Annotated in this window: 59 protein-coding genes and 1 pseudogene (2 of these 60 cut by a window edge); 29 read left to right on the top strand and 31 right to left on the bottom strand. The window is 32.8% G+C overall.

What is annotated here, in order from left to right:
- Together RM519_RS03040 and clpB are read right to left on the bottom strand one after the other, a co-directional pair.
- A protein-coding gene (locus RM519_RS03040) for a nuclear transport factor 2 family protein (protein WP_311592055.1) crosses the window boundary here: on the bottom strand, window positions 1-285 show its 5' portion. The gene continues 177 nt to the left of window position 1, outside the view; 285 of the gene's 462 nt are visible here — the first part of the coding sequence; the start codon lies at window positions 283-285; the stop codon falls past the left edge of the window.
- Between the two features lie 49 nt (window positions 286-334).
- Window positions 335-2923 (bottom strand): ATP-dependent chaperone ClpB, encoded by a 2589-nt coding sequence (gene clpB, locus RM519_RS03035; protein ID WP_311592054.1) that lies wholly within the window; start codon window positions 2921-2923, stop codon window positions 335-337.
- Window positions 2924-3080: 157 nt separating this feature from the next.
- Between clpB and ytxJ the strand changes: the two genes are divergently transcribed.
- Window positions 3081-3458 (top strand): bacillithiol system redox-active protein YtxJ, encoded by a 378-nt coding sequence (gene ytxJ / locus RM519_RS03030; protein WP_311592053.1) that lies wholly within the window; start codon window positions 3081-3083, stop codon window positions 3456-3458.
- Here the strand turns inward: ytxJ and fahA are convergent.
- On the bottom strand, window positions 3455-4726 hold the full coding sequence (gene fahA / locus RM519_RS03025) for a fumarylacetoacetase (RefSeq protein ID WP_311592051.1): 1272 nt from the start codon (window positions 4724-4726) through the stop codon (window positions 3455-3457). The genes ytxJ and fahA overlap by 4 nt on opposite strands.
- Before the next feature lie 178 nt (window positions 4727-4904).
- Between fahA and glyA the strand changes: the two genes are divergently transcribed.
- Entirely contained in the window at window positions 4905-6179 is a 1275-nt protein-coding gene (glyA, locus tag RM519_RS03020; protein WP_311592049.1) for a serine hydroxymethyltransferase, read from the top strand.
- A 21-nt stretch (window positions 6180-6200) separates the two neighbouring features.
- Window positions 6201-6605, top strand: a complete 405-nt coding sequence (locus tag RM519_RS03015; RefSeq protein ID WP_311592048.1) for a DUF2059 domain-containing protein — start codon at window positions 6201-6203, stop codon at window positions 6603-6605.
- A 47-nt stretch (window positions 6606-6652) separates the two neighbouring features.
- Here the strand turns inward: RM519_RS03015 and RM519_RS03010 are convergent, their stop codons facing one another.
- The 4 genes from RM519_RS03010 to RM519_RS02995 all read right to left on the bottom strand — a co-directional run bounded on the left by RM519_RS03010 (window position 6653) and on the right by RM519_RS02995 (window position 11935).
- The gene (locus RM519_RS03010) at window positions 6653-8446 is read right to left on the bottom strand and encodes an adenylate/guanylate cyclase domain-containing protein (RefSeq protein WP_311592047.1); all 1794 of its coding nucleotides are present in this window, start codon (window positions 8444-8446) and stop codon (window positions 6653-6655) included.
- A gap of 59 nt (window positions 8447-8505) precedes the next feature.
- Entirely contained in the window at window positions 8506-8955 is a 450-nt protein-coding gene (locus tag RM519_RS03005; RefSeq protein ID WP_311592046.1) for a hypothetical protein, read from the bottom strand.
- Window positions 8956-9199: 244 nt separating this feature from the next.
- Entirely contained in the window at window positions 9200-10498 is a 1299-nt protein-coding gene (locus tag RM519_RS03000) for a carboxypeptidase-like regulatory domain-containing protein (protein ID WP_311592044.1), read from the bottom strand.
- 114 nt (window positions 10499-10612) lie between these two features.
- Window positions 10613-11935: a DNA recombination protein RmuC gene (locus RM519_RS02995; RefSeq protein WP_311592043.1), complete on the bottom strand. Its 1323-nt coding sequence runs from the start codon at window positions 11933-11935 to the stop codon at window positions 10613-10615.
- Window positions 11936-12000: 65 nt separating this feature from the next.
- Between RM519_RS02995 and RM519_RS02990 the strand changes: the two genes are divergently transcribed.
- A complete protein-coding gene (locus tag RM519_RS02990; protein ID WP_311592042.1) occupies window positions 12001-12540 on the top strand; it encodes a 1-acyl-sn-glycerol-3-phosphate acyltransferase in 540 nt (179 codons plus the stop codon).
- Here RM519_RS02990 and RM519_RS02985 read toward each other — a convergent pair.
- On the bottom strand, window positions 12537-13049 hold the full coding sequence (locus RM519_RS02985) for a GNAT family N-acetyltransferase (RefSeq protein ID WP_311592040.1): 513 nt from the start codon (window positions 13047-13049) through the stop codon (window positions 12537-12539). The two genes, RM519_RS02990 and RM519_RS02985, sit on opposite strands and share 4 nt — an antisense overlap.
- Before the next feature lie 98 nt (window positions 13050-13147).
- Between RM519_RS02985 and RM519_RS02980 the strand changes: the two genes are divergently transcribed.
- From RM519_RS02980 to guaB, 12 genes and pseudogenes are all read left to right on the top strand, one after another.
- On the top strand, window positions 13148-14335 hold the full coding sequence (locus RM519_RS02980; RefSeq protein WP_311592039.1) for a hypothetical protein: 1188 nt from the start codon (window positions 13148-13150) through the stop codon (window positions 14333-14335).
- A 302-nt stretch (window positions 14336-14637) separates the two neighbouring features.
- Window positions 14638-15084, top strand: a complete 447-nt coding sequence (locus RM519_RS02975) for a DUF2141 domain-containing protein (RefSeq protein ID WP_311592038.1) — start codon at window positions 14638-14640, stop codon at window positions 15082-15084.
- Between the two features lie 2 nt (window positions 15085-15086).
- A complete protein-coding gene (locus RM519_RS02970) occupies window positions 15087-16403 on the top strand; it encodes a histidine kinase (protein WP_311592037.1) in 1317 nt (438 codons plus the stop codon).
- Window positions 16404-16413: 10 nt separating this feature from the next.
- Window positions 16414-16686, top strand: coding sequence for a 2TM domain-containing protein (locus RM519_RS02965; protein WP_311592036.1), 273 nt, complete (start codon window positions 16414-16416; stop codon window positions 16684-16686).
- Window positions 16687-16696: 10 nt separating this feature from the next.
- Complete coding sequence (locus RM519_RS02960; protein ID WP_311592035.1) at window positions 16697-17014, top strand: 2TM domain-containing protein; 318 nt, start codon at window positions 16697-16699, stop codon at window positions 17012-17014.
- Window positions 17015-17044: 30 nt separating this feature from the next.
- Window positions 17045-17800: a LytR/AlgR family response regulator transcription factor gene (locus RM519_RS02955; RefSeq protein WP_311592033.1), complete on the top strand. Its 756-nt coding sequence runs from the start codon at window positions 17045-17047 to the stop codon at window positions 17798-17800.
- 229 nt (window positions 17801-18029) lie between these two features.
- Window positions 18030-18341 (top strand): annotated as a pseudogene (locus RM519_RS02950) (DUF2853 family protein); the annotation flags it as partial.
- 132 nt (window positions 18342-18473) lie between these two features.
- Entirely contained in the window at window positions 18474-20309 is a 1836-nt protein-coding gene (gene rpsA / locus RM519_RS02945) for a 30S ribosomal protein S1 (RefSeq protein ID WP_432280179.1), read from the top strand.
- A gap of 106 nt (window positions 20310-20415) precedes the next feature.
- Window positions 20416-21921, top strand: coding sequence for a bifunctional metallophosphatase/5'-nucleotidase (locus tag RM519_RS02940; protein ID WP_311592032.1), 1506 nt, complete (start codon window positions 20416-20418; stop codon window positions 21919-21921).
- Window positions 21922-22051: 130 nt separating this feature from the next.
- Window positions 22052-23215 carry a porin gene (locus RM519_RS02935; protein ID WP_311592031.1) on the top strand — a complete coding sequence of 388 codons (1164 nt, stop codon included), beginning with the start codon at window positions 22052-22054 and terminating at the stop codon, window positions 23213-23215.
- A gap of 123 nt (window positions 23216-23338) precedes the next feature.
- Window positions 23339-23842, top strand: a complete 504-nt coding sequence (locus tag RM519_RS02930) for an FMN-binding protein (protein ID WP_311592030.1) — start codon at window positions 23339-23341, stop codon at window positions 23840-23842.
- A gap of 198 nt (window positions 23843-24040) precedes the next feature.
- A complete protein-coding gene (guaB, locus tag RM519_RS02925; RefSeq protein ID WP_311592028.1) occupies window positions 24041-25513 on the top strand; it encodes an IMP dehydrogenase in 1473 nt (490 codons plus the stop codon).
- A gap of 70 nt (window positions 25514-25583) precedes the next feature.
- On the opposite strand, the gene RM519_RS02920 is transcribed toward guaB, so the two are convergent.
- From RM519_RS02920 to RM519_RS02870, 11 genes are all read right to left on the bottom strand, one after another.
- Window positions 25584-27377 carry a DEAD/DEAH box helicase gene (locus RM519_RS02920; RefSeq protein ID WP_311592027.1) on the bottom strand — a complete coding sequence of 598 codons (1794 nt, stop codon included), beginning with the start codon at window positions 27375-27377 and terminating at the stop codon, window positions 25584-25586.
- Window positions 27378-27530: 153 nt separating this feature from the next.
- Window positions 27531-29357: a cation:proton antiporter gene (locus RM519_RS02915; protein WP_311592026.1), complete on the bottom strand. Its 1827-nt coding sequence runs from the start codon at window positions 29355-29357 to the stop codon at window positions 27531-27533.
- Window positions 29358-29464: 107 nt separating this feature from the next.
- On the bottom strand, window positions 29465-31015 hold the full coding sequence (locus tag RM519_RS02910; RefSeq protein ID WP_311592025.1) for a M61 family metallopeptidase: 1551 nt from the start codon (window positions 31013-31015) through the stop codon (window positions 29465-29467).
- 65 nt (window positions 31016-31080) lie between these two features.
- Window positions 31081-31590, bottom strand: a complete 510-nt coding sequence (locus RM519_RS02905) for a SixA phosphatase family protein (RefSeq protein ID WP_311592024.1) — start codon at window positions 31588-31590, stop codon at window positions 31081-31083.
- A 78-nt stretch (window positions 31591-31668) separates the two neighbouring features.
- A complete protein-coding gene (locus RM519_RS02900) occupies window positions 31669-32697 on the bottom strand; it encodes an endonuclease/exonuclease/phosphatase family protein (protein WP_311592023.1) in 1029 nt (342 codons plus the stop codon).
- Window positions 32698-33522, bottom strand: coding sequence for a rhomboid family intramembrane serine protease (locus RM519_RS02895; protein WP_311592022.1), 825 nt, complete (start codon window positions 33520-33522; stop codon window positions 32698-32700).
- Window positions 33523-34254 carry a rhomboid family intramembrane serine protease gene (locus RM519_RS02890; RefSeq protein ID WP_311592554.1) on the bottom strand — a complete coding sequence of 244 codons (732 nt, stop codon included), beginning with the start codon at window positions 34252-34254 and terminating at the stop codon, window positions 33523-33525. It lies immediately after the preceding gene.
- Window positions 34254-36086: a DNA mismatch repair endonuclease MutL gene (gene mutL / locus RM519_RS02885; RefSeq protein WP_311592021.1), complete on the bottom strand. Its 1833-nt coding sequence runs from the start codon at window positions 36084-36086 to the stop codon at window positions 34254-34256. The genes RM519_RS02890 and mutL overlap by 1 nt, the downstream gene beginning before the upstream one ends.
- Window positions 36086-36364 (bottom strand): hypothetical protein, encoded by a 279-nt coding sequence (locus RM519_RS02880; protein ID WP_311592020.1) that lies wholly within the window; start codon window positions 36362-36364, stop codon window positions 36086-36088. Before RM519_RS02880 ends, mutL begins: the two co-directional genes overlap by 1 nt.
- A gap of 125 nt (window positions 36365-36489) precedes the next feature.
- A complete protein-coding gene (ribH, locus tag RM519_RS02875; protein WP_311592019.1) occupies window positions 36490-36960 on the bottom strand; it encodes a 6,7-dimethyl-8-ribityllumazine synthase in 471 nt (156 codons plus the stop codon).
- A 12-nt stretch (window positions 36961-36972) separates the two neighbouring features.
- A complete protein-coding gene (locus RM519_RS02870; RefSeq protein ID WP_311592018.1) occupies window positions 36973-37743 on the bottom strand; it encodes a tetratricopeptide repeat protein in 771 nt (256 codons plus the stop codon).
- 113 nt (window positions 37744-37856) lie between these two features.
- Here RM519_RS02870 and recF point away from each other — a divergent pair, with 113 nt between their 5' ends.
- Both recF and RM519_RS02860 read left to right on the top strand, forming a co-directional pair.
- Window positions 37857-38936 (top strand): DNA replication/repair protein RecF, encoded by a 1080-nt coding sequence (gene recF / locus RM519_RS02865; protein ID WP_311592017.1) that lies wholly within the window; start codon window positions 37857-37859, stop codon window positions 38934-38936.
- Complete coding sequence (locus RM519_RS02860) at window positions 38936-39232, top strand: DciA family protein (protein ID WP_311592016.1); 297 nt, start codon at window positions 38936-38938, stop codon at window positions 39230-39232. Before recF ends, RM519_RS02860 begins: the two co-directional genes overlap by 1 nt.
- 5 nt (window positions 39233-39237) lie before the next feature.
- Here the strand turns inward: RM519_RS02860 and RM519_RS02855 are convergent, their stop codons facing one another.
- The 3 genes from RM519_RS02855 to RM519_RS02845 all read right to left on the bottom strand — a co-directional run bounded on the left by RM519_RS02855 (window position 39238) and on the right by RM519_RS02845 (window position 41305).
- On the bottom strand, window positions 39238-39618 hold the full coding sequence (locus RM519_RS02855; RefSeq protein ID WP_311592015.1) for a hypothetical protein: 381 nt from the start codon (window positions 39616-39618) through the stop codon (window positions 39238-39240).
- Window positions 39619-39741: 123 nt separating this feature from the next.
- Window positions 39742-40161, bottom strand: coding sequence for a nucleoside-diphosphate kinase (locus RM519_RS02850; protein WP_311592014.1), 420 nt, complete (start codon window positions 40159-40161; stop codon window positions 39742-39744).
- 100 nt (window positions 40162-40261) lie between these two features.
- Window positions 40262-41305 (bottom strand): alkaline phosphatase D family protein, encoded by a 1044-nt coding sequence (locus tag RM519_RS02845; protein WP_311592012.1) that lies wholly within the window; start codon window positions 41303-41305, stop codon window positions 40262-40264.
- Window positions 41306-41410: 105 nt separating this feature from the next.
- On the opposite strand from RM519_RS02845, the gene RM519_RS02840 reads away from it, so the two are divergent.
- The 7 genes from RM519_RS02840 (at window position 41411) to RM519_RS02810 (ending at window position 47107) form a co-directional block, all read left to right on the top strand.
- The gene (locus RM519_RS02840) at window positions 41411-42631 is read left to right on the top strand and encodes a sulfite oxidase (RefSeq protein ID WP_311592011.1); all 1221 of its coding nucleotides are present in this window, start codon (window positions 41411-41413) and stop codon (window positions 42629-42631) included.
- A gap of 10 nt (window positions 42632-42641) precedes the next feature.
- The gene (locus tag RM519_RS02835) at window positions 42642-43058 is read left to right on the top strand and encodes a monoheme cytochrome C (RefSeq protein ID WP_311592010.1); all 417 of its coding nucleotides are present in this window, start codon (window positions 42642-42644) and stop codon (window positions 43056-43058) included.
- A 64-nt stretch (window positions 43059-43122) separates the two neighbouring features.
- Window positions 43123-44157 (top strand): DHH family phosphoesterase, encoded by a 1035-nt coding sequence (locus RM519_RS02830; RefSeq protein ID WP_311592009.1) that lies wholly within the window; start codon window positions 43123-43125, stop codon window positions 44155-44157.
- A complete protein-coding gene (gene gldI / locus RM519_RS02825; protein WP_311592007.1) occupies window positions 44147-44671 on the top strand; it encodes a gliding motility-associated peptidyl-prolyl isomerase GldI in 525 nt (174 codons plus the stop codon). Before RM519_RS02830 ends, gldI begins: the two co-directional genes overlap by 11 nt.
- 16 nt (window positions 44672-44687) lie before the next feature.
- Window positions 44688-45395, top strand: coding sequence for an FKBP-type peptidyl-prolyl cis-trans isomerase (locus RM519_RS02820; RefSeq protein ID WP_311592006.1), 708 nt, complete (start codon window positions 44688-44690; stop codon window positions 45393-45395).
- A 19-nt stretch (window positions 45396-45414) separates the two neighbouring features.
- On the top strand, window positions 45415-46527 hold the full coding sequence (locus tag RM519_RS02815; RefSeq protein WP_311592005.1) for a peptidylprolyl isomerase: 1113 nt from the start codon (window positions 45415-45417) through the stop codon (window positions 46525-46527).
- 7 nt (window positions 46528-46534) lie between these two features.
- The gene (locus RM519_RS02810; RefSeq protein ID WP_311592004.1) at window positions 46535-47107 is read left to right on the top strand and encodes a phosphatase PAP2 family protein; all 573 of its coding nucleotides are present in this window, start codon (window positions 46535-46537) and stop codon (window positions 47105-47107) included.
- Between the two features lie 2 nt (window positions 47108-47109).
- Here the strand turns inward: RM519_RS02810 and RM519_RS02805 are convergent, their stop codons facing one another.
- Genes RM519_RS02805 through meaB form a run of 4 tightly spaced genes read right to left on the bottom strand, consistent with a single transcriptional unit; the run spans window position 47110 to window position 50386 of the window.
- A complete protein-coding gene (locus RM519_RS02805) occupies window positions 47110-48129 on the bottom strand; it encodes a hypothetical protein (RefSeq protein WP_311592003.1) in 1020 nt (339 codons plus the stop codon).
- Window positions 48130-48148: 19 nt separating this feature from the next.
- Entirely contained in the window at window positions 48149-48721 is a 573-nt protein-coding gene (locus tag RM519_RS02800; RefSeq protein WP_311592002.1) for a pentapeptide repeat-containing protein, read from the bottom strand.
- The gene (locus RM519_RS02795; RefSeq protein WP_311592001.1) at window positions 48722-49393 is read right to left on the bottom strand and encodes a hypothetical protein; all 672 of its coding nucleotides are present in this window, start codon (window positions 49391-49393) and stop codon (window positions 48722-48724) included.
- A 9-nt stretch (window positions 49394-49402) separates the two neighbouring features.
- Window positions 49403-50386, bottom strand: a complete 984-nt coding sequence (meaB, locus tag RM519_RS02790; protein ID WP_311592000.1) for a methylmalonyl Co-A mutase-associated GTPase MeaB — start codon at window positions 50384-50386, stop codon at window positions 49403-49405.
- Window positions 50387-50549: 163 nt separating this feature from the next.
- On the opposite strand from meaB, the gene cysS reads away from it, so the two are divergent.
- Genes cysS through lgt form a run of 3 tightly spaced genes read left to right on the top strand, consistent with a single transcriptional unit; the run spans window position 50550 to window position 53251 of the window.
- Window positions 50550-52028, top strand: a complete 1479-nt coding sequence (gene cysS, locus RM519_RS02785; protein ID WP_311591999.1) for a cysteine--tRNA ligase — start codon at window positions 50550-50552, stop codon at window positions 52026-52028.
- Entirely contained in the window at window positions 52028-52261 is a 234-nt protein-coding gene (gene yidD / locus RM519_RS02780) for a membrane protein insertion efficiency factor YidD (RefSeq protein ID WP_311591998.1), read from the top strand. Before cysS ends, yidD begins: the two co-directional genes overlap by 1 nt.
- 45 nt (window positions 52262-52306) lie before the next feature.
- On the top strand, window positions 52307-53251 hold the full coding sequence (gene lgt, locus RM519_RS02775; protein WP_311591997.1) for a prolipoprotein diacylglyceryl transferase: 945 nt from the start codon (window positions 52307-52309) through the stop codon (window positions 53249-53251).
- 2 nt (window positions 53252-53253) lie between these two features.
- On the opposite strand, the gene RM519_RS02770 is transcribed toward lgt, so the two are convergent.
- Both RM519_RS02770 and RM519_RS02765 read right to left on the bottom strand, forming a co-directional pair.
- Window positions 53254-54030 carry a peptidase associated/transthyretin-like domain-containing protein gene (locus tag RM519_RS02770; RefSeq protein WP_311591996.1) on the bottom strand — a complete coding sequence of 259 codons (777 nt, stop codon included), beginning with the start codon at window positions 54028-54030 and terminating at the stop codon, window positions 53254-53256.
- A 76-nt stretch (window positions 54031-54106) separates the two neighbouring features.
- Window positions 54107-54892 (bottom strand): hypothetical protein, encoded by a 786-nt coding sequence (locus RM519_RS02765; RefSeq protein ID WP_311591995.1) that lies wholly within the window; start codon window positions 54890-54892, stop codon window positions 54107-54109.
- A gap of 99 nt (window positions 54893-54991) precedes the next feature.
- On the opposite strand from RM519_RS02765, the gene pepE reads away from it, so the two are divergent.
- Window positions 54992-55699 (top strand): dipeptidase PepE, encoded by a 708-nt coding sequence (gene pepE / locus RM519_RS02760; protein ID WP_311591994.1) that lies wholly within the window; start codon window positions 54992-54994, stop codon window positions 55697-55699.
- Here the strand turns inward: pepE and RM519_RS02755 are convergent.
- The 3 genes in view from RM519_RS02755 to RM519_RS02745 are tightly spaced (at most 9 nt apart) and all read right to left on the bottom strand, a layout consistent with a single transcriptional unit that may run on beyond the window.
- Window positions 55683-56387 carry a DUF4369 domain-containing protein gene (locus tag RM519_RS02755; RefSeq protein ID WP_311591993.1) on the bottom strand — a complete coding sequence of 235 codons (705 nt, stop codon included), beginning with the start codon at window positions 56385-56387 and terminating at the stop codon, window positions 55683-55685. The two genes, pepE and RM519_RS02755, sit on opposite strands and share 17 nt — an antisense overlap.
- 9 nt (window positions 56388-56396) lie before the next feature.
- On the bottom strand, window positions 56397-57524 hold the full coding sequence (ribB, locus tag RM519_RS02750; RefSeq protein WP_311591992.1) for a 3,4-dihydroxy-2-butanone-4-phosphate synthase: 1128 nt from the start codon (window positions 57522-57524) through the stop codon (window positions 56397-56399).
- 2 nt (window positions 57525-57526) lie between these two features.
- On the bottom strand, window positions 57527-57671 hold the 3' end of the coding sequence (locus tag RM519_RS02745) for an LptF/LptG family permease (protein ID WP_311591991.1). The gene runs 1295 nt beyond the window's last position; only the last 145 of its 1440 coding nucleotides appear in the window; its start codon lies off the right edge, out of view — the gene reads right to left on this strand; it ends in the stop codon at window positions 57527-57529.

Below are 57671 nucleotides of genomic sequence, written 5' to 3'. Positions count from 1 at the left end.
TGTTCTTCCATCTACAATAAAGTCATTCCAATCAGCACCTATGCGCTCCATAACTCCTTCTAAAACGGCATCTGCTCCAATATATGGGTTGCCATCATCGTATAAAAAGTTTTCTGCTTCATTCCATTCTACTTCTGGAACTAATTGTGCTTTGAAAGCATCAATATCTCCCGCATCTAGCGACTCATATATTCCGTTTACGACTTTAACATTATCGCTGTCTTCAGAATTGGAACAACTTAAAAATAAACATGCGCTTATTCCTAGTAAAAGTATTTTTTTCATAATATGTTTTGGTCAGAATTTTAAAGTTCTAATGTACAAATAATTATGATTATTTGTTTCTAAACACAAATTTACCATCGAAAGCATCTAATAAAATAGAGCTTTCAGCATTAATTTTTCCCGCCAAAATTTCTTTTGACAATTGATTTAATATCTCGCGCTGAATGACTCTTTTAACAGGCCTTGCTCCAAATTGAGGGTCGTACCCCTTTTCACTTAAAGCTTCTATTGCTTCGTCAGTTGCGTCAAAAGCGATTCCTTTTTCATCGAGCATCTTTTTTAAGTGGTTCAATTGTAATTTAACAATTTGACCAATTTCCTTTTTATTTAAAGGTGTAAACATGATTATTTCGTCTATTCTGTTTAAGAATTCCGGACGAACCGTTTGTTTTAATAACTCTACAACTTCATCCTTTGTTCTATTTGTGATGTCGTCGCGATTAGACATGTCTATATCTTCAAAGCGCTCTTGAATAATATGCGCACCCATATTAGAAGTCATAATTATTATGGCGTTTTTGAAATCCGCAACACGACCTTTATTATCTGTTAATCTTCCTTCATCTAACACTTGCAATAAGATATTAAATGTATCAGGATGCGCCTTTTCGATTTCATCTAATAAAACAATAGAATAGGGCTTTCTTCTAACGGCTTCTGTCAACTGCCCACCTTCGTCATAACCAACGTAGCCCGGAGGTGCTCCAACTAGTCTACTCACTGCATGCCTTTCCTGGTATTCACTCATGTCTATTCTAGTAAGTGCATTTTCGTCATCAAACAAGTAAGTAGCCAATGCTTTTGCTAACTCAGTTTTACCTACACCAGTTGTTCCTAAAAACAGAAATGTCCCAATTGGCTTTTTGTCATCTTGCAAACCTGCTCTAGATCTTCGTACGGCATCCGCAACAGCTTCAATCCCTTCTTCTTGACCGATTACCTTTTTATGCAATTCCTCCTCAAGTTTTAGTAGTTTTTCGCGCTCACCTCGCAGCATTTTTTGAACCGGAATACCTGTCCATTTTGCAATAACTTCCGCAATGTCTTCACTGGTCACTTCTTCTTTGATAAGCGCTGTATCTTGAATTTTAGCCATTTCTTGTTGGAATTTCACCAAGTTCTCTTCTTCAGATTTAATCTTACCATATCTTATTTCTGCAACCAAGCCATAGTTACCTTCTCTTTCTGCCTTATCTGCTTCAAGTTTAAATTGTTCTATCGCTTCCTTCGCAGATTGAATCTTATCAACTATTTCTTTTTCACTTACCCATTTTGCATTGATAGCATTTCGATCCTCTTTAAAGTTTGCTAAATTCTCTTTAAGAGATTTTAATTTAACAGCATCTTTTTCTCTTTTAATGGCTTCAATTTCAATTTCTAGTTGCATTATTTTTCGATCTAGCACATCTAGTTCCTCCGGTTTTGAATTGATTTCCATACGTAATTTTGAGGCAGCTTCATCCATCAAATCAATGGCTTTATCTGGTAAAAATCGATTCGTTATATAACGCTGTGATAATTCTACAGCGGCAATAATTGCATCATCTTTAATTCGAACCTTATGATGCGTTTCATATTTATCTTTAATACCTCTTAAAATTGAAATTGCACTTTCGGTATCTGGTTCATCAACCAAAACTTTTTGGAATCTTCTTTCGAGTGCTTTATCGTTTTCAAAGAATTTTTGATACTCATCTAACGTAGTAGCACCGATTGCTCTCAATTCTCCACGTGCCAATGCAGGTTTTAAAATATTGGCTGCATCCATGGCTCCTTGTCCACCTCCGGCACCAACAAGCGTATGGATTTCGTCAATAAACAATACGATATCTCCACCGGCAGAAATAACTTCTTTTACAACGGACTTTAAGCGTTCTTCAAATTCTCCTTTAAATTTAGCCCCTGCAATTAAGGCACCCATATCCAAAGAGTAAACAACTTTACTTTTTAAGTTTTCAGGTACATCACCTCTTATTATTCTATGTGCAAGACCTTCAGCAATGGCGGTTTTACCAGTACCTGGCTCCCCAACTAAAATAGGGTTGTTCTTAGTTCTTCGCGATAGTATTTGTAGAATGCGTCGAATTTCTTCATCACGACCAATTACCGGATCTAGTTTACCGTCTTTTGCTAGCTGATTTAAATTTTTAGCATACTTATTAAGACTATTATAAGTCTCTTCTGCACTTTGAGAAGTTACATTACTACCTTTCCTTAATTCAGTGATGGCTCTTTTTAAATCTTTCTCATTGATGCCGTTGTCTTTCATTAATTGAGAGACCACATCTTTAGATTTTAAGAGTGCTATTAAAATATGTTCAATGGATACAAATTCATCACCCATCCTTTTGGCAATATTCTCCGTGTCAATTAACATGGAGTTTGCCGTTCTAGAAAGCATGAGTTGAGCGTTGTTTACTTTTGAGAAACTACTTAAAATGCTATTAAGCGCTTTTTCAAAGGTATCTAAATTAACGCCGAATTTGTTTAAAATAAAAGGAACAACGTTTTCATCAACATCGAAAACACCTTTTAATATATGTGCATTTTCAATTTGAGGATGCTCGCTACCTTGAGCAATTTGTTGTGCCTTTTGAATGGCCTCCTGCGATTTTATTGTGAAATTATTAAAATTCATTTTATTTCTTTTTAAATGTTCGAATTCTTTATTTCAAATTGTATTCCAATTAAATTTCTGGCAGAACAGGTGTCAATTTGTCTATATTTTACGAGGGTTTCAAGCCATTTTGTCTGTTTTGAAAGATTCGCGTACTTTTGCCGACAGATTCTGAATTATGAGCATATTAAAAAAGATTTTTGGAGAACCAGAGCAGAAAAGTGAAAATAGGTTGAATTGGATTCCTTTAACTTCAATTGAACAACTAGATGAATTAACTTCTTCAAATAGTGCAATCGCCATTTTTAAACATTCTACACGTTGTATTGTAAGTAGTATGGCTAAAAAGCAACTTGAAAGTAGTTTCGATTTAGATGATACTATTGAAATGTATTATCTAGATTTAATTACATATAGAAATATCTCTAACGAGATAACCGATAGGTTTAACATAAGGCATGAATCTCCTCAATTAATTGTATTGAAAGCTAATAAGGTACAAACCTATGCGTCGCATAGTGCTATTTCAGAAATTGAATTAGAAAAATATATTTAAGCTGGAAGAATTTTCCCTTTACATTCGCCAAATCCGATTCTTACTGAACCGTTGTCGCAATGACCACGTAATATTACAGTATCATTGTCGTTGATAAATTTACGTTCAGAACCATCATTCATTTGAATTGGTTTGGTTCCTTTCCATGCCAATTCTAACATAGACCCGTATGAGTCAGAAGTTGGTCCAGAAATTGTTCCACTACCAAGCATATCACCAGCACGGACATTGCAACCGTTAACCGTATGATGTGTTAATTGTTGAATCATGGTCCAATACATATGCTTAAAATTACTATTTGTAACAACTGTTTCCTCAGTATTTTCAGGCTGAATCGCAACTTGTAATTTTATATCAAAATTATTGTTTTCTTCTTGTTGTAAATAGGGTAGAGGTTCAGGGCTTTGTTCTGTGTTTGTAGTTCTATAAGGCTCTAATGCATCCATAGTAACTATCCATGGTGATATTGTAGAAGCAAAGTTCTTAGCAAGGAAAGGTCCTAAAGGAACGTACTCCCATTTCTGAATATCACGTGCACTCCAGTCATTGAATAACACCATTCCAAAAATATGCTCTTCTGCATTTTCTATAGTTACTGGTTCTCCTAAATCATTGGCATCTGTAGTAATAAATGCCATTTCTAATTCAAAATCGACCAATCTTGATGGTCCAAAAACGGGACTTTTAGCGTCAGCTGGCAACGTTTGACCTTGAGGTCTTTTTATTTCTGTTCCAGAAACAATAATAGATGAAGAACGCCCATGATAGCCAACTGGTATGTGTAACCAATTTGGTAATAATGCGTTTTCAGGATCTCTAAACATGGTTCCAACATTAGTTGCATGTTCTTTACTAGAATAAAAATCGGTATAGTCTCCAATAGCAACAGGCAATTGCATTTCTACATCATCAATATTAAAAATAACAGTCTCTTTTTGCGAAACATTATTTTGCAAAGTAGTATTCTGAATATCAAAAATCTCTCCAATTCTGTTTCTTACCTGTCTTGTGACATTTCTTCCCAAAGAGATAAAGTCATTCAAAGTGTCTTGCATAAATAAATCCTCTGATAAATGCAAGTCATCGAAGTAACCTAACTGTTGCAAAGCACATAAATCTATTGCGTAATTTCCAATTCTTGTTCCAATTGTAATGATGTCATCTTTCGTAATGAAAACGCCAAAAGGAATATTTTGAATTGGAAAATCAGAATTTGAATCGACTTTCAGCCATGATTTCATTTGAGGATTATTAGCGGTAATTTCCATTTTGGGCAATATTTAAGATAATATAATTAGTGAGCAATTTTTGATGCTAAAATAGGAATTTAATCAATATTTACCTGTTTTTTTTTATTTATCATAAACGGGTTCGATTCTTGTTTTTTGATTAATGAATTGATTACTTTAGCTACGAATTTTTTAATCACTTTAATAGCAAAACAACATGGAAAGAGATCAATTGATTTTTGACTTGATTCAAGATGAAAAAAGCAGACAATTAAACGGAATAGAACTAATCGCTTCAGAAAACTTCGTGAGCGAACAAGTAATGGAGGCTATGGGCTCTGTTTTAACAAATAAATATGCAGAAGGATATCCGGGTAAAAGATATTATGGAGGATGTGAAGTAGTAGATGTTGTAGAGCAAATTGCTATTGACAGAGCAAAGGAATTGTTTGGAGCAGAATATGTTAATGTACAGCCACATTCTGGAAGTCAGGCGAATGCAGCGGTATATCATGCAATTTTAAAGCCAGGAGATAAAATTTTAGGATTTGATTTGTCTCATGGTGGTCATTTAACACATGGTTCTCCGGTAAATTTTTCTGGTAAGTTATACAAAACTTCTTTTTATGGAGTAGAGAAGGAAACAGGAGTTTTGAATTATGATAAAATTCAAGAAACTGCTTCTGCTGAGAAGCCTCAATTGATTATTGCTGGGGCCTCGTCATATTCTAGAGATATAGATTTCGCAAAGTTTAGAGAAATTGCAGATAGTGTAGGTGCACTTTTAATGGCAGATATTTCACATCCAGCAGGGTTAATTGCAAAAGGTATTTTAAATGACCCGATGCCGCATTGCCATATTGTTACGACAACTACTCATAAAACTTTAAGAGGACCAAGAGGAGGTATGATTATGCTAGGAAAAGATTTTCCAAATCCTTGGGGGCTGACCTTAAAGAGTGGAAAACCAAAAATGATGTCCACAATTATGAATTCTGCAGTATTCCCAGGAATGCAAGGAGGACCGCTAGAACACGTTATTGCTGCGAAAGCGATTGCTTTTGGAGAGGCTTTAACCGATGAGTTTCTACACTATCAAGTACAATTAAAGAAGAACGCAGCAGCACTAGCAAAAGCGTTGGTTGATAGAGGGTATCACTTAATTTCTGGTGGAACTGATAACCATATGATGTTGATCGATTTGCGCAATAAAGGTATTTCTGGAAAAGATGCAGAACAAGCATTGGTGAAAGCAGATATTACCGTAAATAAGAATATGGTTCCTTTTGATGATAAATCACCATTTGTAACAAGCGGAATTAGAATTGGATCTGCGGCGATTACTTCAAGAGGAATGGTAGAGGATGAAATGGAAGCAGTGGTTGCCTTGGTAGATGAAGTAATTATGAATCACGACAATGAAGAGGTTCTAGAACAAGTTGCTCAAAAAGTAGAAGAGTTAATGGGGCATAGACCATTATTTAAAATGTAATTAATTTAAAAATTGAATAAAATGAAAAAAGGAATCCTAACCGTATTTTTAAGTGTAAGTTTATTATATACTGGATTTGCACAAGATGATGCGTTTACTGCTGATACTAAGGAATTAATGAAGATTACAAGTGTGTCTGCATTTGCTGATGTAATCAATCAAATGGGTGCAATGGTAAGTTCGGATAAAAAAGAGGCATTTACCGAAGAAGCGAACTTAACTTTAGGCGGTGTGATTGACAAATTAGCCGTAGTTTATATGGAAGAGTTTACACATGAAGAAGTGAAAGATTTATTGGCTTTTTATGCGACTCCGACAGGAAAGAAAATGGCTAATAAAACAATGGTTTTATCTCAAAAAGGAATGTCTATTGGGCAGGCTTGGGGGATTGAACTACAAGGTGTTGCTAGCAAATATGTAGAGTAATTTTAGTAATCTATTATCATAAAAAAACCGCCAAATAGGCGGTTTTTTTATGAATCTATTAAAAAATACATCTGTAATATTCCTTTATTTTTTACACTCATTTCCCCTCTTCTTTCAAACTTAAAATGATCTTTCACAAGATTATATGTTGAGTTGCTAATGTTGATTCTACCTGGTTCAGAACTAGATTCCATTCGTGATGCGGTATTAACAGTATCTCCCCATATGTCGTATGCAAACTTTTTTGATCCAACAACTCCCGCTACAACAGGACCAGAATTTATGCCGACTCGAATCTCGTAATGTGTAAATATTTTTGAACGATTATTTTTCGAATCTTCAACAAATTCAATAATCTCTTTTGCGGCATTAATTACTTTAACAGCATGGTTTTCATCTGGAAACGGTAATCCTGCAGCGCACATATAGGAGTCTCCAATTGTTTTTATTTTCTCCACTCCGTGTCGTTCAATAATTTTATCAAAATTGGAAAAGTAATAATCCACACTCTCGACTAATTGTTCAGGAGAAAGTTCCTCAGAATGACTTGTAAAACCTTTAAAATCTGTAAACATAACAGTTGTAGATTCATAACGTTTTGCTCTAACTTTCCCGGTATTTTTTAATTCGTTTGCTGTCTCTCCGGGTAAGATATTGTTTAGAAGGTTGTCTGATTTCTTTTTTTCATCAGCAATAATTTGACTTGTTTTTTTGATATATTTATTTCTATTAAATAATCCAATGGCCAATAACAGAACAAGAAATAAAACGATTGAAACCGTAATTGCAATATTTTTTTGATTTCGTTTTTGCTCATTTAGTAAATCAACTTGAACCTGTTTTTTAGACACCTCGTAATCTGTAGTGATATTTGCTATTTCTTGAACTTTGGATATGTTATTTAAACTGTCTTTATAAACAATATGTTGTTTGTAGTATTTAATATACGATTCAGTATTACCCATTTTTTCATGGGTTTCTGAAAGTTGTAAATAAGCATCACTGATTTGTTGTTTTAAGCCATAGTTTTTCGCAATTTTGAGACTTATTTCTGCATATTTTGTGGCAGAATTATAATCTTCTTTGAGAGCATAGATTTCTGACATATAGGCCAGGTAAGCCGAAATGCCATAGAAGTCCTCTTGTTCTTCTAATATTTTTATAGAGTTTTTTATTGCTTTAAGAGCAAGTGTGTCTTTTTCCTGCCTTGCATAAACGAGTCCCATGTTTCCAAGATAGTAAGCATAGCCTAATGGTTCATTCAAAAGTTGAAAAATGATCCCTGCTTCTTTAAAATATTTGGAAGCAGAATTCAATTTATCCTGACTTAAAAGTTCATCACCTGCGTTTAACAAAGCGGAGGCAAAATTAAGTGAGTCCTTTTCTATTTTTAATATGGCAATTGCCTGGTTGTAATAAGACATTGAATTTTTATGGTTGCCCATAAGAGAATATACATCGGCAATTGTACTGTTTATAATTCCTAATCTATTTCCATTATCACTCTCTTTTATAATGCGGGCAGCAGTGAAATAGTTTTCCAAGGCATGTGTTAAATCCCCCTTAATTCTAAGGGCATTTCCTTTATTCAAAAACCCTTTAAATAAGTATTGAGTAGAATCAACAGCTTCCGCCATTAATATTAGTTCATCACTATACTTAATCGCCAAATCAAGATTTGGATGATTATGAGATAGTTTCTCTAAAAGAATTAACTGTGTTTTTTCATTGTATAAGTTAGACTCGTAAATCTGCGTCAAACTGTCTACTTCTTTCGAAATTTGGCTATAGGATTTAAAACAAAGACTGGAAAAAATGACAATTACTAAAAATAACCTCATTTCGGAATATCGATTTTAAAAATGAATATGTTTAGAATAAAGTTTTAATTCAATTAGAATTAGCGTTCACCAACTTTTAATTTTGGATCTATACTTTGTTGATTACCATTAATAGTGAAAACGATCTCATAGGTATAATCCACATTTTTTTTGTTTTTCTTTACCTTTGCTTTAACTTCTTTTTTATCTCCATTACCTCTTTGACCTCTTATTTTGTCATTTTGAAAAATTTTATTTCCTCTTACATAGTTAATTTCATCAATGTCAAATTCCTCATCATTCATAGTCAAACCTTCCCAAATAACCTCATCTTCTTCATAAACGAGAATGGTATATTCTTTAAGACTAGAAGAGTTTAAGACAGTCGCGTTATCACTTGATTCAAAATGAAAAGACCCATCATTGTTTTGAATTAGGGTAATAGTGTATGTTTCTTGGGCGTATCCAATAAAAGTTATTAGAAAAAGACCTAGAATGCTTAATACGGTTGTTTTTAAATTTGATTCCATTGTAATTAATTTAAGTTTGGTTAATATGTATAAAATTCCATACAACAAATTGTACAGTTATATGCAAAAAAATAAGGGGGGTTTTTGATTAAAACAATCAATTTTATTCAACCAATCTGTAGTTAATAGGTTGATAATTAAAACGTAATATATTCAAATATACGATTTTTATTTTAATGGTAATGGAGGTAGAAGAAGAGCTATTTATGCTTATTTTATGTAAGGATAAATTAATTTACACAAATTATTGTCCTCTTTTTAACTGCTTAGCAATTTTACTAATAGCAGATTCAATGGATTTTTCTGGTTCTATAATATTGTATTCTCCCCAAAACTCAGGGTCTGAAAATCCTGAAGCTTCATCAACTAATACTGTAGTAGGTCTTAACATTTTTCCTGATTCTAGTTTTCCAGAGTTATCAGTTTTCCAATCTGTAACTGCCATTTCAATTCCTAAGGTATAGTTACTGTTAAATATTTTATTCCTCCAGTTCACCTTAAAGCCCAATTGAATATTACTGTAGCCATAATACCATTTTCCATTTTTCGTTTTAAAATCTACTCGGTAATTAGCTTGTGTAGGAGTAACATCTACTTTTCTAGGTTTTTTATATACAAACATCTCACTCACCATTTTTTTGTTGGTCAAATTAAGACTAAAAACAGCACTAACAAATGTCGTGGTTTCCATATCTATATATAATTTCCCGTAATAATATGGATCCGTTAACCCTTTCTTTTGTTTAAATTTCACAACATACACATCTCTATTATTTATTTGAGTGGTCGATTCTATAGAAAAATCATAAAATTTATATGTGTCTTTATTGAATACATATTCAGGATATTTTACCATATCAGTATGTAAGGTGGTATAAGGTCCTCCACGTAATTTTAGTGCAATAGTATCAAGTTTTGCGTAATCAGTGTTTTTACGAGATTTTATTAATTGAATTCGATCATCTCTATTTGTTTCATACGGTATTTTATAAATATCTACTACCGCTTCAGATAGTGAAGCATTTTTTCTTCCCTTTTTAATGGTTTCTCTATAAAAGGCTGTCATCAATAGTTGATTAGAATCGTAGTTTTCATTTTTATTATTTAAAGCAGTTTTAATAAGTTCTAAGGCATCTTTTGGTTCAGACACATTTACTGCACTTAATTGATTTACAGACACTTCTAGAGATATAATGTTTTTCCCTTTGTTTAAACTTTCTATTGGCATTAGTAAATCTTTATAACCTAAAAAGGATACTGTAATTACGCCGCCAAGTAAATTATTTGGAACTTTCAATAAAAATGCTCCTTCTGTATTGGTTACGGTTCTAATATTTGACTCATTGATACTAATATCAGCAAAAACAAGTTTTTCTTTGGTGTTAATATCAATAACAGTTCCTTTAAATTCAGTGAATGACTGTTGACTTTTTTGAATATTAGTAAAATTGTTTGCAGCAAGTTTTGGAGAATTTACGAGCAATGAAAATAGAGCTATGGCTATTATTGTGGTCCAGCGATGAAATGAAGTAGGTTGTTTCATAAGTTCTAAATTTTAATAAAAAAGTTTATTCTATGTGTTTTCTTTTTAGTTATGAAAACTAACTAAAGAGTATCATACTTTCTAAATTGGACTTCTAAGTTAAGAAATACTTTTTTAAGATTCGCTTTCACTTGCCCTGTCTAATAAATTTTTATTTATATTCTTGTTGGCTTTCGCTCCCAATTCTTTAATACGCTCTACTTTTCTAATCAAGTTTCCTTTGCCCGTTAATTTTTTCATAGAACTGTCATAACTGCCCTGAACTGTTTTTAATTGGTTGCCAACTTTAATAAAATCGTCGGTTAAATTCACAAACTGATCGTATAATCTGCCAGCTTGTTCGGCAATTTCAAGAACGTTTTTCTTTTGGTTTTCCTGACGCCACATAGACGAAACGGTACTTAAAGTTGCCAATAAGGTAGACGTTGAAACCAATACTACATTTTTATCTAATGCCTCTAAATATAAATTTTTGCTTTCATGCAAAGCCAACATTAAGGCTGGCTCAATTGGAACAAACATCAGAACATAATCAGGAGAATTGATTTCATAAAGATCTGAGTATTTTTTTTCTCCTAAACCTTTAAAGTGTTTTCTTAAACTTTCTATATGCTTTTTTAAATGTTGTTGTTTTAAGGGATCGTCATCTTCGCTGAAATACCGTTCATAATCAACTAAAGAAACCTTCGCATCAACAATTAAATGCCTGTTGTCTGGAAGGTTGATGACAAAATCAGGTTTTTTTAATGTTCCTTCTTCATCTCTATATCCGCCTTGAGTTGTGTAATGAATTTCTTTCGAAAGGTTTGCTTTTTCAAGTAATACTTCAAGTTGTGTTTCCCCCCAATCTCCCTGTACTTTACTGTCTCCTTTTAGCGCTTTGGTAAGGTTTATGGCCTCTTTACTCATTTGTTCGTTTAACTCTTTAAGTCCAACTATTTGTTGTCTTAGGGCTGCATGACGATCTATAGAGTCTTTATGCGTATCTTCAACTTTCTTTTCGAATGTTTTTATTTTTTCCTGCAAAGGATTTAGAATCGTTTCTAAATTCTCTTTGTTTTGTTTCGTGATTTTTGAAGAATTAGATTCTAAAATTTCATTTGCCAAGACTTTAAACTCTTTAGTAAATTTTTCTTGTAATTTTTCTACCTCTTGTTTATTCTCAACTAATTTTTGATTCGTGTTTTTTAATTCTGAATCTTTACGTGTAAAATCGATAGTCAATTGCTCCTTTTCATTTCTAATCAATTCTAGATCCTCTTGCATGCGTTTTATTAAGCGTTCTTTTTCCTCCATTGCAATTTTTTGGGATTCTAACGAAGCATTAAGACCAGCACTTGTGTTTTTTAGTTTTAAAGTAGTTATAGTTTTGCCTACAACAAACCCAACAGCAAAAAAAACTAGCGCAATGAGAATTGAAAGTATATAGGGATTCATAGTTAGAATATTAGATTATAAAATTAAGATTTTTATATTTGTCTACATAAGAATCAAACGAATTTATGAAAGGAATTAGCCGATTTATTTTACACGCTTTAATGGGCTGGAAAATTGAAGGTGGTTTTCCTTCAGATATTAAAAAATATATAATTATTGTGGCGCCACATACACATTGGATTGATTTTATAATGGGTTTGTTGATTCGGAGTTCTACTGGTTTAAAAGCGAATTATATTGGAAAAGCATCTTTGTTTAAAGGGCCTTTTGGGTTCGTTTTTAGAATGACGGGGGGTGTTCCTGTAAATAGGTCTCAAAGCACAAATAAAGTTGATGCTATTGTAGAGTTGTATAATTCTAGAGAGAAATTTGTGTTGTCTTTATCGCCAGAAGGCACGAGAAAAAAAGTAGAAGTTTGGAAGTCTGGATTTTATCATATTGCTAAGGGAGCAAATGTACCAATTGTTAGAACGGTGTTAGATTTCGAACATAAATTAATTATCATAGCCGAACCTTTTTACACGACCTCCAATAAAGAAACCGATATAAAAGAAATTAGATCATTGTATAATGGTGTAAAAGGAAAAATTCCGGAATACAGTTAATTTAATTTCTTTTCGTACAAATTGTTAAGTGAAAGAGGCATTTGTACTTCACCAATTTTTTTGAACCCTTGCTTTTCATAATAAGAGCATAGTCCTTTATTACTAGCTAAACAGTCTAGTCGCAGAAGTAAGATGTCTTTTGCAATTAATTCTTGTTCTACTTGAGTTACTATTTTATTTCCGTAACCACGCCCATTAAATTTTGAGTCAATAACCAAGGAGTGAATATACCCTGCTTTATCGTTTTGTTTGCCCCAGTACAATTCATCTTCATATAACAATCGAAACATACCAATAACGCTTTCGTTCGCCGTGACAAAGAAGAATTCATTATTCAATAAGCCATGTTTCAGCCAATCAATTTTTTCTTTAGGTGGATTTTGCCAGTATTTCCACTGGTCAATACCTTTTTCTTCCAATTCTATAGAGGCGTTTTTTAATAATCGTATTATGCTGTTTAAATCTGATTTATTGGCTTGATTGAAAGTCATGAGTTTTATTTGTTTCAAAAATAAGGTGAATTGGTGATTGGTAAAAAAAATACCCTAAATTCGCCCTAAAAATATGTTTTGGCACGCTAAATGTAGTAGCCATTAAAACTAATATTATGAGAAAAACCCTACTTTATTCATTTACCTTATTGTTAATTGTTGCTTGTAGTAGTGCTAAATCTACTCAGAAAGCGATAAACACAGGAAACTACGACAAAGCGATAAATCTTGCACTTCAAAAATTAAGAAATAATAAAACGAAGAAAGGAAATCAGCAATATGTATATATGTTAGAAGAAGCCTTTGCAAAAGTTACAGAACGTGATTTAGGTCAGATTTCATTTTTACAGAGCGAATCTAACCCTGAAAATTTGGAGCAAATTTACAAGTTATATGTAGCCTTAAATAATAGGCAAGAAAGAATTCGTCCTTTGCTACCACTTCCAATTATAGAAACGGGTAAGAATGCAAAGTTCACCTTTAACAATTATAGCGCGGATCTGATTACTTCAAAAGAGAACTTGTCTTCGTACTTATACAATCAAGCGGTGGGAGGAATAAATACAAATGATAAAAATAGTTTACGATCAATTTATTATAATTTAGAATATTTAGAAGAGATTAATCCTAATTATAAGGATGTAAGAACTCTAATGAATGAGGTTCATGCCAAAGGAATTGACTATGTTTTTGTTTCTGTAAATAATGATAGCGAAAAGGTAATTCCGCTAAGATTAGAAGAAGATCTTCTAAATTTCGATACGTATGGTTTAAATGATTTATGGACTGTTTATCACAGCTCTAAAAGTGCAGATATTAATTATGATTTTGGTTTGGAATTAAACTTAAGGACCATCGAAGTTTCTCCTGAGCGTATTAAGGAAAAAGAGGTGCATCAAGAAAAATTAATAAAAGACGGGTTTACCTATGTGGTTGATGATAACGGAAATAGAGTAAAAGACAGCTTGGGCAATCAAATTAAAGTAGATAAAATGATTACTGTTAAATGTGAATTATTAGAAATAGGGCAACTAAAAACTTCTTTGGTTGCAGGCCAAGTTCAGTTTGTAGATTTTAATGCCAATCAAGTACTACAAACATTTCCTATTGAAAGCGAATTTGTATTTGAACATTACTATGCAACGTATAATGGTGATAGAAGAGCAGTTAATGGTAGTTATATAGAATGGATTACTTTAAAAGCGGCACCATTTCCTACAAACGAACAAATGATATATGATACGGGTACGGATTTAAAGGCGAGATTAAAGAGTATTATAACTCAGAATAAGTTTAGAAACTAAGGAATTAAATCTTTAATGCAATGATAGAAAGGCTGCCAAATGGCGGTCTTTTATTGTTTATATACAATTCATCCTAAAAAAATAACAGTTCGGTTTACTATTGTTTGGTAAACTTTATTTCTGCTGCACTTTTGTTGTGTAATTAATGCAAACATTTAAAAACTTATAAAGATGAAAACAATTATGTACACACCAACAGAAAGCAAAGAACATGCATTCTTTAGCAATTTTAAAAACAGTAAAAGAATCCGCTGGTCGGAAAACAGAAATTTTAAACATTAAGAACTATAAAAAAACTAATTATGATTAGAGTAGTATTAACAATAGTAATGTCTATGAGCGCCTTATTTGGGTTTTCACAAGACAGCAATTCAACAAAATCATTTAACAATGTAGAAGTTGCTATTAATGATATTAGTACCGATAAAGGGACTATCTATTATATGATCTTTGATTCTGAAGAGAGTTTTAACAAAAGAAATGCTCTGAAATCTTCATATTCAAAAATAACAAATGGAAAAACAACAACTTCATTTTCGGGTTTGCCAAATGGAAATTATGCAGTGCTTTGTTTTCATGATGTAAATGATAATCAACAAATGGATTTGTTAGAAAGTGTAATTCCGAAAGAGCAATATGGCGTAAGTAATAATGTGTTTAATTTTGGTCCTCCAAGTTTTGATGAGGCTAAATTTGAAGTTAACAACACAAACCTTACATTTGAGATTGAATTGATTCAAGTTTTATAAAGATGAGAAAAACAACGAAAAATCTAATATTGGTATTTGTAATTGGATGTGCAGTTTTTGTATTAGGCAATGTTCTATGGGGCGATAGATTTCAATACGAATCAACTCAAGATTTTATAATTGAATTCACATTCTATCAATTGTATGCTTTTGTATTGGGATATTCTAACATGTATTTTTTCGATTATCTAAATGGTAGAAAATGGAAAGAAGGAGAAACACCAATAAGAATTATTATCGGCATATTTGGTTCGGTTATACTAACATTATTGGGACTTTTCGTATTAAGATTATTAACAGATGTCTTTCTTAACGGACAAACAGTAGAAAATTTCTTGGCAAATGAATCTTGGAAAGCCTATTCTTTTGGTTTATGGATAACCTTAACTATTGTAGTTTCGTTTCATGTATTTTATTTCTATAATAAATATCAGCAAAAGAAAGTAAAAGAATCTCAGTTGGTAGCAAAAACTGAAACGGCCAAGTTTGAGTCTTTAAAAAATCAATTAGACCCACACTTTTTATTCAATAGTCTAAACGTATTAACGTCGCTAATTGACGAAAACCCAAGACAGGCAGAGAAATTTACAACAAAGTTGTCTAAGGTATATAGATATGTATTAGAGCAAAAAGACAAGGATTTAATTCCTGTTGAAGAGGAATTGAAATTTGCAAAGTCTTACATGGACTTACTTAAAATGCGATTTGAAGATGGTATTACATTTAAAATTCCTGATACGGTAAGTGATCCAGATTTAAAAATTGTGCCATTATCATTACAACTTTTATTAGAAAACGCGGTAAAACATAATACAATTAAATCTACAAAGCCTTTGAGTATTGAGATCTTTGAGAAAGATGGTTCTTTAATAATTAAGAATAATGTAAACCCAAAAGCATCTATAGAAAAAGGAACTAAGGTTGGCTTAAGAAATATAAATCAGCGGTATAGTCTGGTTTCAAAGGCTAAAGTTGAAATCACGAACAACAATAAAGAGTTCAAAGTTAAATTACCGTTGTTAACACAAAAAATTAAAAAAATGAAAACTGATTATATAAACGATAATAGCAAATATTTAAGAGCAAAGAAAAGAGTAGAAGATTTAAAGGGATTCTACGGAAGTATCGTAGCCTATTGTATTGTAATCCCATTTTTAATCTATATAAACTTAAGTACTTCACCAGGATTCCATTGGTTTTGGTTTCCAATGGGAGGTTGGGGCTTAGGAATTGTAATACAAGCATTTCAAATCTTTGGTTATGGAGCAAGTTGGGAGCAGCGTAAGATTAGAGAAATAATGAATAAAGAAAACTTATAAAATTAGAGTAATGGACGATAAAGAATTACAAAGAAGATATATCAAAGCAGAAAAAAGAGTGAAAGAAATTAAAGCATTCTACTCGAACGTTACTGCATATTGTATCATAATTCCCTTTTTAATATTTATTAATTATATGACTTATTGGGAGTATCAATGGTTTTGGTTTTCTGCAATAGGCTGGGGAATAGGAGTGTTAATTCATGCTTTTATAACTTTTGGGGTGCCAAGAGATTGGGAAGATAAAAAGATTAAGGAATTAATGGAAAATGATGAATTTTAAATTTTAAATGATGGAAAAAGATTATTTCGAAGAGGAAAAATATGCACGGGCTCAGAAACGTGTTAAAGATATAAAAGGGTTTTACTGGCATTTATTCTGGTATTTAGTTGTGAATATATTCATCACATTTGGAGGAACCATTCGTAGGATGTTTTTTGATGGTGAAATACATTTCTATCCAGATTTTGGAATATTTTCAGTTTGGTTCTTTTGGGGAATTGGATTGGTGTCGCATTGGATAGGTGTTTTTGGGAAGAATCTTGTTTTTTCAAAAAACTGGGAAGAGCGTAAGATTAAGAAATATATGGATGAAGACTCCTTAGACTAATGGTAATAATAAATTTATTTTAATAAAACTATGAAAGTAATTATTGTTGAAGATGAAAAGCCGTCTGCAAGACGCTTGTCTAGAATGCTAGCAGAAATCAATATTGAAACCCAAGCCATGTTGCATTCGGTAGAAGAATCGGTTGCTTATTTTAAAGATAATGAGCATCCAGATCTTATAATGCTAGACATTCAATTGTCAGATGGATTGTCATTTGAAATATTTGATCAAGTAGAAGTGAATAGCGCCATTATTTTTACAACTGCTTATGATGAGTATGCTTTAAAGGCATTTAAGTTAAATAGTATAGATTATTTACTAAAGCCAATAGACGATGAAGAATTGAGCAATGCTATTGATAAGTTTAAACTAAACCGACCAGAAAAACACAACTTGCAGGTAGATTTAGAACAAATAAAGAAACTCTTGGTAAATCCACTTGATAAAACGTTTAAAAAGCGCTTTACTATAAAAGTAGGGCAACATATTAAAATTGTTCCAATAGATGAAATTGAATGTTTTTATAGCGAAAACAAAGGTTCTTACTTGTTTACATCTTCAAAACGGGATTATTTAATAGATTATTCTTTAGAAGAATTAGAAACAGAATTAGACCCTACTAAATTCTTTAGAGTAAGTCGAAAATTTTACGTGAATTTAGATGCTATAAAAGATATTGTTTCGTACACCAATAGTAGATTAAAAGTAATCTTAAACAATTATTCTGAAAACGAAATTATTGTAAGTAGGGAAAAGGTGAAAGATTTTAAAAAGTGGATTAGTTAATTATAGGCCATGCCCACTATCATTTAACTGTCTAAAGGTTATTTTTTTACTACTGAAAAAATCTCCAAATTATAGTTTGTAAATTCGATTTAGAATTCATACATTTGCACTCCTTTTTACGAGTACAGATTTTGAAAGGGTTGAATATCGAATTATTATTAATTTCTCTTAGTGGAAATTTCGTTTAAAAGATCTGATTTTTAGTAAGATACAAAGCGATGGAGACATTATGTCAAAATTACAAGAAAAAATAGACCTTTACTCAAGTGAGGTTGAAAAGTTAGGATTAGGATTAAATGCTGAATTATTAGCAGCCGTAACGAAGGGATTAGGACCTTCAATCTACAAAGCGGATTCCGAGAAAGTATCCTCATCAAACAAGAAAGAATTAGAAACAATCAAGAAAAACTTTTTAATTAAAAAGTTAGGATTGGAAGATAGCGAAGCACTAGATACTGCTATTGCATCTGCTATCGAGAAAATTGGAAAATCAAATAGAAATAAATACCGCGCTATTTTCTATACCATTTTGGTAGAAGATTTAGGCGCACAATCAATTTTCGCAGAAGCGAAAGAATCAAAACAAAAAGAAGTGTCAGAACAAACAAAAAAAGAAGAAGTAGTTGTAGAAGAAGCAGCTGCCGAAACAGTAAACGAAGTAGTAGCAGGAGTTATTGATGAGCCTGTAGCCGAAGTAGTAGAAGAAGTAGAAGAAGATGTTGTAGAAGAAAAACTAGAATTAGTTGAAGAAGAAGAAAATACGGCTGCTACGCCAGAGGAGTTTTTAGAAAACTTTGATTGGCATAAGTACGAGCAAGGTATCGAAGAAGTAGAAGAAGAAAAGTTAAAAGCATTTGAAGCTGCTTTAGAAGGTACTGTAGGTTTCGTAACAGAAAGAGAAGTAATTGAAGGAACAGTTATTAGAAAAACTGAACGTGAAGCAATTATTGATATCAACTCTAAGTCAGAAGGAGTTATTTCTTTAAACGAATTCCGTTACAACCCTAATTTAGCAGTAGGAGATACTGTTGAAGTATTGGTTGACAAAAGAGAAGATATTACTGGTCAATTAGTATTATCACACAAAAAAGCTCGTGTAATCAAAGCATGGGATAGAGTAAATGCAGCACACGAATCTGGAGAAGTTGTTAACGGATTTGTTAAATGTAGAACTCGTGGTGGTATGATTGTAGACGTATTCGGAATTGAAGCGTTCTTACCAGGATCACAAATTGATGTGAAGCCAATTAGAGATTACGATCAGTATGTAGAGAAAACAATGGAATTCAAAGTTGTGAAAATCAACCACGAATTTAAAAACGTTGTAGTATCGCATAAAGCATTAATCGAGGCTGATATCGAATTACAGAAAAAAGAAATCATCGGTAAATTAGAGAAAGGACAAGTATTAGAAGGTGTTGTTAAAAACATTACTTCTTACGGTGTATTCGTTGATTTAGGTGGTGTAGATGGTTTAGTACATATTACAGATTTATCTTGGAGTAGAATTAATCACCCAAGTGAAATTTTAGAATTAGACCAAAAATTAAACGTTGTAATCTTAGATTTCGACGATCAGAAAACAAGAATCCAATTAGGATTGAAGCAATTAAGCGCTCACCCATGGGATGCTTTAAATGCTGATCTTAAAGTTGGTGATAAAGTAAATGGTAAAGTTGTTGTAATTGCAGATTACGGTGCATTTATCGAAGTATCTGAAGGTGTTGAAGGTTTAGTACACGTTTCTGAAATGTCATGGTCTACGCACTTACGTTCAGCTCAAGACTTTGTAAAAGTTGGAGATGAAGTAGAGGCTGTAGTATTAACGTTAGATAGAGAAGACCGTAAAATGTCTCTTGGTATCAAACAATTACACCCAGATCCATGGACAGATATTACTAAGAAATATCCTGTAGGTTCTACACACGAAGGAATTGTAAGAAATTACACAAACTTTGGAGTATTTGTTGAGTTAGAAGAAGGAATTGACGGATTAGTTTATATCTCTGATTTATCTTGGACTAAGAAAGTGAAGCACCCATCTGATTTCACAGCAATTGGTGATAAACTATCTGTACAAGTATTAGAATTAGACGTTGAAGGTCGTAAGTTAAACTTAGGACACAAGCAAACTCAAGATAACCCTTGGGATGCTCATGAAGCAACATACGCTATCGATTCAGTTCATACAGGAACTGTAAAAGAAACTACTGATAAAGGTGCAATTGTAACTTTAGAAGAAGGTGTAGATGCATTCGTTCCAGGACGTCATATGTCTAAAGAAGATGGTTCTAAATTAGTAAAAGGTGATACTGCTGAATTCAAAATTTTAGAATTCAACAAGGAGTACCGTAGAATCGTTATTTCTCACTCTGCTATCTTTAGAGCTGAAGAGCAAAAGAATATTAAAGCTGCTGCTAGAAAATCACAAGATGCTGATAAACCAACATTAGGTGATGCTAACGACGCTTTACAAGCATTGAAAGATAAAATGGACGGGAAGGCTTAATTCCTAACCATTTAAATAATTTAGAAGCCGTTCACGAAAGTGAACGGCTTTTTTTATGAACTCAAGATTCAAAAACTTATTTTTGTTTGCCTTAAAAATTACTCAAATGAAAAAAAACATCGTTTTCTTAGTAGCACTACTGTTCATTGCTTGTTCTAAAAATACTGAGGACACCGTAGAATTCACCATACTTAGTATTAATGATGTGTATGAAATAGATGCCTTAGAAGGAGGGAAGTCTGGTGGTTTGGCCAGAGTAGAAACATTGCACAAACAATTATTATCAGAGAATCCAAATACTATTTTAGTGCATGGAGCAGATTTTTTAAATCCGTCATTATTAGGAACCATGAAAGATGAAAACGGTGAACGTTTTAGAGGTAAGCAAATGATTGATGTAATGAACGCCATGAATTTTGATTTGGTTGCCTTTGGAAACCATGAGTTTGATTTGGATTATAAAGACTTTCAAAAACGATTGAACGAATCTACTTTTCAATGGATAAGCACCAACAATCGTTTGGTTGGTGGAGATAATTTAGTTCCGTTGTTTGTAGAAAAAAATGGTAATAGAACAGATATTCCTAAAACGGTAACGTTTGAGTTTAAAAATGCATCTGGTAACAAAATAAACGTTGGTTTTATCAGCGCTACGATAGATTCTAATCCAACTGATTATATAGACTATGGCGATAAGTATGAAGATGCCATTAACGCGTACAAAGTTTTAGAACCGAAAACAGATGTTGTATTGGCTTTAACCCACTTGGCATTACATCAAGATAAATTATTGTCAAAGTCATTGCCTGAAATTCCTTTGATAATAGGAGGTCATGAACATACTAATATGTTGGTGCCGGTAGGAGATGCTTTAATCTCAAAAGCCGATGCCAACGCCAAAACGGCTTATGTGCATAGGATATCCGTAGACATTAAAACAGATGAAATTAAAATTGATTCTGAACTCGTATCAATTGATGAAACGATTGAAAGAGATAAAGAAGTAGAACACTTAGTACAACAATGGAATGTGCAATTAGATAAGAAACTGCGTGAAATATTATCCGATCCTTATGAGGTTATTTATACTGCTGAGACACCTTTGGATGGAAGAGATACTCCTATAAGAAGTACCCAAACCAATTTAGGTGTGTTAATAGCGGAATCTATGTCTGAAGCGTTTGACAATGATGTGGATTGTGCCATAATAAACGGAGGATCCATTAGAATTGATGACGAATTACATGGAGCCATAACAGGTGTAGATATTTTTAGGGTATTGCCTTTTGGAGGCGGAATTAACAAAGTAGACATGACTGGCGCCTTGTTAGAAAAAGTGTTGAATTATGGACGTTTAAAAGCGGGAACAGGAGCGTATTTACAGTTATTCAATGCAACATATAACAAAGAATCAAAGAAATGGGGTATTGCAGGGAAACCTATAGAGTCAAATAAAACGTATAAAGTAGCTTTAACAGATTATTTATTATTAGGATTTGACATACCATTTTTGAAAAACGACAACCCAGAACTGCTTAAAGTATACAATTTCTCCCAAGATCATCTTTCATCAGATATCAGAAAAGTGGTGATAAATTATCTAAAGAACTGATAGATATCATAGTATAATATCTTTCTTATTTTTATTTAAATTAATTCTAAATAATGTTTTGATATTTCATTTTAGAGTGTAAATTTGCCGCATCAAAATTTATTATTTTAAAACAGTCTAAATAACAATAATGAGAAAGATTACTCTAATTGCGGCCTTATTAACATCAGTTTTAATAACTGCTCAAACAACAAACAACAATCAAAAAACCGTAGATAGTACGTTTGCAAAAAACTCTGCACAGCGAATATTAGCGGGTAACATTAACAATGGTGTAACCGTAGGAGGTTATGGTGAGATCACCTATAATCAGCCTGAAGGTAAAAATGGTGAAATGGACGTTCAACGTTTGGTTTTACTTTTTGGATATAAATTCAATGACAAAGTACAGTTTATTACGGAGGTTGAATTCGAACACGTAAAAGAGGTATATGTAGAGCAAGCGTTTTTGCAGTATAGTTTAAATGACAATTTAAATGTACGTGGTGGATTAATGTTAGTGCCAATGGGTTCTATTAATGAATATCACGAACCAACAACATTTAATGGTGTGGAACGACCTAGTATAGCAAAATCTATTGTACCGACTACTTGGAGAGAAATTGGAGCGGGTATTGCTGGTAGAGCAAATGATATTTCTTTGAGATACCAAGCCTATATTTTTAATGGTTTCAATTCTGTAAATGGAGATAAATATTTAGGGGGAAGCAACGGATTAAGAAATGGGCGTCAAAAAGGAGCGGAGTCTAACTTTAACACACCAAACTTATCAGCTAAAGTAGATTATTACGGAATTCAAGGATTGCGTTTAGGACTTGCAGGGTATTTTGGTAGAACACAACCCTTGGAAGAAGATGAAGATTTAGCAGGAGCTGATGTTGGAGTTTCTATGTTTGGTTTGGATGCGAAATACAAATTAGGAAGATTTGGAGCAAGAGGTGAAGTAATTCATACCACTATAAACGATAGTGAAGATTATAACAGCTTATACGGTTCTGACTTAGGAAAAACGATGTATGGTTGGAATGTTGAGGCATCGTACAACTTGTTACCGCTAATTAAAAAACAAGAATTGATAGCCTTCGCTAGATATGATAGTTATGATACAAATGCTACTGTTGAGGATAACATTACAAGAAACCTGTCTTATGATAGAAGCGAATGGACAGTTGGTTTAAGCTATTTAGTTGCAAGAGGTGCTGTTGTAAAAGCAGATTATCAATTTAAAGAGAATGCCGTAGAAAATGGGGAAGTTGCTAACCAATTTAACATGGGTATAGGAGTTACGTTCTAAGCCTCTAAATTTGAATTAATTTCACAAATAGTTGGATCTGTAACGGGTTCAACTATTTGTTAGTTCTAAATTATATATTTTTGTTTGATGAAATTTAAACTCCTTTTTTCTCTATTTTTTTTAATGCAAACTTTAAATTCTGTTAGTAGTGGTTTGCCTAAAAATATTCATAAAAAAGTAACCAAAGAAATAGCTTCATTTTATGATGTTAAAGATTTTGAATTGAAATCTATTTCAGTTTCTGACGAGTTAAATTCATTATTAATACACCCAATAAAAGAGAAAAACTTATTTCAAATTATTATAAGTGGTGAGTTGGTAGGGTATGCCTATGTTGCGAAGGCGCCAAGTAAAACAGATGAATTTGATTATTTGGTTTTGTTCGATAAAGATTTAATCATTACACGGTCCAAATTATTGATCTACAGAGAGGATTATGGAGCGGAAATAGGAAGTAAACGCTGGCTTAAACAATTTATTGGTTTAAAAGAAGGAGAAAACATAGAATACGGAAATCAAATTGTTCCGATATCTGGTGCTACCATTTCTGCCGAGTCAATTACAATTGCTATTAATCAATTACTACAATCAATTGCTATTCTTAACGAAAACGGTCTGTTTAACTAATGTAATTTCTCGGAATTTAACATAGTTTCAGGTTTCAGTTAATGTTTCGACTTTAGTCAAATTAATTGTTATTTAAGGAGTCTATTAATGTAACAAGTAAGCATATAAAAACCCTACTTTACTTTTTAATGATTTAGTAATTAATATTCAATTAAAAGACGTAAATTTGCATGCAATTAATTTCTATTTAGTTGCATCATGATTTCAAACTCATCAAAATTTGTAGGAGAAGGTTTAACCTACGACGACGTCTTATTAATTCCAGCATTTTCAGAAGTATTACCGCGCGAAGTTAGTTTACAAACTAAGTTTACAAGGAATATTACATTAAACAATCCAATAGTTTCGGCTGCAATGGATACAGTTACAGAATCGGCTATGGCTATTGCTATGGCGCGAGAAGGTGGAATAGGGGTTTTGCATAAAAACTTAACGATAGCGCAACAAGCTGCCGAAGTGAAAAAAGTAAAACGTTCAGAAGCAGGAATGATTATTGAGCCTGTAACAGTTTTTAAGGAAGCTAAGGTTTCTGATGCAAAATCATTAATGAAAGAGTATGGCATTGGAGGTATTCCAGTTGTAGACGATAATGGGATATTAATAGGTATTGTAACAAATAGAGATTTACGTTTCGAAAAGAATAATAACAGAAACATTTCTGAAATAATGACTTCAGAGAATTTGGTAACTGTTGCGAAAGGAACATCTTTAAAGCAGGCCGAGATTATTCTACAAGACAATAAAATAGAAAAACTACCAGTAGTAGATGAGAACAATAAATTAGTTGGTCTTATTACATTTAGAGATATCATTAAAGTAAAAGAGAATCCAAACGCAAACAAAGACAACTATGGTCGTTTACGTGTAGCTGCTGCAATCGGAGTAACTGGTGATGCATTAGATAGAGCAGAGGCACTTATAAACGCTGGAGTAGATGCTTTAATTATTGATACTGCCCACGGACACACCAAAGGTGTGGTAGATGTATTAAAAGAGGTAAAGTCTAAGTTTGATAATGTTGAGGTTGTAGTAGGTAATATTGCAACTGCAGAAGCAGCAAAATATTTGGTTGAAGCGGGTGCCGATGCTGTAAAGGTTGGAATAGGACCAGGGTCTATTTGTACGACTAGGGTAGTGGCAGGAGTAGGATTCCCACAATTATCTGCAGTTTTACAAGTGGCAGAAGCTATTAAAGGAACTGGAGTGCCAGTTATTGCAGATGGAGGAATTCGTTATACAGGAGATATTCCTAAAGCGATTGCTGCCGGAGCGGATTCTGTAATGTTAGGATCACTTTTAGCAGGAACAAAAGAATCCCCAGGAGAAACTATAATTTTTGAAGGTAGAAAGTTTAAGTCATATAGAGGAATGGGATCTGTAGAAGCAATGAAAAAAGGTTCTAAAGATCGTTATTTCCAAGATGTAGAAGATGATATTAAAAAATTGGTTCCAGAAGGAATTGTTGGTCGTGTACCTTACAAAGGTGAACTAGAAGAAACGATGCATCAATTTATTGGAGGTTTAAGAGCAGGAATGGGTTATTGTGGAGCAAAGAATATTGAGGCACAAAAAGAAGCACAATTTGTAAAAATTACTTCATCTGGTATAGCGGAAAGTCACCCACATGATGTTACAATTACAAAAGAATCTCCTAATTATTCTAGAAGATAAATTAAGGTTAAACATAAAAAAAGAGGCTACCAAATTGGTAGCCTCTTTTTTTTATGCATTCGATTTAATATTAATCGTGTCTCTTTTTTCTGCTTCGGTCGCTACGATCACGCCCAAATCCACTTTTGTTAAATTTCTTCGGAGCATCGCCATTAGATGGTCTAGATCTTCTAGAACCACCGCTAGAACCTCTATGGTTTTTTCCGCCACCACTTCTACGTCTTCCACCACCTCGGTTTCCAGCACGTTTCTTCTCAGTAACTTCTACATTTACACCACGACCTTCAAAAGAAACATCGTTATTTGTAAAAGCACCTACAGTTTCATCGGTAAAGTTTTTATCTAATTCAAAGAATGAGAATGTGTCTAATATTTCAATTTGACCGATTTCAATATTTTTAGAGATTTGTTGATCATTGATTAATCCAATTAATCTAGCCGGATTCAATTTGTCTTTACGACCAATATTGATAAAGAAACGCGTCATGTTCTCGTCGTCTCTTCTTTTACCGCGACTGTCTTTTTCTCTAGATCTAGAAAGGTCATTTAAGTCATTCGCATTTTCGTAATAACTCAAGAAACTATTAAACTCAATAGAAACAAATCTTTTGATCAATTCATCTCTGTCTAAATCTTTCAATTTTTCTTGAATCGTTGGTAAATATTCACCAATCTGACTTTCGTTAACTTCAAAGTCGTTTACCTTATCAACTAGTCTTAATAGTTGTTTCTTGCAAATGTCTTTTCCGTCTGGAACTTGCATTTGAACAAATTTCTTTCCAATTATTCTTTCGATTGGAGATAATTTTCTTCTTTCTCCAGGAGAAACAATGGCAATAGAAATCCCTTTACTACCTGCTCTACCTGTTCTACCACTTCTGTGGGTGTATGATTCTATTTGGTCTGGTAGTTTATAGTTGATAACATGTGTTAAACTATCTACATCTAATCCACGGGCAGCAACATCAGTTGCAACCAATATTTGTAATGTTTTCTTACGAAATTTTTGCATTACGATATCACGCTGTGCTTGCGATAATTCACCGTGTAATGAATCTGCGCTATAACCGTCTTGAATTAATTTGTCTGCAACTTCTTGTGTTTCTCTACGTGTTCTACAGAAAATAATTCCATAAATATCAGGATTGATATCTGCAATACGCTTCAACGCAGGGTATCTGTTTCTATCTGTAACTACGTAATATTCATGCGTTACATTATCCGATCCAGAATTACGCTTTCCTGCATCGATTTGAGCAGGGTTGTTCATATAGTTTCTTGCGATTCTATCTACTTCTTTAGGGAAAGTAGCAGAGAATAATAAGGTCTGTTTTGTTTCTGGAGTTACTTCTAATACTTGGTCCAATTCATCTTTGAATCCCATATTAAGCATTTCATCGGCCTCATCTAAAACCAACCACTCTACATTGTTTAACTGTAGTTTTCTTCTTTTTATAAGGTCAACTGTTCTACCAGGTGTACCAACTACAATTTGAACTCCTTTGTTTAATTTACGAATTTGACCGTTTATATCAGATCCGCCGTATACCGCAGCAACTTTAAACCCTTTTAAATGAGTTGAAAATTCTTCAATATTTCTAGCAATCTGAATTGCTAATTCTCTTGTTGGAGATAAAATTATCGCTTGAACGCTTTGGTTATCAAGATCTATTTTTTCTAGAATTGGCAAACTGAAAGCAGCAGTTTTACCTGTCCCAGTCTGTGCAAATGCTTTTAAATCTTGATCTGATGCAATTACTTGTGGAATTGCTTTTTCTTGAATTTCAGTAGGTTTTTCGTAACCTAAATCAGTAAGGGCACTAATAATCTCTGATTTAAGCCCTAAATCTTTAAATGTTGTCATGTTCTGTGTTTAACGATTCACAGACACACCCGCATCTATAAATCTGATTTTCAGGGCGCGAAATTACGCTTTAATATCTACAATAAACTTGTAAAGTAGATTTAATTTGAAAGTAGAGGTGATTATTGTGATACAATTAACAAATACTCCTTATTAAGAATTAATTTTTTTTCCGAGAATCACAAGTTTATATTTCTTGCCGATACTTTCAATTGTAGTATTATATGAAGATATAATTTCAAGTTCTCCATTACCATCTTTAATGAATAATGGAATACTATTTGGCTCTTTCTCTGTAGCAGCAATCAGTTTTTGAAAGTGCTCAAGATTATTGAGAGGAACCTCATATATATCCGGATAATTTCTTGAAACTTCGGTGAGGGAATTAAAATCATCCGTATGTGAGAAAAGGCCTATTTCAGGGTTGTTATCTTTATTGTTTTTTTCTTCTTCTGAAACCAATCTAAAGGTTCCATTTTCTCCAAACTGTTCACTAAATTTTGTAATAACGTAGTTATTAATATCTGCATTTCCTGTTAAAGCCATTAAATACCCGACATCGCTCAATTCAATATTGTCGATTAAAGTATCAGAATAAATATCTGTATTGATGGCTTCAAGTCCTAATTCTTTAGATTTTCTAACGTTGTTTTGGTTGTTGTCAATTAGAACAACGTTTCTATTATTTTTTAGTAAGTAACTCCCGATCAATCTAGAAAATTCTGCAGCACCAACAATTAAAATTCCATCAGATTTGGTAAGAAAAACCCCAGCTACTTTAGCGAACAACCTAGCCGTTGTCGCATTAAGTAAAACGGTTCCTAATACTATTGTAAATACAAGGGGTGTAATATATTCTGCACCTTCAAAACCACGATGTGCTAACTCCAATCCAAATAAAGAAGCAATACCAGCAGCTACAATACCACGAGGACCAACCCAACTTATAAATAATTTTTCGTTAATTTTTAATTTGGAATTATGAGTAGATAAGAAAACTCCTAGTGGACGAATTACAAAAATAATAATAGCGAATAGGATAGCAGTATTCCAATTGAATATGAGCAGTAAATCTTCATAATTGATATTGGCTGATAGCAGAATAAATAATATTGAAATTAAAAGGATACTCAGAGATTCTTTAAAATAGAGAAGGTCTTTTAAATAAGGCGAATTTGAATTTCCTAAAACCATACCCATAACAACAACTGCAAGTAAACCAGATTCATGTGCAAAGCTATCCGATAAGACAAATACCCCTAATACACTCGCTAATGCGAAGATGTTCAATAAGTAATGTGGAATTAACCTTCTGTTCATGGCAAAATTTAAGGCATGTGCGAAAGTAAATCCAAAAGTAGAGCCAAACAAGACCACTTTTCCAAATTCAATAAATGCTGTTTTTGTAAACTCACCACCACCTTCAACACTTATAAATTCATATACTAAAACGGCAACTAATGCTCCAATAGGATCGATGAGAATCCCCTCCCATTTTAATATTGTAGAAACATCTTTTTTAAGTGGAATATTTCTAAGGATAGGAGTAATTACCGTAGGACCCGTTACTATAATCAAAGCAGAGAAAAGAAAAGACATTTCCCAAGAGAGTTGCATTAAATGGTGTGCCGCAATCCCTGCACAAAAAAAGGTTACAAGAGACCCTAGAGTGATTAATTTAGAAATGGAAGGAGCAACATTTTTAATTTCACTCATTCTTAATGTAAGACCACCTTCAAACAGTATTATACTTATCGCTAATGAAACAAAATAGAACAAGCCACTACCAGGAAATAAGCCTTCTTCTCCATTCCAAATAGGCTCTATCCACTTTGTACCATCGGAAGAAAGAAATTCTGCGGCAAATGGACCAACAAACAATCCAATTAAAATTAGTGGTAAAATGGCAGGGATTTTAAATTTCCATGCTACCCATTGTGCCAATATTCCTAAAATAATTATTCCAGCGAGTTCTAACATTTCATAAATTTTACGTGAAAATACTATTATTTTTTAAAATAGAAATTAAAACAAGAATCCCGTAGAATTTCAAATTCTACGGGATTTATATTTAGGATGATTTGAGATTAATCTAATTGCTTAGCCCATGCACTTCTCAAAGCCAATTGTTTTTCTGAAGCATTTTCGTCTAAAATAAAGGTCATGTCTTCAGCATTGAAAGAGATTCCAACTTTTTGATAATACTCTTTATAAGGCAATGCATTTTTTTCTTTTACATAAGAGTTTAAGAAATCTCCGATCTCTGGATATGTGAAATCTGTAAAATATTGAAAGAACGTAGCATCGTCAAAGGCTTTATTAGGTCCGTAAATTTTTGCTAGTTGATTAATCACATCGCTCAATCCTTTTTCTCCATTAGAAAGTTCTAAAAGTCTAATATCTAACAGTCCAGCAACTAAAGCACCTCCCATATAAATATCACCATATTTTTCATGTCCTTCTTTGGTAAAACTTTTCAATGATAAATCTAGCAGACTAAATTCTGACTTGTAATATTGCTCAGAGATATATACTTTCCTTCGTAACATTTTAAGATAATCATCCATAGATTTTTGCCCTGCTTTAAACTGCATCATATGTGCAGCCCATTCTGTGGTTCCTTCATATAACCAAAGATGTCTTGAAGGTACTGGTTGAATAAAATTAAATTCCTGGATAATTTCACTATGAATGTTTAACGGAGTTACAATATGAAAAAACTCATGTGAAGCCATATCTTTCATGTTTTGCTCAATCTCATTCCAGGGCTTTTCTTGATTGGTGTATTCTGAACTATAAGAATGCTCCCAGGCACCGTTAATTGGTTTTCCATTAGTTTCAAAATGGAATAAAAATGTGTAACGATCTACTGGTAATCCGCCTAAAAACTTATCAGCAGAAATGATCATATCTTTCATTGATTCTAGAACCATCTCAGATGTTATCATTCCTTTTTCTGAATAAGTTAAAATGTCAACTTTTGTACCAGAAACTTCCATTGAAGCTGTTGTTAATTCCCCTAAAAGTATTGGAGAATCCACCGCATGATCAAAAGTATTCGCTGAATAAGAATTATCACTATTTAAAGATAAAGCAGTTCCTGCTAACCAGTTTTCAGGATAATCAATTTTTATATTCATTGGTGTTGCTTGTTTCCCTTTAAAATAACCTAAAACAGCATGTGCATTTATAAGCGCATGGTTTTCTTCTATTGAAGTTCCGCACATTGGGTAAATTGGTAATTCTTTTACTTCAGTATCAAATGTCTCAGAAATTTCATAGTTAATTAAGGCTACTTTCTCTGGTTGTGCAAATTCATATTGATTTACAGATACTTTATTCGTTTCAATAGGATTTCCTTTGTCGTCAAAGGCTTCGAATGTTTTTACGAATCGCCCAATATTCATAACAGTGTATGTACCGGGTGCCGTTGAAGCAAATTGATAAATGTTGTTTTCTGAAGTTAGTTCCGGTGCTGTAACCTTAACTTTAAAAGTATCATTAGATCGATCATTAAGATTGATATGAAATTTTACCGGTTCAATTTTGTTGTTTGAAGCAGTAGTAGATTTTTGACCACCACAAGATATTAATAGGGTGGAAGCAACCACAAAGATTGCAATTTTTAATAGTTTCATCTGTTGTATTATTTATTGTTGTTAGATGTTCATTGAGAAGTTTTGTTACAAGAATTGAATAAAAATTAATCGATTTTTAACACCATACTTGTAGCAACGCCGTTTGTAACTGTAACGATATATAAGTTGTTATAGATAGATTCGTCCAAATTTTCATAGGCTTCCTTTCCTAGCAGTCCATTCGAAAAGTAAGGAGTTGTGTTACTATGACCTACAATTAAAACGGTTTGACCCTTCGTTTTTTCTTGGAACCCTTGGTAATCTATATTTCTTGGGTTGTATAATTGTAAATCTAAATTGTTGGCTTCCGCAAGAGGTTTTGCGGTGTCTCTTGTTCTTTTGTAATCTGTAGAATAAACAGCATCAAATTTCACTTCTTGTAATACTTTAACCAAATTCTTGGCTCTGGCATGTCCAATTTCTGTTAAAGCAGGGTCTCTATTTGTTTTGTCGCTAAGATCTTTTTCAGCATGTCGAACTAAGTAGTAGGTAGTTGTTTCGTCGGTTGAGTTTTCTTGTGCATTAATTGCGTTTAATGAAAAGACGACAATTAGCGTGAGTAGTAGTTTTTGCATAGTTAATAATTAAGTGAACCCAAAGATATAGATTCAAAGATGATTTCAACAAAATCACAATCATAAAAAAAAGTGAATTTATTGCAATTGTAAACGGGTCATTATTGGGTAGTGATCTGAATAATCGACAAAATAGTTTTTAAAATTGTTTACTGTAAAAGCTTCATTAGGTAAAATAAAATCAATTCGCGCTGGAAGAAAATAGTCGTATGATTTTCCGAATCCGTCACCCGCCTCAACAAACGCATCGTTTTTGTCTCCTTTTAGCTGATTGTAGACCCATGAAAAAGCGGTATTGTTAAAATCACCACAGATTATAGTTTTGTAGGGAGAGTTTTTCTCGTTTTCAAGAAGTAAATTGACTTGATCTACTTGTTTTCCAAACTTTGTTTGTAATCTTTTTCTCAATTTTTCAGAGTCTTCTTCACCCAAATTTTCTTGATCTAATTGAATCTTTAAAGATTCTAAATGCACATTGTAAACTCTGAAAGTGTCTTTTTCCTTAACAATATCTGCGTAAATAGCATTATTAGTATTGCTTTTAAAATTTATAGAGCCACTGTTAATTATCTTAAATTTTGAATAAATGGCTTGACCAAAACGTATGCGTTTATTGTCTGCGTTTTTAGAATTTACAAATCGATATTTATATTTAAAAGAACCAGAATAATCATTTACAAACTCTTGAAAGCAAACAATATCAGGAGATTTTTCATGAACAAATTCTACGATGTTTTTTCGAATAGAATCGCTACTTTCAGGTTTCCAATTATATAAGTTAAATAAACGTACGTTGTAGCTCATAACCTTTAAATCATCATTCAGAATCACTTGTTTTTCAGAGATTCTGAAAAAAGAAGTAACCGTCGTAAATCCTATAAGTAATACAATTAATGATATTAAGAATTGCTTTCTAAGTTTTATAAGCCAATACAAGACAAAAGCAAGATTTGCCAAAATTAGAACGGGAACTAATAAACTAAGTAATGAAAGTAAAGGGAAAGTTTGTGGCGAAATGTAAGGTAATAAATAGGAGCAGAGCAAAAGAAATGCAATAATGCTATTTACAAAATAGATAAACCTATTGAGCCACGATAGTTTCTTCATTTACTTTTTACCAACCTTAAATAAGAATTCCTTTTCTTCTTTGGTTAAACTCTCATAACCCGATTTGCTTATTTTGTCTAAAATGCCATCTATTTTCTTTTGTTTGGTATTTTCTTCCTTATAAGAAGGTTTCCGTTTTATATTGTTCTTTTTATGAACGGTTCTAAGCGGTTTTTTATTTTTCGGTTTGAATAAATTTGCAATAGAATTGATAATCATTTCTAAAAAACGACCGATATCATTACCTTTTTCTAGTTGCTTTGTATATAAAAAACCGATAAGTGCACCACCCAAATGAGCCATATTTCCTCCAGGATTAGTCCCGTCCAAGCCAACAATACTAACAGCAACATAAATTGCAGTAATTACCCATAATTTAACACCACCAATAAGATTTAGGCGTATTTCATAGTTTGGAATTTTAGTAGTTAGGCCAACTAATACAGCCATAATTCCTGCAGAGGATCCAATTAGAAAACCAGAAGGAGCCATTACTAAAAATGCGATTCCACCTCCTAAAATTCCAAATAAAAAGTAATTGATGAACTGTTTTGTAGTAAAGAAATTCAAAAATAAATTTCCAACATAGTATAAGAATAATAGGTTGAAGAGGACATGAATAAAACTTCCATGAAAAAAACCATATGTTAAGATAGTCCAAGGTTGTGTTAAGAATACTTCAAGAGATGGTTTTAATGTAAACCAATTAATAATAAAGTTCCTCGCAATCAAAAATGGAATAAACGTAGCAACTTGAATGTAGATTAACTTCTCTACAGTATTTGCTTGGTTATAGGCTCTTTTTATGTCGTTAACAATACTCATTTAGTTCCAACGTGTAAATTGATTTTTCTTCCAATACCAAGCGATTATAAAACCAATTATGGCGCCGCCGATATGAGCAAAATGAGCGACATTACCAACAGAATATTTAGTCAATCCAAAGAACAAATCACCAAATATAATTACGGGTATAAAATATTTCGCCGGAATTGGAATAGGGAAAAAGATCAATGCTAATTTCGCATTTGGGAAAGCCATAGCAAATGCCACTAAAACGCCATAGACAGCACCAGAAGCACCTACCGCTGGTGTATGGTACGTGCCGTAAAAAGAAGAAAGATTTGCTTGAGAAACATGCTCTAAAATTTGCGTGTTATAAGACCCTGAAATCAACATTGCTTGTATTTCTTCACTAGACATCCCAATATTTACTAACTGCTCATAGACTCCGTTAAATTGATAATAATTAACTAAAGTATAGATAAGTCCAGCGCCAAGGCCAGCAGAGAAATAAAAGAATAAAAACTTATTACGACCCCACATTTGTTCAAGCGGCGTACCAAATGCCCATAAGCCATACATGTTAAACACAAGATGCATCGTGCCTCCATGTACAAACATATGTGTCAGGAATTGCCAAAATCCAAAATTTTCATTTTCTGGAAAATATAAAGCTAGAGCATCTCCAAAGTTTACTTTTACTACAAATATGAGCACGTAAACAATGATATTGGCAATAATTAGATGTTTAACCGCATCGGTTATTCGATTCATCATAGGTCAAATTTTTTATCTATTTCATTTAATTCCATCGAGATAAAGGTTGGTCTGCCAAATGGAGAATGATTAGGTTCTTTACATGAGAATAAATCTTCTACTAGAGATTCCTGTTCCTCAACATTTAATGTTTTTCCATTTTTAATGGCCAAACTCTTAGCCATGCTTTTTGCCATTATATCTATTTGGCTAAAACTGGTTTCTGGAATTTCATTTTTTATATCTTCTAACAATTGTTCTAAAACGGAAATAACTTGACTTTCGTTTATCGCAACTGGAATTCCGGACACAACTATTTTTTCATCTTCAATTTTGTCGAATAAAAACCCTGTACTTTCAATGTCAGATCTTAGTTCTTTAATCAATAGTATATCATCTTTGGATAAATTAATATCTAACGGAAAGAGCAGTTGTTGGCTCATAGCGTCATTCACCGTAATATGTGTTAAGTATTCTTCATACAAAATACGTTGATGTGCTAGGTTTTGGTTGATGAAAACTATTCCAGATTTAATTGAACTTACAATATATTTTCGATGAATTTGATGCGTTTTTGATATGCTTTCTTTTGCATCGAACAATTCTGTTTCAATTAATTCAGATTGTACTTCTATATTTTTAATATCAATTTCGGGAGTTTTTATATCTACATATAAACTTTCCCAATCCTGTTTTTGTTCTCTTTTATAAGGGAAACTGATTGATTTTTGTTCGTCTGATTTAAACGGATTGAAATCCCTATCAATCGTTATTTGAGGTGCTTTTGAAACTTTTTTATCTTTAAAATTGTACGGAGTATCTAAACCAGCATCTCTATTAAAATCTAATACTGGAGACACGTTATACTGACCCAAACTATGCTTTACAGTTGCCCTGATAATAGCATATAATACCTTTTCATTATCAAATTTAACCTCCGTTTTTGTAGGGTGTATGTTTATATCAATAGTATTAGGTGGTACCGTTAGATATAAGAAATATGAAGGATAATTACCAGGTAATATCAAATCTTCAAACGCACTATTAACCGCGTGATTTAAATAAGAATTCTTAATAAATCGGTCATTTACAAAAAAGAACTGCTCGCCACGTTTCTTTTTTACAAACTCTGGTTTTGTAACAAATCCAGTTAATTGAACTACGTCTGTATCTTCATTTACAGGAACCAGTCGCTCGTTTGTCTTTTTACCTAAAATAGCAACAATTCGCTGACGTAGGTTAGAAGCATTTAATCGATACACTTCATTATCGTTATGATACAATGAAAATGAAATAGTTGGGTGTACCAGAGCAACACGCTGAAATTCATCTATAATATGTCTGGTTTCAACCTGATTTGATTTTAAGAAATTACGTCTTGCCGGAATATTATAAAACAAGTTTTTAACCGATAAAGAAGTTCCAGTAGGAGTAGAGACCACCTCTTGCAATGTAATTTCGCTCCCTTCAATTTTTATGTGAGTTCCTAATTCTTGTAGATCTAGTTTCGTTTTTAATTCTATATGAGCAATGGCCGCAATTGAAGCGAGCGCTTCACCACGAAATCCTTTTGTTTGTAAATTGAATAAGTCTTCGGCTGTTCTGATTTTTGACGTGGCATGTCTTTCGAACGATAACCTTGCATCGGTTTCGCTCATTCCTTTGCCATTGTCAATTACCTGAATCAAAGCCTTTCCAGCATCCTTTAAAAGTAATTTTATATTGGTGGCTCCGGCATCGATAGAATTCTCTAGTAATTCTTTTACTACAGAAGCAGGACGTTGCACAACCTCTCCCGCAGCAATTTGATTTGCTACATGGTCAGGTAAAAGTTGAATAATATCTGACATTAAAACAGTTTGTGGAGTTCAAATAGATAAGCCACAATTCCTACTAAAATGGTAATGATTAAAGCAAGTCTTCTAGTTGTACCCTTATCTGCCGCAGCTTTTGTATTTCTAACCCAATCGTTTTTTAGATTGTTTTTGGTTAATTTTATTTGACCAATTGATTCGTTCTCTTCTTGTTCGTTTTGTAAATTAGCAATACGCTCCTTACGCTCGCTATAATACCTAGGCTTATAGTCGAAAACATAATATTTGCGTGGTTTAAATGCTTTACCGAACATGTTTTAAATGAATTTAATTAGGTTGTTTCAAAACTACATAAATAATCAATGGTGGTCAAGTTTTACCATCAATTTTAAGAGAGATTTATGACCCAATATAAATGTGTAAAATGGTTCTGTTCTATTTAAAGAACGGCCATTTTTATTGCAGTAACTGCAGCCTCAGTCCCCTTATTTCCAAGTTTACCACCTGATCTATCAATAGATTGTTGCATGGTATTGTCCGTTAAAACACAGAATATAGTCGGAATATCAAACTGTAAGTTCAAATCTTTGATGCCTTGTGTAACGCCTTCACAAACGAAATCGAAGTGCTTTGTCTCTCCTTGAATTACACAACCAATAGCAATAACAGCATCTACCTTTTCAGTTTGGAGCATTTTTTTACACCCAAAAATCAATTCGAAACTCCCAGGCACATCCATTCTTACAATGTTATCTTTTGATACGTTGTTTTCTAAAAGCGTTTCTTTTGCACCATTAAATAAGCCTTCAGTAATGTTTTCATTCCATTCTGAAACAACAATCCCAAACCGAAGGTCCTTCGCGTTTGGGATTGTTGATTTATCGTATGTAGATAAATTCGTCGTTGCCATAATCGTTTTTAATTATTTCGAATATGTTGCTTTACTGATATAAATATCGATGTTTTTTGCCTCTTCGGAGTTAGGGAAATCTTTTTTGATTCTTTCGAAATGACTAACTGCTTTTGATGCTTTATCTAATTCTAATGCCATATTCCCAGCTTTAAACAAGAATAAAGGAGTAGAAAAATCATTGGTTCTTAAATTGGCTGCTTGCTCATAATAGTTCAAAGCATCTTCTAATTGATTTAAATCTGCAAATGCATCACCAATCGCTCCTTTTGCAACGGGGCCTAACAATTCATCCTCAGAATTGAATTTCTCTAAATAGTCAATTCCTTCTTCGTATTGTTTTAATTTTAAGTAAGAAATACCAGCATAATAATTTGCTAAGTTTCCAGATTTAGTTCCAGAGAACTCATCTGCGATATCAACAAATCCATATTTTCCTTCTCCACCTTCTAAACTCATCACAAATAAAGAGTCTGCAGAAACAGTACTAATAATTGCTTTATCGAAATATTGTTTAGGGAAAGCCAATTCATCTGCAGCCATTTTTTCATTTGGCTCATTAACAAATTTTAAATACCCTAAATAACCTAAAATACCGATTACAATTAAACCAAGGACAATAAAAATGTTTTGTTGGTTTTTAATAACCCATGCCTCAGATCTTGATGCTGTTTCATCCAATGTGTTAAATACTTCAGCAGTTGTGCTATTTTGCTCTACTGCCGATTTAACTTCGTTATTATTTCCTTTAACTTTATTTCCTCTTTTTTTATAAGTTGCCATTATCTTCTTAAATTTGTAGGCGCAAAAGTAAGGTTTTTAATTGGAAAGTAAAAAACCAAATTTTGGGAATTTTTCAATATTTTTAATTATTCATTTTCAAGTGAAAAGCTAGCATGCATCTTAAGAAACTATCCCTTCTAAATTTTAAAAATTTTGATTCTCAAACATTTGATTTTCAGGAAAAAATAAACTGTTTTGTCGGAAATAATGGCGTTGGAAAAACGAATGTTTTAGATGCTATTTATTATTTGTCTTTTGGTAAAAGTTATTTCAACCCTATTGCAAGTCAGAATATTAAGCACGGACAGGAGTTTTTTATGGTTGAAGGAGAGTATGATATTAACGAAAGAATTGAAACTTTTGTATGTAGTTTAAAACGTGGGTCTAAGAAAGTTATTAAGCGGAATGATAAGGAATACGAAAAGTTTTCTGAGCATATCGGGCATTTGCCCTTGGTTATTATTTCACCAGCCGATCGTGATTTGATTGTAGAAGGGAGTGATGTGAGGAGAAAATTTATAGACAGTGTCATTTCTCAATCCGACAAACTTTATTTAAAAACGCTTATTAATTATAATAAGGTATTACAGCAACGTAACGCATTATTAAAATACTTTGCTGCAAATCGAACGTTTGATGCTTTGAATTTAAATGTTTACAACGAGCAATTAGAGCAATACGGAACCATTATTCATCAAAAAAGAACATCTTTTTTAGAGGTGTTTACGCCCATATTTGAGGAGCGGTATAAAATGATTTCGAACGAAAAAGAGTCGGTTAAATTGGTGTACAAAACACAATTGGATGCTGCTAAACTTACTGAGTTGTTAGTGCAGTCCTTAGACAAAGATAGAATGTTACAATACACAACAGTTGGTATTCATAAAGATGATTTGGCTTTTGAAATTGACGAATTTCCAATTAAAAAATTTGGAAGTCAAGGGCAACAGAAATCATTTTTAGTGGCATTAAAATTGGCTCAATTTGAATTTATTAGAAGGCAGTCTAATAAAAAGCCTATTTTATTGCTAGATGATATTTTTGATAAATTAGATGATACAAGAGTCGCACAAATTGTAGCTTTGGTAAATGAAGATAATTTTGGGCAATTATTTATTAGTGATACGCACGAAGAAAGAACTGAGGAAGTTGTAAAGAGAACCAATCAACCTTACCAAATATTTACACTGTAATGGCAAAAAGAGAAAATAATTATTCGAGTATAGAAGATTTAATGAAGGTTGTAATTAAGGAGAATAATTTAACCAAAGGAATGAACCAGATGAATGTAAAGGATATTTGGGCAAACCTAATGGGTAATGGGGTAGTTAGTTATACCGAAAGTGTGCAATTGCAAAACAAAACTTTAATAGTTAAATTAAAATCTTCAGTTCTACGAGAAGAATTAAGTTACGGCAAGGAAAAGATAATAAAAATGTTGAATGATGAACTAGGAGAAGAGTTGATTACAAAACTAATGCTTGTTTAAATCATTTATTTAGCAACGTTTTGCTCACACCATCTTGTTCCTGATTCTAATTTGTCAAACAATTTAAATTCCCACGTAAATTCTTCTTGACGCTTAATAACTTCATTCATTACCATTTTTATATTTGTTTCGAGGGCAATAATGGCTACTTTAATTTGAGGATTCCATGTAGAAGAGAATAGTGTAATAAGTCTCAGTGTTTCGAGATAATCCTTGGGAGGAGTGTAAGAAATGATTTCTGTAAAATCAAAGATTAATAAGTCGAGTTTTTTAATGCTTACATTTTCTACAATGTCTATAAAAGCATCCTTAATTTCATACGCTTTTAATTCACCTTCAAAATTGGCAATAACTCTATTTTTTAAAAATTTTAGTTCAAAACTCATTTGGGGTTTGTGTTTGAAAACTTTATTATAATAGTCGCTGCAAGTTTATAAATCAGGGGGTTTAAAACAAGAAAATCGGTCAACTTTTGTTAACCGATTTTTAATAAATTATGAATGAGTAATTTAGAATTGCTCTCGTCCAGAAAAATGGAAGTTTCCTTCGATTTCTGCATTCTCATCACTATCAGATCCATGAACAGCATTTTCGCCCATGGATGCAGCATACAATTTTCTAATTGTACCTTCTGCAGCGTCTGCTGGGTTCGTTGCACCGATTAACGTTCTAAAGTCTTCGACAGCGTTATCTTTTTCTAAAATTGCAGCTACAATTGGTCCACGAGTCATATACTCAACCAATTCTCTAAAGAATGGACGTTCGTTGTGAACTGCGTAAAATGTCTCAGCATCTTTTGTAGACATCTGTGTCATTTTCATCGCTACAATTCTAAATCCTGCAGCGTTAATTTTTTCTAATATTGCTCCTGTGTTTCCTTTTTCTAAAGAATCAGGCTTAAGCATTGTAAATGTTCTATTTGTTGCCATTTAATATAAATTTAAATCGGGTGCAAATGTATTGCTTTTTGTTTAAAATGTATAACAAGTTTATATAGGATTTTGTTAAAAATGCAAAATATGGAGAATCCTAGTACTGCTCTTTAATAGATTGTTGCAACTCGTTTTTATTTCCTCTCATTTCCATAAGAACAGTATTCGATTCAAAATTAAATTTCAGGATTCCAAAACTTTGCTGATTTACCAATTTTTCCACGCGATATTTGTTGTCTTCTCCTAAATTGTTTGTTGCTGAATGTGTAAGTCCGCTAGAGGTAAAGTCTATTAAAGGGTATGAAAGTCCTTCTATCGATTTTTTAGAAAAATCAGAAATATGTCTATCTCCTGATAGTAAAATTGTGTTTTTTGCTTTAGAAGATTTTAGTAGATCGGTTAGCTTGTCAACTTCATGTGGCATATTACCCCAAGTTTCCCAGCCATGTTCTCCAGATAATACTTGAATACTGCTCAAAATTACATTAAAATTCGCGTTTGAGTTTTTCAATTCTTTTTCTAACCATTCCCATTGAGCTGCTCCCAAAATAGTTCCTTCTCCATAGGTATTTGGTTTATATCTTTTATAGGTGCCGTCGTCGTTATTGGTAAGAGAAGTTCTAAAATACCGAGTATCTAGAATAAATACTTTAACGGCATTTTTTCCTACGACAAAGGTTTTGGAGTGATAAACTCCAGGACGCTGCCTTCTTGGACTATTTTCAGGGGTATCTAAAAAATCTAGAAATAATTGTTGCGATTCGGCCTTTTTAGGATATTCAGTTCCTCCATCATTTATTCCATAATCATGATCATCCCAAGTGCCCATTACTTCAACTTTCGAAATAAAATCTGCATAGATTTTATCTTCTTTTTGAATAGCGTAATTTTCTTTTAAAATAGCCATTTCATAGGTGTCGGAATAGATGATATCACCTCCCCATAACCAAACATGCGGATTGCTTTTTAAAATTTCTTTCCAAAAATAATTCTCCTCGTTCTGATTGTTGCAAGAGCCAAATGCAATAGTGAAGTCGGATTTAAAGGCTTCTTCTACATTCGTATTAATAGATTTTTGCCCTTTATTTTTGCAGGCAACGCCAATTAATAGGGTAAGAAATAAAATTTTAAAAGATTTCATAAGTTCAGATTATTTGAATCGCAAATATATCGAAATGATTTTGCTGTTGACCTATTTTCATTGTCTCTATTTGTTCTATATTTGAATGCATAAGAATGAATTATTTTGGAAAGAAGAAAATTTATTAAGTCGGGAGTATTAGCATCTTTATCAAGTCTTATTGGAGGAGAGGTTGTATTTGGAAGGAATTTGCTAAGCGGTTATACCCCTTTAGCATTACAAGATTCAGATCCTTTTAAATTGTTTCAAAAAGACCAGGATATGGTTGTTTTAAACGATAAACCTTGGAATATGGAAGCACAAGCTCATTTATTAAGAGATAAGGTTACTCCTAATAAATATATGTTTGTGAGAAATAATGGTTTGGTTCCTGAGATTATTAATGAATCGAAATGGAGTTTAACTATTGATGGAGAATCCGTAGAGAATATGAAAACCTATACTTTACAAGATTTAAAAACCAAATTTAAAACGTATACTTATCAACTTACATTGGAATGTGGAGGAAATGGTAGAAGTGAATTCAATCCACCTGCAAAAGGAAATCAATGGACAATTGGAGCTGTACATTGCGCCAACTGGACGGGGGTGCGGTTAAAAGATGTTTTGTTAGATGCCGGGGTTAAGAATGATGCCGTTTATATTGGTTATCATTCTGCTGATGTGCATTTAAGTAGAGACCCCAATAAAGAACCTATTTCTAGAGGAATCCCAATCTCAAAGGCTATGGAAAATGAAATATTATTGGCATTTGAAATGAACGGTGAGTCAATTCCGTTGGTTCATGGGCATCCTTTAAGAATGGTTGTTGGTGGATGGCCTGCATCAACTTCTGGTAAATGGTTACAACGAATTAGTATAAGAAATAAAGTTCACGACGGAACTAAAATGGGTGGGATGTCATATCGCGTTCCATGTAAGTCTGTTGCACCAGGAGAAAAAGTAGCTGAAGAGAATATGTGTATTATTGAGTCAATGCCCGTTAAATCTATTATAACATATCCTAAAACGGGTGCTATATTAAAAGAGAAAAGTTTGAATATAGAAGGTCATGCTTGGGCTGGTGATTTGGAGGTTGAAAATATAGAGATATCAATTGATTTTGGGGCAACTTGGAAATCTGTTCCTGTTACTAAGCCAATTAACAAACTAGCATGGCAGCACTTTAACTCAAAAATTAAATTCCCTAAAGCAGGTTATTATGAAATATGGGCAAAAGCAACTGATTCTAACGGTATCTCGCAACCAATGGTCTTACCCGGTTGGAATCCGAAGGGGTATTTAAACAATGCTTGTCATAGAATTGCCATAAAAGTTGAAGTTTAAAGCATTTAGAATGAAAAGTTTATTTTCTAAAATTTTCGGTTTGTTTTTGTTTGTGACTATTTTGATTATAGTAATTTATGCAATTCCCGTAAATGATGATAAGCAGAAAATAGATATGGTACAAACTCAATTAGAAGAAGTGAAGGATGGAGTTCATTTACCAACAGGCCTTAAGGCTGAAGCAAATTATAAATTAGTAGTTGCCAATTGTACCGGTTGTCATTCGGCTAAATTGGTAACTCAAAATAGAATGTCTAAAAACCAATGGAAGGCAACCATAAAATGGATGCAAGAAACCCAGAATTTATGGGATTTAGGAGTAAATGAAGATAAGATTATTTCTTATTTGGTAGCTAATTACCCTTATGTAGAAACAGGTAGAAGAGCGAATTTAGCGACAATTGACTGGTATGAATTAGAAGAATGAATAAGTGCAAATCTGCTTAAAATGTGGAAGTAAAAATTGTATTTATATTGTATATTCGCAGCCTATGACGCAAGATCAAATAAAAGAAGTAGAAGAATTACTAAAACAACCAAAGTCCATTGCTATTATTCCGCATAGAAACCCAGATGGTGATGCCATTGGTTCTTCTTTGGCTTTATGGAATTATTTAAAACAAAAAGGACATGATGCAACTGTTGTTGCGCCGAATGATTTTCCTCATTTTTTAAAGTGGATTCCAGGAAATGAGAACATTAAATTTTTTGATAAACAGAACAATCAAGCAAAAAAGGCTTTGAACAAAGCTGAAATTATTTTCTTGCTAGATTTTAACGCTTTGCATAGAATTGGTGATGATATGCAGAAAACGGTAGAGAAATTGGATAGTAAGTTTATCATGATAGATCATCATCAACAGCCAGATACTTCTATTACAAATTTAATTTACTCAGACACAAGTATTTGTTCTACCAGTCAGATGATTTATCATTTCTTAGAAATGCTAGATGCTACTAATATGATAAATGCTGAAATGGCAACAGCCATGTATACCGGTATTATGACAGATACTGGGTCGTTTAGGTTTCCATCTACAACTAGTACCACACATAGAATTATTGCAAGCTTAATTGATAAGGGTGCGGATAACGCACAAATTCATAATAATATTTACGACACTAATTCCTTTAATAGGTTGCAGTTATTAGGCAAGTCATTAAATAATTTAAGAGTGGTTGAAGCATCTAGAACTGCCTATATTACCTTGTCACAAGCCGAATTAGATGCGTTTAATTTTCAAAAAGGAGATACCGAAGGTGTTGTGAATTACGCTTTGTCACTAGAGAATATTGTTTTCGCAGCAATTTTTATTGAAGATGTTGAGCAAAAGATTATCAAAATGTCTTTCCGTTCAAAAGGATCATTTTCTGTGAATCAATTTGCAAGAAATCACTTTAACGGTGGCGGGCATGATAACGCAGCGGGTGGTCGTTCAGAAATGAATTTAGATGCAACAGTAACGCATTTCCTTTCAATTTTACCAACATATACTAATGATTTAAGAAAATCTGATGAGGATTAGTGTTTTCTTCGTTTTATTAATGGTAGTTGCTTGTACAAAGCCAATTCCGAGGCGCCCAATTAGCCATCACGGAAAATCTTTTATTGAGGAATCTATTGCTAGAAATAAGAAGGTAAATGAATTGGAAAAAAGAGCGATTAAATATTATATTGCGCAGGATTCTAGTCATAATTATTTAGAGTCACCAAGAGGGTTTTGGTATCGATACGTACATCAAATAAACGAGAATGCTAAGGTTCCAAAAACTTCGGATAAAGTTACTTATAGATGTCAAATATCGAATCTAAAGAATGAAATTCTTTATTCATTTGATGATTTAGGCAACATTAATTATTCGGTTGATAAAGAAGAAGTTGAGTTAGGTTTGCAGTCTGGAATTAAGTTGATGAAAAAGGGAGAAGAAGTTGTTTTTGTTTTTCCATCATTTAATGCTTTAGGTTTGTTAGGAGATAAAGATGAAGTTGGGATAAATGAGCCACTGATATATAGAATACAAATAATAGAAATAAATTAAATTAAATTAAATAGAAATGAGATTAGTAAAGTTAATGACAATGTCGATGTTAGTTGCGGCAGTATTTTCATCATGTAACGGACAAAGTGTTTCGAACAAATCATTAGAAACAGAATTAGATTCGGTAAGTTATGCGATAGGATTAGATATGGCCGTAAAAATGAAGGCTAATTTCTCTGAAGTAAATGACGAGATGTTTATTCAGGGATTTGCAAATGGTATAGATTCGACTAACATTAAAATAGATGCGAAAGATCTAAACAATATCATTAGTAAGTATTTCATGGAGAAACAGCAAAGAGATGCTGCTGCAAAGGCTGAGGCACAGTATGGAGATATTAAGAAAGAAGGAGAAGCATTTTTGTTGGAGAATAAAACTAAAGAAGGTGTTGTTACTACAGATAGTGGATTCCAATATATTATTTTAAAAGAGGGTACAGGAGATAAGCCAGTGGCAACGGATCAGGTAAAAGTTCATTACCATGGTACTTTAATTGATGGATCTGTATTCGACAGTTCTGTAGATAGAGGTGAGCCAATAGTGCATAGTGCAAGTGGATTTGTGAAAGGATTTAATGAAGGAATTGCATTGATGAGTGTTGGTTCTAAATATAAATTCTTTATTCCTCAAGAATTGGGGTATGGCGCGGCGTCTCAAGGAGGGCCAATCAAGCCTTTTTCTACTATTATTTTTGAAGTAGAACTATTGGAGATTGTAAAGTAAATTCAAAATCTAGATTCATATGAAAGTTCTTAAGAGTTCAGTTTTAGCAATTATATTAGTTTTTTTTGCATGTAGTGAAGAGATTAAATACCCAGAATTAGAAGATGGGTTGTATGCCGAAATTGTTACTGTAGATGGTAATATTGTATTGAATTTAGAGTTTGAAAAAGTTCCAGCAACGGTTGGTAATTTTGTATCATTGGCCGAAGGAACAAATAAAATGGTAACGGACTCTATGAAAGAAAAACCTTATTATAATGGGTTAAACTTTCATAGAGTTATTAGCCGTGCTACAGCAGGAAATCAAGACTTTATGATTCAAGGAGGCTGCCCACTTGGTACAGGTGGCGGTGATCCTGGATATAGATTTGCTGATGAAATACCAAGAGATTCTGTAGGAGACGTGCTATTTAAGCACGATAGACCTGGAGTATTATCAATGGCAAATGGTGGTCCAGATTCTAATGGGAGTCAATTTTTTATTATGTTGGAGCCTCGTCCACATTTAGATGGTGTGCATGCTGTATTTGGTAATGTAGTAATGGGGCAGAAGGTTGCTCATAATTTACAGAAGAAAACGGTTATAGAAGAGGTTAACATAATACGAGTAGGTAAGAAAGCGAAAAACTTTAATGCATTTAAGACCTTTAAGAAGTTTGTAGATATTGAACGCGAGAAAGCGAAGGAGATTGAAAAAATAGAGCAAGAAACAATTGCTCACTTTCTTAAATTAAAAGAAGAAGCTCAGGAATTATCACCAGATTTGAAAATATACTTTCTCGAAAAAGGGGATGGTGCGCAACCTGAATTAGAAAGTAATATCCGAATTGGATACGCTGCTTATTTTACAGATGGTAGTTTGTTAGATACCAATATAAAGGATGTTGCCAAAAAATTTGGAATGTATAACCAAACTAAAGAAGTGCGAAGAGGATATGAGCCTTTTAAGAGTACTTATAGTATGAATGAGCGTTTGGTTCAAGGGTTTAAAGAAGGCTTACAAGAAATGAAATTTGGAGAAAAAGCATTGTTGTATCTTCCAGCGCATTTGGCATGGGGAGAACAAGGAAGTAGAGGAGTTCCTCCAAATTCAGATATTATATTTAGAGTGGAATTGTATCCTCCAAACTAAAAAATAAATGCTAGAAAAAATTAATAAAATAGATACGGAGTTATTAATCTATTTAAATGGATTAGGTTCTACTACTTGGGATGGATTTTGGATGTTTATGACAACAACAGTCTATTCCGTTCCGTTTTATTTAATTGCCTTGTATTTTGTTTATAAAATATACGGGACCAAAAAAACACTATACGCTTTGCTATTTATAGCAATTTTAATTACAGCATCAGATCAATTATCAAACGCATTTAAATACGGTTTTGGACGACTTAGACCTTGTCATAACGAAGAGGTGAAAGGACTTATTCGATTAGTTAAGGATAGTTGTGGAGGCTATTATTCGTTTTTCTCAGCACATGCGTCAACTTCTATGGCAATTGTAGTTTATTTTGCTTTATTAATAAAAAGCAAAGTGAAATACTTTGCATTATTTCTAATCTTTTGGGCAGTTTTAATTGGGTATAGCCGAATTTATATTGGTGTACATTATCCGTTTGATGTATTGTTCGGATTCACTGTTGGAGGAACAATTGGATTCGCGATTTATTTGCTATTCAATGTTTTTATTAAAAAATATATAGATAAGTAGGTCTATATTCCATTTATCGCTTTATTCAATTGCGCTTCAAATTCGATTGGGTTGTCTACAAAAAAAGCCAATGTTTTAAACTTTCGATGTATTCCATAAAGGCTAATTAGCGTATTTTCAGACTTTAAATGTAGCACTACATTATGGCTTTCAAGATTTCCAAAAAAGCTTAATTTTCTATTTAGATTGTTTTCGTTAAGATCTTTTGATGTCACATCTATAACTACAATGTCATTGAACTCAATTCTTGTTTCATTCATTATTCCATATGAAAGTAACAATGCGTCTTTTTCAATTTTATACGGCCTTTGACTTAAAGATTTCATAAATCCAAATATCTGTAATCCAGTATAAATACTAATAAAGGTTACAATCCAAGCAGCAGTTTCACTCCATTTTAGAATTAAAAAATGTAGGGCTATAGTTTCTATGACTATGATTAAAAGTATGCCTGCTAGTAAGGAAATGGTTCCACTTTTTTTATGATAGGAATATTCATTTTGTTTTAAAACTCTTTTTGTCCATTTTGCAAAACCGTAATAAAAGACTGCTATTTCGGTAACAAATACAAGCGATACACCTTTAGGAAGCAGTTCATTACAAGTGGCCTTTAAAATATTATAAAAGTCAGGTGAAGTTCCTTTTTTGGTTTTAAATAGTAAAATTCCTTTTCTTATTTTTTTTATAACTGTAAAAAGGATAAAGATTTCAATTAATGGTAATCCCCAAGATTTAAATATGTTAATTAGGCTTTGCTCTTCGGTAGGAATAATATAAGATCCTATTGCAATGCAAAGAAATAGTAAGGGAACCACAGTTATATTTGGTATCTTAGTTTTTCGGACTAACATGTAATAAATTAGAGGAATTACTAAAATTAAATCGGTAGAAACTCCAATTGCTAGGGCAGAAGTATTTGATTTAAAGAGAGCGGATTGCGTTATTAACATCATCAGACCAATTAGAAAAATTGGAGTCGCAATAGCAATAATTGAATTCTTATGATTAATTAGCCATCTCATTAATTAACTTTTTTCAAAGTTATTCAATTATAACCGAATACTTTCTCAATAATCCTTCTATACCAGTTTTTGAGAACTTAGCCCCTTTTAAAATGTTTATTTCAGGATCTATGGTATAGTTTATCGTTGTTTTAAAATCAGTATGAGATAGATTACTGTTATCAAAAATTGTTTTGTAGAGATCAGAATTGTTAAATGTGCATTTACTTAAGTTAGCATCGGTGAAATCTGCTTCTTGAAGTTTACAACGATCAAATTTTGTCCCAATCATTTTTAATTTATAAAATGAAGAAAAATTTAGTTGGCATTGTTTAAAATTAAAATCAAGTAGAAAGTCGTTACAATCTGCAAATTTCACTCCGATTAGTTTACAATCTTCAAATCGAACTTCTTGAAATAAAGTGTGCTTCGTAAGACAGTTACTTAGATTACAATCTTTAAACTCACAATCAATAAAAACGCAATTGGAAATGTCAGAATTCTCGAAACTACAGTTGATGAATGTACACTGGTCGTATTCACCTATTGGAAGTCTTTCCTTAGAGAAATCTATTCCTTTGAAATTTTCCGAATCAATTAAATGACTAAGCATTTAATTTTTTTTGAAAATGTAACCATTTAATGGATTGATAAATATCAAAAAGAAAATGATTCCGAATGCGAATTCATAAAGTTCCCATCGACGGCTAGAGGCCTTCATAAACTCTAATAAACCTGTAGCAAGTAGTAATCCTATTGTATGATTCCACCTTGGTACGGGTACTGCAAATTTTTCAGCCAATCCTTTTAACCAAGTGGTTTTTCTATATAACACAGGTACAATTAATAAATAAATAACCAATACAGCGGTTAAGATTTGACTAAAGATTAATTTATTTATTTTAGTTTCACCAACAACCATATTGTGTAAATTGGTCTCTTGCTGTGCATTATTTTCTAAAAAATATTCAGAAGATTCTATCCCGAAAATTCGTTGCCCCCAAGAAATTTCTTCTCCGGCTCCGAACAAAAATATCAAGGCCATTCCTACGATCCCTAGTTTCCATAATGCTGGTTTTGCTCCTCCAATTTTTATCAATCGCGCAATGCAAAGTACACTAATACAAAAAAGCATTAAAGCGGTTCCATATTCTGCAAATCCATCTTCTTTAGTAATCACAGTATCAAAATATACCAAATCTGTATTGGCAAAATATATACCTAATGCATAAACTAAAAGAAGTAAGCTGTAACCTAATCGTTCTGTTCTAGTAAGTGTATTCATATCTTATAATTAATTTAAATCTAATATTTGTTGAGCCGCTTCAAAAGGTGAAATGATTTCTTTTTCAATTTTTTCCTTGAAGGCTTCTATTGCTTCTTGAACGGAATCTCGTTCATAAAATTGTTTTTTAATAGCGTAGTCAATTGTGTCTAGTAACCATTGATTGTTTTGATCCTTTCTATGCTTGTAAAAATACCCATTCTTTTTTGTGAATGTTATAAACTCATTTACAAATGCGTAAACCTCTTTTATACCCTTGTTTTCTAGTGAACTACAAGTATTGACAACAGGTGTCCATTTGCTTTCTTTTAAAGGGTACAAATGTAGTGCTTTTGAAAATTGGCTCTTCGCCAACTCAGCAGCGTTTATATTTGGTCCATCAGCTTTGTTAATAACAATGGCATCCGCCATTTCCATTATTCCGCGTTTAATTCCTTGTAATTCATCACCCGAATTTGCTAGTTTTAATAGTAAAAAGAAATCGACCATATTATGAACTGCAATTTCAGATTGACCAACACCAACGGTTTCTATAAGAATTATGTCGAAACCAGCGGCTTCACACAATACAATTGTTTCTTTGGTTTTTCTAGCAACCCCTCCTAGAGAATCTCCCGATGGTGAAGGTCGTATGTAAGCATTTGAATCCTGTGCTAAGAGGTGCATTCTAGTCTTGTCTCCTAAAATACTTCCTTTGTTTATAGAACTGCTAGGGTCCACGGCTAAAACAGCAACGCGTTTGCCAATACTGGTTAAATACTTTCCAAAAACATCTATAAAAGAACTTTTTCCTACACCTGGTACCCCGGTAATCCCGATTCTAATCGATTTGTTGGCATATGGCAAACAATCATTTAAAATTTCTGTAGCCTTTTGCTTATGCTCGGAATTGTTGCTTTCTATTAAAGTAATAGCACTGCTCAAAAAACTGATGTTTTTAGAGATAATCTGTTTTACAAATTCGGCGCTAGATGCTTTTTTTGGATTGCTCAAAGTGTCTTTCTAAATTAGGAATTTAAAGCACAACGAAGTTAGACAAAATACTTGTGAATCAAAAAAACAAGGAGATTATTAAATTATTTTCGGACTTTAATTTTTAACGTAATCTTTAGAAAAATGTTAGTATTTTTACCACTTATTAAACGCTGAATTTTCTATGGAATTGTACAATTCAAATTCGATTAAACTTTATAATTCATTAACAAAATCAAAAGAAACGTTTGAACCTTTAAATGAGGGAATGATTGGTATGTACGTATGTGGCCCAACGGTATATAGCAATGTGCATTTAGGAAACGTAAGAACATTCATGTCTTTTGATATGATTTACCGTTACTTTTTACATTTAGGTTATAAAGTTAGATACGTTAGAAACATTACAGATGCAGGCCATTTAACTGATGATGATTCGGAAGATAAAATCTCTACCAAAGCCCGTTTAGAAAAACTGGAACCGATGGAAATTGTACAAAAATACACGGTAGATTTTCATGATATTTTGAAGCGATTTAATTTTTTACCACCAAGTATTGAACCAACAGCAACCGGGCATATTGTGGAGCAAATAGAAGCGATTGAAGAAATAATATCAAACGGATTGGCATATGAGTCCAACGGTTCTGTATATTTTGATGTGTTGAAATACAATGAGCAAGGTGGAGATTATGGAATGCTTTCTAAAAGGAAAATGGATGAAGTGATTTCTAATACAAGAACATTAGATGGGCAAGCGGAGAAAAAGAACCCACAAGATTTCGCGCTTTGGAAAAAAGCAAATCCAGAACATATTATGAGATGGCCATCTCCTTGGGGAGTTGGATTTCCTGGTTGGCATTTAGAATGTACAGTAATGAGTACAAAGTATTTGGGAGAGACATTTGATATTCACGGCGGAGGAATGGATTTGAAATTTCCGCATCACGAGTGTGAAATTGCGCAGTCTAAGGCGTGTACAAATACAAACCCTGTAAATTATTGGATGCATACAAATATGTTGACTTTAAACTCTCAGAAGATGTCCAAGTCTACTGGAAATAGCATTCTGCCAGGAGAAATTTTATCGGGCGACAATGATATTTTAAGAAAGGCCTTTAGCGCGGGTGTTGTACGTTTTTTCTGTATGCAAGCACATTATAGAAGTATTTTAGATTTCTCTTCAGATGCCTTAGAAGCGTCTGAGAAAGGGTTTCAGAAATTAATGGAAGCAATGACATCTTTAAAAGATTTAACAACATCAAATTCTTCTTCAGTAAATATTCAGGATTGGAAAGACAAGTGTTATGGAGCAATGAATGATGATTTTAACACACCAATTTTAATATCGCATTTGTTTGAGGCTGTGAAATTTGTGAATGTAATTAAAGAAGGAAAAGAAACAATTTCTAAATCTGATTTAGAATTATTATCAAATACGATGCGCATTTTTGTTTTTGATGTTTTAGGTTTAGAAAATTCAACTAATGGCGATGCATCAGATTCAAAGTTAGATGGTGTTATGCAAATGCTTATAGATATGCGTAAAGACGCACGAGATAATAAAGATTGGGCACTATCTGATAAAATAAGAGATGAGTTAGCAGAATTAGGTATTCAATTAAAGGACGGAAAAGACGGAACAACCTTTTCTGTAAATTAATGCTAAAGCAACTCGCAAAAATAATCGCTTGGCCCTTTATCTTGTTGGTACGCTTCTACCAAATAGCAATTTCGCCATATACTCCTGCTACATGCAGATATTCTCCAACGTGCTCTAGTTACACTTTAGAAGCTCTCAAAAAGCATGGTGTTTTTAAAGGAGGTTGGCTCGGAATAAAGCGTATATTTAGTTGTCATCCTTGGAGTAAAGGAGGATATGACCCTGTGCCTTAAGCATTCGTTTTAAAAGTATATATTAGCAAAAAATAAAAGAAATACATGTTACAACTTGCCATCGATTGGAATCCATCACCAGAATTATTCAATATAGGTTCTTTATCAATTAGATACTACGGATTAATGTTTGTAGTAGCCTTTTTGTTAGGGATTCAAATAATGAAGAAAATCTACAAAAATGAGAACCTACCAGTTGAATATGTAGATTCATTATTTATGTATACCGTTATAGCAACTTTATTAGGTGCACGGTTAGGTGACGTATTTTTTTACAGTTGGGATTATTATCAGAACAACTTAATAGAAATTTTACTTCCAATTAAAGAGTCTGCGAGCGATTCGCTTTTCGGAATTATAAAAGGCTATAAATTTGTTGGATTTGCTGGATTGGCAAGCCATGGTGCGGCTATTGGAATTGTAGTTGCAATGGTTTTATACCGCCGTAAATACAATTATAAAAGTTTGCTTTGGATTTTAGACCGCGTTGTTATCTCTGTTGCTTCTGGTGCTGTATTTGTGCGTTTAGGAAATTTGATGAATTCTGAGATTGTTGGAAAAGTAACAGATTCTACTCTTGGATTTAGATTTATTCGTAACGATATTGGTAAAGGAGAGGCTATGAGAATTACAGGATCTGATTCTTATGAAAAAGCGTATCAATTAATTGCAAATAGTTCTAACTATAAGCAAGTACTGCAAGATATTCCCTTAAGGTATCCAACGCAATTATTTGAATCTTTAAGTTATGTTGGGGTTTTCTTAATTCTGTGGTATTTCTATTGGAAAACTGACAAAAAAGACAAGCCAGGGTTCTTGTTCGGAATGTTCATGATTTTATTATGGACAGTTAGATTCTTTATTGAATTCTTAAAAGAAGCACAAGTAGACGAAAGAGGAGAATGGGCATTAAATACAGGACAACTATTAAGTATTCCAATGGTGTTGGTTGGGCTTTATTTTGTGTTTAGAAAGGTGAAAACTGAATAGATTTAGTCTTTTATTTTTAAATACTCGGTACTTTCTTGCTCTAGAATTTCAATTAGTTTTATGATATCATTTCTATCGTACAATGCTTTAATGTTCTTGAATTGACAATAGGTAATAAAATGATGTACTTTATCCTCGGGGATTTTTAATGTTTTCGTAAAATATACAAGACTTAATTCGCTGATAAGCTTTGTGGGAAAATCGGTTTTACTTTTTAAATTTCTTCTTAATTCTAAGTCTTTAAAGCGGAAAGGAACTCCTACTGCACCTCCAACACTGGGTCCACCTGTTGGATCTACAATTACTAATGGAGGTTTTTCCAAATCTCTTCCAAAAGACTTGTTAGATTTTTGATACGCCAAATCTCTATACATTTGAGCAATTGAATCTTTATTTAAAACCCTACCAACAGTTTTAGAATCGGTAGAAATCATACCGGTTAGATCATGACTTTTAATTTCAACCGTATCTAGCTCATTTGTCAACTCATCTAAAAAAACACTCCAGATTTCCATTGATCGATGCCTTTCAGAAAAAACAAACCTTTTGGTGTGGTAGTTAAGATGAGAAACTTGAATTGTATCATTAAGCCGCAGTGAAATTGTAAACGAGCCATCCGCTAAGGTAGAAGTTCCTTCACGCGTAGTTAAATTGAGTACATGAGCGCCATTAATTGGTAGTTTAAAATGCAATACTTTTCCTTGTTTAGGAATTCTTTCTTGTGCATAGTTTATTGTTACACAAAATAGAAGAAGGAGTGTAGTTAGTTGTTTAGTCATTACTACAAATAACTGAATTGAAATATTAAAAAAGTATTAATGTGATTGTAAACTTTTGTTAAAGCATATGATGTTTTTATTCCTTAATTTGAAGATACGCAACACTTTCGCTTTCTAGTATAGTAAGAACTTGCATCATATTATTGCTGTAGTACAGTTCTCTAATATTTTTAAATTCGCAATAGGTAATAAAATGATAGACTTTATCCGAAGGAATTTTAAGATTTGTTGTGAAGTAAGATTTGCCTAGATTTTCGATTAAATAATCAGGGAATTTCTTTTTTAAATCTAATTCCTTCCGCAATTCAACATCTTTAAACTTAAAACCAATTTTTTGAACCTGTGCATAAGTTTGATTGGTTCCTTGGGTCACATCTGTCTGATTAAATATGGGCTGTTCTAAATTGCGATCAAAATCTTTTAGAGACCTTTGCGTCGAAAGATCACTATAATATTTACTTATGGAGTCTTTATTCGTTCCTTTTTCTTCATTATTAGAATCTGTTCCTAAATTACCAGTTAAATCGTGAAGTTTTATAGACACCGTTTCTAAGAAATTGGTCATTTCATCCATATAAATCACTAAAGGTTCACGGTCTAAATAGGCTTTGGAAATAATAATTCTTAAGGACCTATAATTTATATGTGAAACAATTAGCGTATCATTTAATTTAACAGGAATACTAAAACGACCATCTTCTCGTGTTGATGTTCCGTTTAGTGTATTTAAGTTGTAGACATGTACACCTGAAATAGGTTTTTCAAACTCTTGGATTGTACCCGTTTTTTGCTGTCTCAATTCTTGCCCATAAGAAAAGGAACAAACAACTAGAAAGAATAATATAGCAACTTTTGTTTTCATTCCTACAAATTACAAAATAGATTGAAAATTTCATAGAAAGGGGTTGTAAAATTTTGTAGACGATATCAAAAGGTTAATTTTGATTTAAAACTTAAACGTATGAAGAGGTTACTCATAGCAAGTACATCAACCGTTCACGGGAAAGCTTACTTGGAATATATTCTGCCAGAATTAGAATTATTTTTTAAGGGAGTTAACGAAATAGTATTTATTCCATTTGCCAGGCCAGGAGGGATGACTTATGATGAATATACCGAAAGAGCAAGCCTGGGTTTTAAGAAGTTGAAAATAAGGGTAAAAGGTATTCATGAATATGAGAATCAGATAGAGGCAGTAAAAAATGCCAAAGGAATTTTTACTGGAGGAGGGAATACGTTTGAATTGGTTAAACAGTTGTATGACCAAAAATTAATCGAACCAATAAAGACAACAGTAAATAAAGGAATACCATACTTTGGAACAAGTGCAGGGAGTAATGTAACCGGATTAACGATGAAAACGACAAACGACATGCCCATTGTGTATCCTCCAAGTTTCGATACATTTGGATTTATCAACTTTAATATTAACCCACATTATTTAGATCCAATTGAGGGTTCTACGCATATGGGAGAAACTAGAGAAACTAGAATTCAAGAATTCCATAAATTCAATGCTGCACCAGTTCTAGGATTAAGAGAGGGGAGTTGGCTAGAGGTTGTTGGTGCCAAGATTGTATTAAGAGGAACTCTGCAAGCACGTTTGTTTTTGAAAGATAAAACTCCAATAGAGTTAGATACAAATACCGATCTTAGTGATTTGAAATAGCGTTTAAAGTTGACTCTAATTCAATAGCATCTTTCCCTTTTTTAACAGTAGGGGATAGATTTTGATACAACTGACTGATTTTATCTATGTCAATTGAATCCCTTTTAGAGAGGTCATTTAAAATCATTGCAGAAATAAACGAATTTTGGTTAGTTTTTACAAAACTAAAATTGATTTCTAATACTTCTTGTTCAATCTTTGTGATTTTGTTCGAAATGCTTTGAAGTGCACTGACATTGTTAGCAAGCCTCGCTCGTTGTATATCAGGAAATAAAGCATCAACTTTTTTATAAGTTCTCCTAATTTTTTTTTGATGCGCTATCATGGTATCATTAATTTCAGAGCCTGAGATAATTCCATCAGATAACTCACTGTCATTAATTTTTAATTGGATAGAATCATTTGCAATAATTAAAACTTTTCGGCCAGAATCGTGAGTTGTACTAATTAAATATCTGCTTGGATTTGCAACCTGACCTCTAAACGTTGCGAAGTTGTTTTCTATAGAAGTTGAGTCAACAGTTTTCAGACCACTTTGGGTGAATTCACTTAAATAGACGATGGTACTGTAGGATTTACTAAATTCAATTTGAAGCACATAACCATTGTTCTTAAATTGTTTTGGATTTTCTTTAGAGCAAGAAACTATTGAAAGGCATAAGAATATATAAATTATGTTCTTACACATCTTCTAAAATTAGTAGTTTAAATGTCCTGTAACCTCTAAGCCGTAACCCGTCATTCCAACTCTAGGAGACGTGTTTTTAGCGTTTGTAATTACTTTAAGGCGAGAAACACCCAAGTCATGTAAAATCTGCGCTCCAATACCATAATCTTTCTTATCCATTACTTTTGGCTTCGAATGATCTTCAATTTTTAATTTACTCAAGTGTTTTAAGAAATTATCCTGCTTATTGTCTTGGTTTATAAAAACAACAACTCCAGCTTTCTCCTTGTTTATAATATCAAAAATTCTGTTGAATTTTTCATCTGAGTTTCGAGTTAATACGCCTAAAGCATTGTTAATAAGTGTTGAGTTTACTTTAACAAGTACTTCGTCATTGGGTTTCCAACTACCTTTGGTAAGTGCAATATGAACTTGGTTGTTGTTGGTTTGCTTGTATGCTCTTAACCTAAAATCTCCGAATCGTGTAGTCGTTTCAAAGTCTTCAATCTTTTCTATTAATGAGTCGTGCTGCATTCTATAAGCAACTAAATCTTCAATAGAAATCAATTTTAAATCGAATTGTTTCGCTACATCTACCAATTGTGGTAAACGAGCCATAGTTCCATCTTCGTTTAATATTTCTACTAAAATTCCAGCAGGGTCAAAGCCAGCCAAACGCGCTAAATCTACTGCAGCCTCTGTATGACCAGTTCTTCTTAAAACACCACCGTTACGTGCTCTAAGTGGAAAAATATGACCAGGACGACCCAAATCAAATCCTTTCGTTTCTGGATTTACTAAAGACTTTATAGTTTTTGCTCTGTCGTGTACAGAAATTCCAGTAGTACAACCATGGCCAATTAGATCTACAGAAACAGTAAACTGTGTGTGGTGCATTACCGTATTGTTTTGCACCATCATTTCTAAATCTAACTCTTTACATCTAGTCTCTGTTAATGGAGCACAAATCAATCCACGTCCATGCGTAGCCATAAAGTTAATCATCTCAGGCGTAACCATTTCTGCAGCTGCAATAAAGTCTCCTTCGTTTTCTCTGTTTTCATCATCTACAACAATTACAACTTTACCATTTTTAATATCTTCTATGGCATCTTCAATTGTATTTAATTGTAAATTTTGCTTTGTAGCTGTACTCATCATCACTTCTTTTTAAACTTTATTCGTTTAATTAATTTTTTAATCGGTTCTATTGCAGAATCAATACTAAATATTCCTTTATCCTTAGCAGCACGTCTGGTTAATAATATACCAAACGGTAATAAAATAATAGTAGATAACCACCCA

The sequence above is a fragment of the Urechidicola vernalis genome, from assembly GCF_031846385.1.
In the GTDB taxonomy this organism is placed as follows: Bacteria; Bacteroidota; Bacteroidia; order Flavobacteriales; family Flavobacteriaceae; genus Urechidicola; species Urechidicola vernalis.
This window is presented reverse-complemented; position numbering and strand designations above follow the sequence as displayed.

Excerpts from the sequence above, each read along its gene's own strand:
- clpB (WP_311592054.1), bottom strand. The coding sequence starts at position 2,923 with ATGAATTTTAATAATTTCACAATAAAATCGCAGGAGGCCATTCAAAAG.
- ytxJ (WP_311592053.1), top strand. The coding sequence starts at position 3,081 with ATGAGCATATTAAAAAAGATTTTTGGAGAACCAGAGCAGAAAAGTGAA.
- fahA (WP_311592051.1), bottom strand. The coding sequence starts at position 4,726 with ATGGAAATTACCGCTAATAATCCTCAAATGAAATCATGGCTGAAAGTC.
- glyA (WP_311592049.1), top strand. The coding sequence starts at position 4,905 with ATGGAAAGAGATCAATTGATTTTTGACTTGATTCAAGATGAAAAAAGC.
- RM519_RS03015 (WP_311592048.1), top strand. The coding sequence starts at position 6,201 with ATGAAAAAAGGAATCCTAACCGTATTTTTAAGTGTAAGTTTATTATAT.
- RM519_RS03010 (WP_311592047.1), bottom strand. The coding sequence starts at position 8,446 with ATGAGGTTATTTTTAGTAATTGTCATTTTTTCCAGTCTTTGTTTTAAA.
- RM519_RS03005 (WP_311592046.1), bottom strand. The coding sequence starts at position 8,955 with ATGGAATCAAATTTAAAAACAACCGTATTAAGCATTCTAGGTCTTTTT.
- RM519_RS03000 (WP_311592044.1), bottom strand. The coding sequence starts at position 10,498 with ATGAAACAACCTACTTCATTTCATCGCTGGACCACAATAATAGCCATA.
- RM519_RS02995 (WP_311592043.1), bottom strand. The coding sequence starts at position 11,935 with ATGAATCCCTATATACTTTCAATTCTCATTGCGCTAGTTTTTTTTGCT.
- RM519_RS02990 (WP_311592042.1), top strand. The coding sequence starts at position 12,001 with ATGAAAGGAATTAGCCGATTTATTTTACACGCTTTAATGGGCTGGAAA.
- RM519_RS02980 (WP_311592039.1), top strand. The coding sequence starts at position 13,148 with ATGAGAAAAACCCTACTTTATTCATTTACCTTATTGTTAATTGTTGCT.
- RM519_RS02975 (WP_311592038.1), top strand. The coding sequence starts at position 14,638 with ATGATTAGAGTAGTATTAACAATAGTAATGTCTATGAGCGCCTTATTT.
- RM519_RS02970 (WP_311592037.1), top strand. The coding sequence starts at position 15,087 with ATGAGAAAAACAACGAAAAATCTAATATTGGTATTTGTAATTGGATGT.
- RM519_RS02965 (WP_311592036.1), top strand. The coding sequence starts at position 16,414 with ATGGACGATAAAGAATTACAAAGAAGATATATCAAAGCAGAAAAAAGA.
- RM519_RS02960 (WP_311592035.1), top strand. The coding sequence starts at position 16,697 with ATGGAAAAAGATTATTTCGAAGAGGAAAAATATGCACGGGCTCAGAAA.
- RM519_RS02955 (WP_311592033.1), top strand. The coding sequence starts at position 17,045 with ATGAAAGTAATTATTGTTGAAGATGAAAAGCCGTCTGCAAGACGCTTG.
- RM519_RS02940 (WP_311592032.1), top strand. The coding sequence starts at position 20,416 with ATGAAAAAAAACATCGTTTTCTTAGTAGCACTACTGTTCATTGCTTGT.
- RM519_RS02935 (WP_311592031.1), top strand. The coding sequence starts at position 22,052 with ATGAGAAAGATTACTCTAATTGCGGCCTTATTAACATCAGTTTTAATA.
- RM519_RS02930 (WP_311592030.1), top strand. The coding sequence starts at position 23,339 with ATGCAAACTTTAAATTCTGTTAGTAGTGGTTTGCCTAAAAATATTCAT.
- guaB (WP_311592028.1), top strand. The coding sequence starts at position 24,041 with ATGATTTCAAACTCATCAAAATTTGTAGGAGAAGGTTTAACCTACGAC.
- RM519_RS02920 (WP_311592027.1), bottom strand. The coding sequence starts at position 27,377 with ATGACAACATTTAAAGATTTAGGGCTTAAATCAGAGATTATTAGTGCC.
- RM519_RS02915 (WP_311592026.1), bottom strand. The coding sequence starts at position 29,357 with ATGTTAGAACTCGCTGGAATAATTATTTTAGGAATATTGGCACAATGG.
- RM519_RS02910 (WP_311592025.1), bottom strand. The coding sequence starts at position 31,015 with ATGAAACTATTAAAAATTGCAATCTTTGTGGTTGCTTCCACCCTATTA.
- RM519_RS02905 (WP_311592024.1), bottom strand. The coding sequence starts at position 31,590 with ATGCAAAAACTACTACTCACGCTAATTGTCGTCTTTTCATTAAACGCA.
- RM519_RS02900 (WP_311592023.1), bottom strand. The coding sequence starts at position 32,697 with ATGAAGAAACTATCGTGGCTCAATAGGTTTATCTATTTTGTAAATAGC.
- RM519_RS02895 (WP_311592022.1), bottom strand. The coding sequence starts at position 33,522 with ATGAGTATTGTTAACGACATAAAAAGAGCCTATAACCAAGCAAATACT.
- RM519_RS02890 (WP_311592554.1), bottom strand. The coding sequence starts at position 34,254 with ATGAATCGAATAACCGATGCGGTTAAACATCTAATTATTGCCAATATC.
- mutL (WP_311592021.1), bottom strand. The coding sequence starts at position 36,086 with ATGTCAGATATTATTCAACTTTTACCTGACCATGTAGCAAATCAAATT.
- RM519_RS02880 (WP_311592020.1), bottom strand. The coding sequence starts at position 36,364 with ATGTTCGGTAAAGCATTTAAACCACGCAAATATTATGTTTTCGACTAT.
- ribH (WP_311592019.1), bottom strand. The coding sequence starts at position 36,960 with ATGGCAACGACGAATTTATCTACATACGATAAATCAACAATCCCAAAC.
- RM519_RS02870 (WP_311592018.1), bottom strand. The coding sequence starts at position 37,743 with ATGGCAACTTATAAAAAAAGAGGAAATAAAGTTAAAGGAAATAATAAC.
- recF (WP_311592017.1), top strand. The coding sequence starts at position 37,857 with ATGCATCTTAAGAAACTATCCCTTCTAAATTTTAAAAATTTTGATTCT.
- RM519_RS02860 (WP_311592016.1), top strand. The coding sequence starts at position 38,936 with ATGGCAAAAAGAGAAAATAATTATTCGAGTATAGAAGATTTAATGAAG.
- RM519_RS02855 (WP_311592015.1), bottom strand. The coding sequence starts at position 39,618 with ATGAGTTTTGAACTAAAATTTTTAAAAAATAGAGTTATTGCCAATTTT.
- RM519_RS02850 (WP_311592014.1), bottom strand. The coding sequence starts at position 40,161 with ATGGCAACAAATAGAACATTTACAATGCTTAAGCCTGATTCTTTAGAA.
- RM519_RS02845 (WP_311592012.1), bottom strand. The coding sequence starts at position 41,305 with ATGAAATCTTTTAAAATTTTATTTCTTACCCTATTAATTGGCGTTGCC.
- RM519_RS02835 (WP_311592010.1), top strand. The coding sequence starts at position 42,642 with ATGAAAAGTTTATTTTCTAAAATTTTCGGTTTGTTTTTGTTTGTGACT.
- RM519_RS02830 (WP_311592009.1), top strand. The coding sequence starts at position 43,123 with ATGACGCAAGATCAAATAAAAGAAGTAGAAGAATTACTAAAACAACCA.
- gldI (WP_311592007.1), top strand. The coding sequence starts at position 44,147 with ATGAGGATTAGTGTTTTCTTCGTTTTATTAATGGTAGTTGCTTGTACA.
- RM519_RS02820 (WP_311592006.1), top strand. The coding sequence starts at position 44,688 with ATGAGATTAGTAAAGTTAATGACAATGTCGATGTTAGTTGCGGCAGTA.
- RM519_RS02815 (WP_311592005.1), top strand. The coding sequence starts at position 45,415 with ATGAAAGTTCTTAAGAGTTCAGTTTTAGCAATTATATTAGTTTTTTTT.
- RM519_RS02810 (WP_311592004.1), top strand. The coding sequence starts at position 46,535 with ATGCTAGAAAAAATTAATAAAATAGATACGGAGTTATTAATCTATTTA.
- RM519_RS02805 (WP_311592003.1), bottom strand. The coding sequence starts at position 48,129 with ATGAGATGGCTAATTAATCATAAGAATTCAATTATTGCTATTGCGACT.
- RM519_RS02800 (WP_311592002.1), bottom strand. The coding sequence starts at position 48,721 with ATGCTTAGTCATTTAATTGATTCGGAAAATTTCAAAGGAATAGATTTC.
- RM519_RS02795 (WP_311592001.1), bottom strand. The coding sequence starts at position 49,393 with ATGAATACACTTACTAGAACAGAACGATTAGGTTACAGCTTACTTCTT.
- cysS (WP_311591999.1), top strand. The coding sequence starts at position 50,550 with ATGGAATTGTACAATTCAAATTCGATTAAACTTTATAATTCATTAACA.
- yidD (WP_311591998.1), top strand. The coding sequence starts at position 52,028 with ATGCTAAAGCAACTCGCAAAAATAATCGCTTGGCCCTTTATCTTGTTG.
- lgt (WP_311591997.1), top strand. The coding sequence starts at position 52,307 with ATGTTACAACTTGCCATCGATTGGAATCCATCACCAGAATTATTCAAT.
- RM519_RS02770 (WP_311591996.1), bottom strand. The coding sequence starts at position 54,030 with ATGACTAAACAACTAACTACACTCCTTCTTCTATTTTGTGTAACAATA.
- RM519_RS02765 (WP_311591995.1), bottom strand. The coding sequence starts at position 54,892 with ATGAAAACAAAAGTTGCTATATTATTCTTTCTAGTTGTTTGTTCCTTT.
- pepE (WP_311591994.1), top strand. The coding sequence starts at position 54,992 with ATGAAGAGGTTACTCATAGCAAGTACATCAACCGTTCACGGGAAAGCT.
- RM519_RS02755 (WP_311591993.1), bottom strand. The coding sequence starts at position 56,387 with ATGTGTAAGAACATAATTTATATATTCTTATGCCTTTCAATAGTTTCT.
- ribB (WP_311591992.1), bottom strand. The coding sequence starts at position 57,524 with ATGAGTACAGCTACAAAGCAAAATTTACAATTAAATACAATTGAAGAT.